Origin of the sequence: Alcaligenes sp. Lyrl_28, assembly GCF_051948705.1 — a bacterium.
GTDB classification, from domain to species: domain Bacteria; phylum Pseudomonadota; class Gammaproteobacteria; order Burkholderiales; family Burkholderiaceae_B; genus Alcaligenes; species Alcaligenes ammonioxydans.
On record NZ_JAYJLG010000003.1, the window covers coordinates 286,082 to 343,752 of the forward strand.

48 protein-coding genes, 1 tRNA gene and 1 pseudogene (2 of these 50 running past the window's edge) are annotated in these 57,671 nt (G+C 56.3%); 27 read left to right on the plus strand and 23 right to left on the minus strand.

From position 1 onward, the window contains the following. The 4 genes in view from coaBC to VF694_RS09080 are tightly spaced (at most 20 nt apart) and all read right to left on the minus strand, a layout consistent with a single transcriptional unit that may run on beyond the window. On the minus strand, positions 1–588 hold the beginning of the coding sequence (coaBC, locus tag VF694_RS09065; RefSeq protein ID WP_131071561.1) for a bifunctional phosphopantothenoylcysteine decarboxylase/phosphopantothenate--cysteine ligase CoaBC. It extends 597 nt beyond the left edge of the window; 588 of the gene's 1,185 nt are visible here — the first part of the coding sequence; it begins with the start codon at positions 586–588; the stop codon falls past the left edge of the window. A gap of 20 nt (positions 589–608) precedes the next feature. Beyond that, a complete protein-coding gene (gene lspA, locus VF694_RS09070; RefSeq protein WP_003801453.1) occupies positions 609–1,142 on the minus strand; it encodes a signal peptidase II in 534 nt (177 codons plus the stop codon). After that, positions 1,135–3,975 carry an isoleucine--tRNA ligase gene (ileS, locus tag VF694_RS09075; protein ID WP_003801452.1) on the minus strand — a complete coding sequence of 947 codons (2,841 nt, stop codon included), beginning with the start codon at positions 3,973–3,975 and terminating at the stop codon, positions 1,135–1,137. Before ileS ends, lspA begins: the two co-directional genes overlap by 8 nt. Further along, the gene (locus tag VF694_RS09080; RefSeq protein ID WP_003801451.1) at positions 3,965–4,930 is read right to left on the minus strand and encodes a bifunctional riboflavin kinase/FAD synthetase; all 966 of its coding nucleotides are present in this window, start codon (positions 4,928–4,930) and stop codon (positions 3,965–3,967) included. The genes ileS and VF694_RS09080 overlap by 11 nt, the downstream gene beginning before the upstream one ends. A 49-nt stretch (positions 4,931–4,979) precedes the next feature. On the opposite strand from VF694_RS09080, the gene purN reads away from it, so the two are divergent. The 6 genes from purN (at position 4,980) to sorU (ending at position 13,036) form a co-directional block, all read left to right on the plus strand. Beyond that, the gene (gene purN, locus VF694_RS09085; RefSeq protein WP_059317761.1) at positions 4,980–5,636 is read left to right on the plus strand and encodes a phosphoribosylglycinamide formyltransferase; all 657 of its coding nucleotides are present in this window, start codon (positions 4,980–4,982) and stop codon (positions 5,634–5,636) included. A gap of 174 nt (positions 5,637–5,810) precedes the next feature. Next, on the plus strand, positions 5,811–7,076 hold the full coding sequence (locus VF694_RS09090) for an RsmB/NOP family class I SAM-dependent RNA methyltransferase (RefSeq protein WP_003801449.1): 1,266 nt from the start codon (positions 5,811–5,813) through the stop codon (positions 7,074–7,076). Between the two features lie 99 nt (positions 7,077–7,175). Further along, positions 7,176–8,402 carry a DesA family fatty acid desaturase gene (locus VF694_RS09095; RefSeq protein WP_003801447.1) on the plus strand — a complete coding sequence of 409 codons (1,227 nt, stop codon included), beginning with the start codon at positions 7,176–7,178 and terminating at the stop codon, positions 8,400–8,402. After that, a complete protein-coding gene (locus tag VF694_RS09100) occupies positions 8,399–10,693 on the plus strand; it encodes a UvrD-helicase domain-containing protein (protein WP_301607195.1) in 2,295 nt (764 codons plus the stop codon). The genes VF694_RS09095 and VF694_RS09100 overlap by 4 nt, the downstream gene beginning before the upstream one ends. Positions 10,694–11,450: 757 nt before the next feature. Further along, a complete protein-coding gene (sorT, locus tag VF694_RS09105; protein WP_193353490.1) occupies positions 11,451–12,671 on the plus strand; it encodes a SorT family sulfite dehydrogenase catalytic subunit in 1,221 nt (406 codons plus the stop codon). Positions 12,672–12,724: 53 nt separating this feature from the next. Beyond that, the gene (gene sorU / locus VF694_RS09110) at positions 12,725–13,036 is read left to right on the plus strand and encodes a SorU family sulfite dehydrogenase c-type cytochrome subunit (protein WP_003801444.1); all 312 of its coding nucleotides are present in this window, start codon (positions 12,725–12,727) and stop codon (positions 13,034–13,036) included. Positions 13,037–13,072: 36 nt separating this feature from the next. On the opposite strand, the gene VF694_RS09115 is transcribed toward sorU, so the two are convergent. The 6 genes from VF694_RS09115 to dapD all read right to left on the minus strand — a co-directional run bounded on the left by VF694_RS09115 (position 13,073) and on the right by dapD (position 20,518). Next, a complete protein-coding gene (locus tag VF694_RS09115; RefSeq protein ID WP_301607197.1) occupies positions 13,073–15,019 on the minus strand; it encodes an alkaline phosphatase D family protein in 1,947 nt (648 codons plus the stop codon). Positions 15,020–15,217: 198 nt separating this feature from the next. Then, entirely contained in the window at positions 15,218–15,604 is a 387-nt protein-coding gene (locus tag VF694_RS09120) for a hypothetical protein (RefSeq protein WP_003801441.1), read from the minus strand. Between the two features lie 114 nt (positions 15,605–15,718). Then, positions 15,719–17,647: an ABC-F family ATP-binding cassette domain-containing protein gene (locus VF694_RS09125; RefSeq protein ID WP_003801439.1), complete on the minus strand. Its 1,929-nt coding sequence runs from the start codon at positions 17,645–17,647 to the stop codon at positions 15,719–15,721. Further along, complete coding sequence (prmB, locus tag VF694_RS09130; protein ID WP_003801437.1) at positions 17,644–18,567, minus strand: 50S ribosomal protein L3 N(5)-glutamine methyltransferase; 924 nt, start codon at positions 18,565–18,567, stop codon at positions 17,644–17,646. Before prmB ends, VF694_RS09125 begins: the two co-directional genes overlap by 4 nt. Continuing rightward, positions 18,561–19,697: a succinyl-diaminopimelate desuccinylase gene (dapE, locus tag VF694_RS09135; RefSeq protein ID WP_003801435.1), complete on the minus strand. Its 1,137-nt coding sequence runs from the start codon at positions 19,695–19,697 to the stop codon at positions 18,561–18,563. Before dapE ends, prmB begins: the two co-directional genes overlap by 7 nt. 2 nt (positions 19,698–19,699) lie before the next feature. Beyond that, positions 19,700–20,518: a 2,3,4,5-tetrahydropyridine-2,6-dicarboxylate N-succinyltransferase gene (gene dapD, locus VF694_RS09140; protein ID WP_003801431.1), complete on the minus strand. Its 819-nt coding sequence runs from the start codon at positions 20,516–20,518 to the stop codon at positions 19,700–19,702. 863 nt (positions 20,519–21,381) lie between these two features. Here dapD and VF694_RS09145 point away from each other — a divergent pair. Continuing rightward, positions 21,382–22,287, plus strand: coding sequence for a hypothetical protein (locus tag VF694_RS09145; RefSeq protein ID WP_003801428.1), 906 nt, complete (start codon positions 21,382–21,384; stop codon positions 22,285–22,287). Between the two features lie 91 nt (positions 22,288–22,378). Here the strand turns inward: VF694_RS09145 and VF694_RS09150 are convergent. Beyond that, a pseudogene (locus VF694_RS09150) lies at positions 22,379–22,702 on the minus strand (transposase); the annotation flags it as partial. Positions 22,703–22,908: 206 nt separating this feature from the next. Between VF694_RS09150 and VF694_RS09155 the strand changes: the two are divergent. Continuing rightward, entirely contained in the window at positions 22,909–24,675 is a 1,767-nt protein-coding gene (locus VF694_RS09155; protein ID WP_003801424.1) for an SLC13 family permease, read from the plus strand. Between the two features lie 157 nt (positions 24,676–24,832). Here the strand turns inward: VF694_RS09155 and VF694_RS09160 are convergent, their stop codons facing one another. After that, the gene (locus VF694_RS09160; protein ID WP_240208807.1) at positions 24,833–25,123 is read right to left on the minus strand and encodes a DUF202 domain-containing protein; all 291 of its coding nucleotides are present in this window, start codon (positions 25,121–25,123) and stop codon (positions 24,833–24,835) included. Between the two features lie 391 nt (positions 25,124–25,514). Between VF694_RS09160 and VF694_RS09165 the strand changes: the two genes are divergently transcribed. Both VF694_RS09165 and VF694_RS09170 read left to right on the plus strand, forming a co-directional pair. Further along, complete coding sequence (locus VF694_RS09165) at positions 25,515–25,913, plus strand: DUF1090 domain-containing protein (RefSeq protein ID WP_003801420.1); 399 nt, start codon at positions 25,515–25,517, stop codon at positions 25,911–25,913. A gap of 202 nt (positions 25,914–26,115) precedes the next feature. Next, positions 26,116–27,024: a DNA/RNA non-specific endonuclease gene (locus tag VF694_RS09170; RefSeq protein WP_003801417.1), complete on the plus strand. Its 909-nt coding sequence runs from the start codon at positions 26,116–26,118 to the stop codon at positions 27,022–27,024. Between the two features lie 33 nt (positions 27,025–27,057). Here VF694_RS09170 and VF694_RS09175 read toward each other — a convergent pair whose 3' ends face one another. Then, positions 27,058–27,483 (minus strand): hypothetical protein, encoded by a 426-nt coding sequence (locus tag VF694_RS09175; protein WP_003801415.1) that lies wholly within the window; start codon positions 27,481–27,483, stop codon positions 27,058–27,060. Between the two features lie 132 nt (positions 27,484–27,615). On the opposite strand from VF694_RS09175, the gene VF694_RS09180 reads away from it, so the two are divergent. The 5 genes from VF694_RS09180 to VF694_RS09200 all read left to right on the plus strand — a co-directional run bounded on the left by VF694_RS09180 (position 27,616) and on the right by VF694_RS09200 (position 32,591). Further along, positions 27,616–27,858, plus strand: coding sequence for a hypothetical protein (locus VF694_RS09180; protein WP_003801413.1), 243 nt, complete (start codon positions 27,616–27,618; stop codon positions 27,856–27,858). 42 nt (positions 27,859–27,900) lie between these two features. Next, positions 27,901–28,866: an arsenic resistance protein gene (locus VF694_RS09185; protein ID WP_440164147.1), complete on the plus strand. Its 966-nt coding sequence runs from the start codon at positions 27,901–27,903 to the stop codon at positions 28,864–28,866. A gap of 167 nt (positions 28,867–29,033) precedes the next feature. After that, positions 29,034–29,570, plus strand: a complete 537-nt coding sequence (locus VF694_RS09190; RefSeq protein ID WP_059317757.1) for an AmiS/UreI family transporter — start codon at positions 29,034–29,036, stop codon at positions 29,568–29,570. A 1,693-nt stretch (positions 29,571–31,263) separates the two neighbouring features. Then, positions 31,264–32,322, plus strand: coding sequence for a DUF1176 domain-containing protein (locus tag VF694_RS09195; protein ID WP_440164148.1), 1,059 nt, complete (start codon positions 31,264–31,266; stop codon positions 32,320–32,322). Positions 32,323–32,506: 184 nt separating this feature from the next. Then, positions 32,507–32,591: transfer RNA gene (locus VF694_RS09200), tRNA-Leu, on the plus strand. Between the two features lie 200 nt (positions 32,592–32,791). On the opposite strand, the gene VF694_RS09205 is transcribed toward VF694_RS09200, so the two are convergent. Further along, positions 32,792–34,003 (minus strand): CaiB/BaiF CoA transferase family protein, encoded by a 1,212-nt coding sequence (locus VF694_RS09205; RefSeq protein WP_003801404.1) that lies wholly within the window; start codon positions 34,001–34,003, stop codon positions 32,792–32,794. A gap of 173 nt (positions 34,004–34,176) precedes the next feature. On the opposite strand from VF694_RS09205, the gene tig reads away from it, so the two are divergent. From tig to lon, 4 genes are all read left to right on the plus strand, one after another. Continuing rightward, positions 34,177–35,487, plus strand: coding sequence for a trigger factor (tig, locus tag VF694_RS09210; protein WP_059317756.1), 1,311 nt, complete (start codon positions 34,177–34,179; stop codon positions 35,485–35,487). Next, positions 35,488–36,141 (plus strand): ATP-dependent Clp endopeptidase proteolytic subunit ClpP, encoded by a 654-nt coding sequence (gene clpP / locus VF694_RS09215; RefSeq protein WP_039943264.1) that lies wholly within the window; start codon positions 35,488–35,490, stop codon positions 36,139–36,141. It begins immediately after the preceding gene. Positions 36,142–36,241: 100 nt separating this feature from the next. Next, complete coding sequence (gene clpX, locus VF694_RS09220; protein WP_039943329.1) at positions 36,242–37,543, plus strand: ATP-dependent Clp protease ATP-binding subunit ClpX; 1,302 nt, start codon at positions 36,242–36,244, stop codon at positions 37,541–37,543. A gap of 264 nt (positions 37,544–37,807) precedes the next feature. Then, positions 37,808–40,273, plus strand: a complete 2,466-nt coding sequence (gene lon, locus VF694_RS09225; protein WP_003801394.1) for an endopeptidase La — start codon at positions 37,808–37,810, stop codon at positions 40,271–40,273. Positions 40,274–40,486: 213 nt separating this feature from the next. On the opposite strand, the gene lexA is transcribed toward lon, so the two are convergent. The 3 genes from lexA to VF694_RS09240 form a co-directional block, all read right to left on the minus strand. Then, positions 40,487–41,146, minus strand: a complete 660-nt coding sequence (lexA, locus tag VF694_RS09230; RefSeq protein ID WP_003801392.1) for a transcriptional repressor LexA — start codon at positions 41,144–41,146, stop codon at positions 40,487–40,489. Positions 41,147–41,227: 81 nt separating this feature from the next. After that, the gene (locus VF694_RS09235; RefSeq protein WP_003801391.1) at positions 41,228–41,812 is read right to left on the minus strand and encodes a GNAT family N-acetyltransferase; all 585 of its coding nucleotides are present in this window, start codon (positions 41,810–41,812) and stop codon (positions 41,228–41,230) included. A gap of 72 nt (positions 41,813–41,884) precedes the next feature. Next, positions 41,885–43,087, minus strand: coding sequence for an amino acid aminotransferase (locus VF694_RS09240; protein WP_003801389.1), 1,203 nt, complete (start codon positions 43,085–43,087; stop codon positions 41,885–41,887). 84 nt (positions 43,088–43,171) lie between these two features. On the opposite strand from VF694_RS09240, the gene uvrB reads away from it, so the two are divergent. The 7 genes from uvrB (at position 43,172) to VF694_RS09275 (ending at position 49,539) form a co-directional block, all read left to right on the plus strand. Beyond that, on the plus strand, positions 43,172–45,193 hold the full coding sequence (gene uvrB / locus VF694_RS09245; protein ID WP_003801388.1) for an excinuclease ABC subunit UvrB: 2,022 nt from the start codon (positions 43,172–43,174) through the stop codon (positions 45,191–45,193). A 367-nt stretch (positions 45,194–45,560) separates the two neighbouring features. Further along, positions 45,561–46,052: a low molecular weight protein-tyrosine-phosphatase gene (locus VF694_RS09250; RefSeq protein ID WP_039943261.1), complete on the plus strand. Its 492-nt coding sequence runs from the start codon at positions 45,561–45,563 to the stop codon at positions 46,050–46,052. Between the two features lie 141 nt (positions 46,053–46,193). Beyond that, positions 46,194–46,670, plus strand: a complete 477-nt coding sequence (gene iscR, locus VF694_RS09255) for a Fe-S cluster assembly transcriptional regulator IscR (protein ID WP_051010420.1) — start codon at positions 46,194–46,196, stop codon at positions 46,668–46,670. A 33-nt stretch (positions 46,671–46,703) separates the two neighbouring features. Continuing rightward, positions 46,704–47,897, plus strand: coding sequence for an IscS subfamily cysteine desulfurase (locus tag VF694_RS09260; RefSeq protein ID WP_059317754.1), 1,194 nt, complete (start codon positions 46,704–46,706; stop codon positions 47,895–47,897). Continuing rightward, positions 47,894–48,277, plus strand: coding sequence for an iron-sulfur cluster scaffold-like protein (locus tag VF694_RS09265; protein ID WP_003801384.1), 384 nt, complete (start codon positions 47,894–47,896; stop codon positions 48,275–48,277). The genes VF694_RS09260 and VF694_RS09265 overlap by 4 nt, the downstream gene beginning before the upstream one ends. A gap of 53 nt (positions 48,278–48,330) precedes the next feature. Beyond that, positions 48,331–48,654 carry a HesB/IscA family protein gene (locus VF694_RS09270; RefSeq protein WP_003801383.1) on the plus strand — a complete coding sequence of 108 codons (324 nt, stop codon included), beginning with the start codon at positions 48,331–48,333 and terminating at the stop codon, positions 48,652–48,654. 6 nt (positions 48,655–48,660) lie between these two features. Further along, positions 48,661–49,539 carry a methylglyoxal synthase gene (locus VF694_RS09275; RefSeq protein WP_059317753.1) on the plus strand — a complete coding sequence of 293 codons (879 nt, stop codon included), beginning with the start codon at positions 48,661–48,663 and terminating at the stop codon, positions 49,537–49,539. 327 nt (positions 49,540–49,866) lie between these two features. On the opposite strand, the gene lysS is transcribed toward VF694_RS09275, so the two are convergent. From lysS to infA, 5 genes are all read right to left on the minus strand, one after another. Next, positions 49,867–51,390 carry a lysine--tRNA ligase gene (gene lysS, locus VF694_RS09280; RefSeq protein WP_059317752.1) on the minus strand — a complete coding sequence of 508 codons (1,524 nt, stop codon included), beginning with the start codon at positions 51,388–51,390 and terminating at the stop codon, positions 49,867–49,869. A gap of 11 nt (positions 51,391–51,401) precedes the next feature. After that, the gene (locus VF694_RS09285) at positions 51,402–52,139 is read right to left on the minus strand and encodes an SDR family NAD(P)-dependent oxidoreductase (RefSeq protein WP_059317751.1); all 738 of its coding nucleotides are present in this window, start codon (positions 52,137–52,139) and stop codon (positions 51,402–51,404) included. Continuing rightward, positions 52,140–53,244, minus strand: a protein-coding gene (gene prfB, locus VF694_RS09290) for a peptide chain release factor 2 (protein WP_131071568.1) whose coding sequence is annotated in 2 segments (ribosomal slippage) — positions 52,140–53,162 and positions 53,164–53,244 — 1,104 coding nt in all. Because the reading frame shifts where the segments join, the coding sequence is not laid out codon by codon here. Between the two features lie 113 nt (positions 53,245–53,357). After that, positions 53,358–55,067, minus strand: a complete 1,710-nt coding sequence (locus VF694_RS09295) for a methyl-accepting chemotaxis protein (protein WP_440164153.1) — start codon at positions 55,065–55,067, stop codon at positions 53,358–53,360. Between the two features lie 112 nt (positions 55,068–55,179). Beyond that, positions 55,180–55,452, minus strand: a complete 273-nt coding sequence (gene infA / locus VF694_RS09300; protein WP_003801377.1) for a translation initiation factor IF-1 — start codon at positions 55,450–55,452, stop codon at positions 55,180–55,182. A 693-nt stretch (positions 55,453–56,145) separates the two neighbouring features. Between infA and VF694_RS09305 the strand changes: the two genes are divergently transcribed. Beyond that, positions 56,146–57,057 carry a DMT family transporter gene (locus VF694_RS09305; protein ID WP_059317749.1) on the plus strand — a complete coding sequence of 304 codons (912 nt, stop codon included), beginning with the start codon at positions 56,146–56,148 and terminating at the stop codon, positions 57,055–57,057. A 116-nt stretch (positions 57,058–57,173) separates the two neighbouring features. Here the strand turns inward: VF694_RS09305 and VF694_RS09310 are convergent, their stop codons facing one another. Further along, positions 57,174–57,671 carry the 3' portion of a bile acid:sodium symporter family protein gene (locus VF694_RS09310; protein WP_440164155.1) on the minus strand. The gene runs 435 nt beyond the window's last position, so only the last 498 of its 933 coding nucleotides appear in the window; the start codon falls outside the window, past its right edge; the stop codon is at positions 57,174–57,176.

The following is a 57,671-nucleotide window of genomic DNA, read 5'->3' on the forward strand; positions in this document are numbered from 1 at the left end:
AGGGCCAGCGGTAATCAGCACGCGTTTGCCCGCCAGCAGTTTGGGCTGAAAGAACGCCGTCAGCTCAGCAAGCAGTTGGGCCGGTTCCAGCATGCGCCCGTCGCCGGTTTCACCACAGGCCTGGTCCCCTGTGCCGGGGCCCAGAATATGCACACCGTCGCGGCGTAGTTGTTCCACATTGCGCTGGGTAGCCGGATGCAGCCACATTTCCCGGTTCATGGCCGGGGCCAGCAGTAGCGGGCAATGACCACGGGCGATGCACAAGGTGCTGAGCAGGTCGTCGGCCAGGCCATTGGCCAGCTTGGCCATGAAGTTGGTGCTGGCCGGCGCAATCAGAATGGCGTCTGCGTCCCGGCTGAGCTGGATGTGGGCCATATTGTTAGGTACACGTGCATCCCACAGATCGGTATAGACCGTGCGGCCCGACAAGGCCTGAAAAGTGACCGGGCTGATAAAACGCGTGGCCGATTCGGTCATCACGACATCAATCCGGGCGCCCAGGTCCTGGCTGCGACGCAAGAGTTCGGCGGTTTTATAAGCAGCGATGCCGCCGGTGATGCCAAACACCAGTTTTTTATTGCTAAGCATAGGACATGATCCTTACAGACTCAGGAGCGCTGTCGTTTGTTGCGGCGCATGCGCAGAAACTCATCCAGCACCAACAAGGCAGCGCCGCAGCTAATGGCGACGTCGGCAATGTTGAAGGCTGGAAAGTAGGACTGATTCCAGTAAAAAAGCAGGAAATCCACAACGTGACCATGCATCAGACGATCGACCACATTACCAACCGCCCCGCCCAGAATCAGGCTCAGTGACAGGCAGAACAAGGGCTGTTTGGCGGATCGACGCAGCATGGTCACGATAAACACCGTGGCAATGGCGGCAATGCCGACAAAGAACCAGCGTTGCCAGCCCTGGCCGCCGGCCAGGAAACTGAACGCAGCCCCGGGGTTGTAGAGCAGGGTGAAGTCAAAAAAAGGCAGGATGTTCCAACGTTCCTGATAGAACAGGTTGCTGTCGAAATACTGCTTGGTCCACTGGTCCAGGCCTACGATCAAGGCGGCCAGACCAATCCAGGCCCAGAACTGCCGGGAGGGCAGTCGGGCCTGGTCGGGAGAAGAGGCCATGTCCTGATCAGGCATGGTGACGCACTTCGCCTTCGCCAAACAGATTGTCCTCGCAACGACCACACAGGGTGGGGTGCTCGGCGCTTTGGCCTACGTCAGGGCGATGGTGCCAGCAGCGCTCGCACTTGGCCTGTTCGGTAGGGGTGACATCAATGCGCAAGTCGCCTTCGCCAGCGTGCACGTCGGCACGGGAAACGATCAGCATGAAGCGCAAGTCTTCGCCCAGGGAGCGCAGGAATTCCAGATCCTGATCTTGGGCGTAGATGTCGATCTCGGCAGCCAGGGACGAACCGATGGCGCCGGTGCTGCGTACATCTTCAATACGACGCATCACGTCGGCACGGATGGCGCGCAGACGCTGCCATTTGGCGCTAAGTGCCGACTGCTCGCCTTGCTCGGGCAAGGCATGGAACAGTTCGGTGAAGATGGTGCCGCTAGGAACCGAACCACCGTGCATGTCGCGCCAGGCTTCTTCTGCCGTGAAGGACAGGATAGGGGCCATCAGCTTGAGCAGTGTCTGGGTCAAGTGATACAGCGCGGTCTGAGCCGAGCGGCGGGGCTGACCCTCTTTAGCGGTGGTGTACAGGCGGTCTTTCAGAATATCCAGGTAGAAAGCCCCCAGATCTTCAGAGCAGAAGGTTTGCAAGCGGGCCACGATAGGATGGAATTCGTAGCGCTTGTAGTTCTCCAGCAGGTCGGCCTGCATGTCGGCGGTCATTTGCAGGGCGTAACGGTCGATCTCGATCAATTGATCAACAGGCACTGCATGTTGGGTGACATCGAAGTCGGCCAGGTTACCCAGCAGAAACTTCAAGGTATTGCGGATACGGCGGTAGCCTTCCACAACACGCTTCAGAATTTCATCGGAGATGGACAGCTCGCCCGAATAGTCCGTGGAGGCGGCCCACAGGCGCATGATTTCGGCGCCCATCTTGTCGGCAATCTCTTGCGGCTTGATGATGTTGCCCAGCGATTTGCTCATCTTGCGGCCATTGCCGTCCACCACAAAGCCGTGAGTGAGCAGGGCTTTGTACGGTGCGCGACCGTACAACATGCAGCCAGTCAGCAAGGAGGAATGGAACCAGCCACGGTGTTGGTCCGAACCTTCCAGGTACAGATCGGCAGGCCATTGCAGCTTGTCGGCGTGCGAACCGTGCGTGGTGTGATCCTTGCCGCCCAAAACGGTGGCGTGCGTGGTGCCCGAGTCAAACCACACGTCCAGCGTGTCGCGGTTTTTCTCGTACAGATCGGCCTCGTCGCCCAGGAGCTCACGCGGGTCCAGGTTCTGCCAGGCTTCGATACCGCTTTTTTCGATGCGTTGAGCGACTTGTTCCATCAGCTCGGGCGTGCGCGGATGCAGCTCACCCGTTTCCTTGTGTACAAAGAACGCCATGGGTACACCCCATTGACGCTGTCGCGACAAGGTCCAGTCAGGGCGGTTGGCGATCATGGCATGCAGGCGGGCGCGACCCCAGGAGGGGTAGAACTCGGTGTTGTCAATGGCTTCCAGCGCCATCTCGCGCAGCGTGCGGCCACTGCTGTTTTCCTTGTCCATGCCGGCAAACCATTGGCTGGTGGCGCGGTAGATAATGGGGGTTTTGTGGCGCCAGCAGTGCATATAGCTGTGTGGGTGTTGCTCGGTCTTGAGCAAAGTGCCAGCGTTTTGCAAGGTTTCCACGATTTGTGGGTTGGCCTTCCAGATCAGCTGACCGCCAAACAGAGGCAGATTGTCAGCGTAGTGCCCATTGCCCATGACGGGTTTGAGCATATCGTCGTCCTTCATGCCGTGGGCTTTGCAGGAGATAAAGTCCTCAATACCGTAGGCAGGGGCCGAGTGAACCACGCCAGTACCGCTGTCTAGGGTGACATAGTCGCCCAGGTACACGGGGGAGCGGCGCTGATAGCCAGCATCCACCTTGGCCAGCGGGTGATCAAATTCGATCAGGTTCAGGGCTTCACCCGTCGTGGTGGCAACAATCTGGCCGGTCAGCCCCCATTGTTCCAGACAGGATTTAACCAGATCCTCAGCTACGATCAGCATGGAGCCAGTCGCGCGTGCCGTGTCCAGTTTGACCAGGGCGTAGCGGATTTCGGGGTGGACGTTCAGCGCCTGGTTGGCAGGGATGGTCCAAGGAGTGGTGGTCCAGATGACGATGGCGCCATCGTCCACGTTGCTTACGCCAAAAGCGCTCGCCAATTTGTCTTTCTGGGCGAAGGGGAAAGCCACATGCACGGATGGGTCGGTGCGATCCGCGTATTCAACCTCGGCTTCTGCCAGGGCCGAGCCACAGTCAAAACACCAGTTCACCGGTTTCAGACCACGAAAGACGAAACCCTTTTGCATGATCTTGGACAGCGCGCGCAGCTCGTCGGCTTCGTTGCTGAAGTTCATGGTCAGGTAGGGATTCTCCCAGTCCGCCAGCACGCCCAGACGTTTGAAGTCCTTGCGCTGGCTCTCGATCTGTTCCAGCGCGTAGGCACGTGCCTTGGCCTGAACGTCGGCCACAGGCAGGTTCTTGCCGTACTTCTTTTCAATCTGAACTTCAATGGGCATGCCGTGGCAGTCCCAGCCAGGCACATATTGCGCGTCAAAGCCAGCCATGTTGCGGCTCTTGACGATGATGTCTTTCAAAATCTTGTTGACCGCGTGCCCGATGTGAATGTCACCGTTCGCATAGGGCGGGCCGTCGTGCAAAATGAACTTGGGACGACCGGCGCTGGCTTGCCGAATTGCTGCATAGACTTTGTTTTCTTCCCACTGGCTAATCCAGCCCGGCTCACGTTTGGCGAGATCACCACGCATGGGAAAAGGCGTGTCGGGCAAATTGAGAGAGTTTTTATAGTCCATTTGAAGCAAAGTAGTCGCGAGCGCGTTGTGCATCGTTGTCGATGGCAGCGATCATTGTGATGAGGTCAGGGAATTTTTCTTCGTCCCTGACAAATTCCAGAAATTCTATACGGGCAAGTTTACCGTAAGCATCCAGGCGTTGGTCCAGTAAATGCACCTCCAAGAGCAGCCGTCCCTGGTCGATGACGGTTGGGCGCACGCCCAGGGAGGCAATGCCGGGCAGAGCCTGCCCGGCCAGTCCGTGAACGCGAACCACGTACACGCCCGAGCGGGCGGCACAGTGCTCAGGGACACGGACATTGAGTGTCGGGTAGCCAATATCCCGGCCCAGCTTCTGGCCATGAATGACATGACCACTAATGTGAAAAGGTTTGCCCAGCAGCGCACGGGCGCGGTCCAGTTGACCGACGGCCAGGGCGGTGCGCACTTCCGAGCTGGAAATGCGGCGGCCATCGGCATCGGCCACGTCGTGCAAGGTCTCGACACTAAAACCATGACGTTTGCCCGCTTCGCGCAACATCTCAATGTCGCCGGCGCGTTTGTGGCCATAGCGGAAGTCTTCGCCCACCAGTAGCCAGCCCGTATTCAGGCCCTGAACCAGAATGTCTTCAATAAAGGTTGCTGCCGACATGTCGGCCATGGCCTGGTTGAAACGGGCCAGATAAATTTGTTCAATGCCGCACTGGTGCAGGGCCTCGACCTTGTCCCGCAAGCCGCTGATTTGCGTCGGTATCAGTTCGGGCCGTTGGCCGCGCTGCGCGAAAAAGGCGCGTGGGTGCGGGGTGAAGGTCATGACACAGGAGCTAAGACCTTGCTGGCGGGCCACGTCATTGACGCGGTGCAAGATGGCCTGGTGGCCCAGATGCACGCCGTCAAAATTACCAATGGTGACCGCGCTGCGGGCCGTGCTGTTGCGCCGTGGCAGAGAGCGATAGAGTTTTAGATCAGATTTCACAAGCGAGAGTTTACAATTTTGGATTCGTTATTTCTCGGGAAACAGGATTTTGACCGATTCCACCGTACCTTGTCGCCTTGTTGTGCTTATTTCAGGCCGCGGCTCCAACTTGCAAGCCATAGGCGAACTGATCAAGACAGCGGGCCTAAATGGCCGTATCGAGGCGGTCATCTCTAACAAGGCCGATGCGCCCGGATTGGCATGGGCACAGCGTCAAGGGCTGCCTGTCCAGACCGTTTCGCATCGCGAATTTGCAACACGCGAGGCCTTTGACCAGGCTTTGGCGTGCGTGATTGACCGCTACCAGCCAGATTATGTTCTACTGGCAGGATTCATGCGCATCCTGAGCACCGATTTTGTTCAGCACTATGCAGGCAAGCTCATCAATATACACCCATCCTTGCTTCCCAGCTTTCCCGGTTTGAATACCCATCAACAGGCACTTGACGCAGGCGTGCAGTTTCATGGCTGCTCGGTGCACTTTGTGACCCCTGTGCTCGATGATGGTCCCATCATTGCCCAGAGCATTGTGCCTGTCTTGCACAACGATGATGCACAAACCTTGGCAGAGCGCGTTCTGGCCACTGAACATCACGTCTATACCGAGGCCGTACGCTGGCTGATCGAGGGGCGCGTGCGTTTGCATGCCGATGGCCGTGTCGAGGTGGCCGGTCTTGCGCATCGCGGCTTTTATTTCCCCGCCTGATTTAAGCGGGTTATTTGGAATTTTTGAATATTCATGTCTGATCACCAACAATCTCGCGGCCGCTCGGACCGCAAGCGCCCCTCCTCGACGGACCAACGTAACGAGTCTGGAGCGCGCGGTCGTCCTTATGCAGCACGCCGTGACAAACCCTCGGGCCCACCCGAGCCGGGAGCGATGGCACAGCGTCGTCTGGAACAGGTTTCCAGTGCCCTGGGTGAAGTTTTGCAATGGAAGCATCCCGCCGACCTGGCTTTGACCCGCTGGGCCCGTACACGCCCCAAAATGGGCTCGCGTGACCGTGCCGAGATTCGTGAAGCTGTTTTCGACGTATTGCGTCACTTGCGCCAGTACCGTAATTGGGCAGAAAGCGGCGTGGGCCCGTCCACCCGTCGTCTGGCCATTCTTGGCCTGTCTACCGCGATGGGGCAGGAATCTCTGGCGCTGGGGCTGACACAAGAAGAGCGTCAGTGGCTGAGCCATATCCGTGCCCTGAACGTAGACGGTTTGCCAGTTGGCGTGCGCCTGAGCCTGCCTGAGTGGCTGGAAGAGCGTCTGAAAGAGATTCCGGACTCTTACAAACTGATGGCCGCCATGAACGAGCAGGCTTTGCTGGATCTGCGCGTCAACCCCATGAAAGCCGAGCGCGACACCGTGCTGCGCCAGTTGCAAAACGGTCCCATGGCCCGATTCAAACCGGTTGCCATGCCTTTTTCGCCCTGGGGTATCCGAATTGAAGGCCGCCCCTCTGTCGCTGTATGGCCACAGTATGAAAAAGGTGAGCTGGAAATTCAGGAAGAGGGCAGCCAGTTGCTGACCGCCTTGCTTGAGCCCCGTCGGGGCGAGATGGTCATCGATTACTGCGCGGGCGCCGGTGGCAAATCCCTGCTCCTGGGAGCCCTGATGCGCTCCACAGGCCGCCTGTACGCCTTTGACGTGTCGGCCACGCGCCTGAACAAGGCCAAGCCGCGGTTTGCCCGCGCCGGTCTGTCCAATGTGGTACCGGTGGTCATTCAGGAAGAAGGCGACCAGCGTGTTCGTCGCCTGCATGGCAAGGCTCACCGTGTGTTGGTGGATGCACCGTGCAGCGGATTGGGAACTTTGCGTCGAAATCCTGATCTTAAATGGCGTCAACACCCGCAGGCTCTGGAGCAGTACACTCAGATGCAGGCCGACATTCTGGAACAAGCCGCCGCTTGTGTTGCACCAGGAGGTCGTTTGGTTTACGCAACATGCAGTTTCTTGCCCGAGGAAAACGAGCAACAAGTGCAGGCATTCTTGGACAAACATCCCGAGTTCCGACTGCTGGACGCCCGGGAAATATTGAAGGACAAATGTCCGGCCCTTGCGCTAGAGGGGCCTTATTTAAATCTGCGCACGGACCGTCACCAGACAGATTGTTTCTTTGGTGCGGCACTTGAACGAATCACGGAAAGTGCTTGATTTAAAGCAAGTTCGTCCTTAAATAATGTTATTGTTAAGGGGTTAGGTGAGCTACACTTTTCCAGTTTCCCTTAACAAAAATCAGGTCTAAAAGGGTCTATGCAATCGTTTCTTTCTTTTCTTGCTGACGGATGGCTGCAACTGTCTTGGTGGCAGCTTATTCTCGTTATTTTGGCGATGACACATGTCACTATTGTGGCAGTGACCGTATTTCTTCACCGCAGTCAGGCGCACCGCGGGCTGGACCTGCATCCAGCGCTGATGCATTTCTTCCGTTTCTGGCTTTGGATGACCACTGGCATGGTCACGAAGGAATGGGTTGCGATTCACCGCAAGCACCACGCCAAATGCGAACGTGAAGGCGATCCTCATTCCCCCGTTGTCTTTGGCCTGGGCCAGGTGTTTTTCCGTGGCGCAGAGCTTTACCGCCAGGAAGCCACCAATCCGGAAACCCTCAAGCGTTTCGGTCACGGTACCCCCGATGACTGGCTCGAGCGCAACCTGTACAGCAAGTACAGCATGCTGGGTATTACCATCATGCTGGGTATTGACCTGTTCCTCTTCGGCCTGCTGGGTCTGACTGTCTGGGCGATCCAGATGGCCTGGATTCCTTTCTGGGCAGCCGGTGTGGTGAACGGTCTGGGTCATGCGATCGGTTACCGCAACTTTGCCAGTCCCGATACCAGCACCAATGTGTTCCCGTGGGGCATCATCATTGGCGGCGAGGAACTGCACAACAACCACCACGCTTACGGTACATCGGCCAAGTTCTCCAGCAAATGGTACGAGTTTGATCTGGGCTGGTGCTATATCACGGTGTTCAAGGCACTGGGGTTGGCCAAGGTCAAGAAGGTGGCTCCCAAGCTGCGTCTGGAACCGAGTGTGCCGTCGAATGCCCCCGTGGAAAGTATCAGTCTGTCCACCCTGCAAGGCGTGATCACGCACCGCTACGAAATTTTGGCGCGCTATGCGGACATCATCAAAACCACCGCATCGGAAGAGATCGCCCGTTTAAAGCCACAGGTGAACAAAGACAATCCCAATTGCTCGTGGGCCTTGTTGGAAAGCTGCAACGACTGGATCGGTCGTGGCGACGATGTTCTGGCCCCTGAGCAGCGTGCGGAGCTGGAAAATGTGGCAGCGGGTAACTCGCGCCTGTCCATTCTGGTTCGCATGCAGCGTGAGCTGGCCGGCATCTGGGAGAGTTCCAGCGCATCGAGCGAGCAGTTGCTCGCGGATCTGCGCGCCTGGTGCCAGCGTGCTCAGCAAAGTGGCATTGACAGTCTTGAGCAGTTCGCCTTGCGTCTGCGCCGCTACGCGGCATGATGGATCGCTTAAACCCGGAACAGCGAGCCGCCGTCACCTTACCCTCTGGCCATGCCTTGGTGCTGGCCGGAGCTGGTAGCGGGAAAACCAGTGTCCTGACCTCCCGAATGGCCTGGTTAATCCAGACCGGGCAGGTCAGCCCACACGGCCTTGCTGCTGTTACCTTCACCAATAAAGCCGCGCGCGAAATGCTGACGCGGCTTACTTCTTTATTGCCCATCGACACCCGCGGTATGTGGGTGGGAACCTTCCACGGTCTGTGCAATCGCTTGCTGCGCATGCATTATCGCGATGCCGGGCTGGTACAGACATTCCAGATTCTGGATACGGCTGACCAACTGGCCTCTATCAAGCGCCTGGTCAAGGCCAATAATATTGATGACGAGAAATTCCCGCCCAAGGAAATCCAGAAATTCATCAATGCTTGCAAGGAAGACGGCCAGCGTCCTGGAGACCTGGACGCCCACGATCCCCACCGTCGCCGTCTGATCGAGCTCTATCAGCTGTATCAAGATCAATGCGAACGGGAGGGCGTCGTAGACTTTGGCGAGCTGCTGTTGCGTGCCTACGAGCTCCTGTCTCGTAATGCCCCTATTCGCGAGCATTATCAGCGCCGTTTCAAGCACATTCTGGTCGATGAGTTTCAGGACACCAACGTCCTGCAGTATCGTTGGCTGCGCTTGTTGGCGGGTGAGCAGGCCAGTTTGTTCGCCGTGGGTGATGATGACCAGTCCATCTATGCGTTCCGTGGTGCGAACGTGGGCAATATGGCCGACTTTGAGCGCGACTATGCTCGTGGCAATGTGATTCGTCTGGAGCAGAACTACCGCTCCTGTGGTCATATTCTGGAATCGGCCAATGCGCTGATCGAGAATAACAGTGGCCGTCTGGGCAAGAATCTGTGGACGGATAGTGGCGAAGGCGAGCTGGTGCGCATCAGCGAGCTGGCCTCCGATGCTCTGGAAGCGCAATGGATTGTGGATGAAGTTCGCGCCTTGATTGCCGAGGGCAAGCCGCGCCGCGAGATTGCCATTTTGTATCGCAGCAATGCCCAGTCGCGGGTCATTGAGCACAGGCTCTTTTCCCAGGGGCTGCCCTACAAGGTGTATGGCGGCCATCGCTTCTTCGAGCGCCAGGAGATCAAACATGTGCTGGCGTATCTGCGTTTGATGGATAACGCGGATGACGATACGGCGTTTTTGCGTGTCGTGAATTTTCCCACGCGCGGAATTGGCGCCCGCTCTGTTGAGCAACTGGCCGATTTGGCGCGTGAACGTGGTACGAGTTTGCTGCGGGCCATTCCTTATCTGCAAGGGCGTGCAGCAATAAGTTTGATGCGTTTTGCCACGCTGATTCAGGATATGGCCAGCCAGGCACAGATTTTGTCCTTGCCCGAGCTGATTGAGCATGTGGTTCACCACAGTACCTTGCTGGCTCACTATCAGGCTGACCGTGAAGGCGCTGAACGGCTTGAGAACTTGCAGGAACTGGTGAACGCAGCCACCGTGTTTGTGGGTGAGGAAGGATTTGCCGAACTGCCTGCAGGCCGTGTTCCTGAAGCTGTGCCCGGTGAGTCCGAACAGGCAATGCAAAATCCGGAGCAAGCGGCAGCCTCTGTACTGGCACCCATGTCGCCCCTGGGCTCCTTCCTGACCCATGCTTCGCTGGAAGCGGGCGACAATCAGGCACAGGCGGGTCAGGATGCGATTCAGTTGATGACCATCCATGCAGCAAAAGGACTGGAGTTTGATGCAGTCTTTATCACTGGTCTGGAAGAGGGGCTTTTTCCTCATGAAAACAGCCTGTTTGACCCAGGTGGGATCGAGGAGGAGCGTCGCCTGATGTACGTGGCGATTACGCGGGCGCGTCAGCGTTTGTACATTACCTTGGCGCAAAGCCGCATGTTGCATGGACAAACGCGTTACGCCATGCGCTCTCGCTTTCTGGAGGAGCTGCCGGAACAACACATCAAGTGGTTGTCGGCGCGTTACACCAGTTCGCCCATGCAGTCTGAAGCCAGTTCGGGTGCGTTCCGTCGTGGCCAAAGTTGGGAGTCCAAGGACAAGAGCTACTCGGCTCAGCCCTATGGCGGTCGTAGTCACACCAGTGTTCTGGAGGTGAACGGTCAGACCTTCCGGGTCGGGCAGGGCGTGCACCACAATCGTTTTGGTGAAGGCACCATCATCAACCTGACCGGTCAGGGGGAGGATGCACAGGCTTTGATCCAGTTTCGCGAAGTGGGAAGCAAGACCCTGGCCTTGGCGATCGCCAAGCTGGATACGGTTAGCTAAGCAAGAGCCAGACAGGCCATAGCAAACTGAGGGCCCCCGCAATGACGGGGGCTTTTTTAATGCTCTGTGCCTGGAGCACCGCAAGCTCCTCTACCTTGGCCTATGAGTCTATCTCCGTCTTTGTTTCTTTCTTTTGGCCTTGGGCATGAGCAGGTTTTTTGATCCTGTACGAGTCTACGTCTGCATCTGAACAGGACGATGAACCCGGGCCTGACCCTGAAACCGAACCCGGAATGCGCTTTAAGCCGGTCCCCATCCGGGACGGCAACTTTAATCTCATCCCCAGTCCCACTCCCATTCTGACGCCTGGCCCAGGTCCTGGCCATGGCATTCACCCCAGCCTGAACCAGTGCTTGGAGTCTGGAGCTGATTTTCAGCCTTTGCTCCCCGTGTTTAAGCCGTCACGCCCAGCTTGTACGTGCTGATAAGGCAGACCACTCTTGAACCTTCTGCCATTACGGTCAGATAGTGTGCATTTTTGTCGAGCATCCGACTCCCATCCTGGTCGGTTTAGTGTCTGTCAGCGCGCCACGTCAAGCGGATGGATAAAAGTCTAGCCTTCTTCCTCGGACGGATGAACGACTGCCCGATTTTCTAAAGAACCTTGTTTAGCGCGGGTTTCCGCGCGTTCGTCCTTGCCCTTAAATCTCAATCCAAGCATTATATATAAGGGTTATATTTTCTAGTTATAAAATGGGTGCCCCCATAAAATCGAAGCCTAAATTAATTACAGTAACAAACATACATGGAGGCGATCATGGAACCTAGCAATCTTTCACGTCGGCGCATGCTTTTGTCGACAGGCGGGGTGATGGCCCTGGCTGGTACCGCAAGTCTGACCCCTTTGTCAGCCGCTCTGGCTCAGGAAAAGGCTAAAACGCAAGCGAAAGCTCTGCCGGCCTATGCGTCCTGGAAACATGCCGACAGTTTGATCGTGCATAGCGCCAATACGATTGAAACCAAACGCAGCGCCTTTGGCTCCGGTTTGATTACACCGCTGGATCGCTTGTTCGTACGCAATAATGTAGCCCCTCCGTCCGAGCAGATCGTGGCTGATCCGGATGCCTGGGTATTGTCCATCAAGGGGGTGAAGAACCCACAGGACATGACCGTGGCCCAGCTCAAGCGTCTGGGTCTGGTTGCCGTGCCGATGGTGCTGCAGTGCTCGGGTAACGGCCGTGCCTACTTTCCTGAAAAACCCAGCGGCACCAAGTGGACCGTGGGTGCAGCAGGCTGTGTCGTGTTCTCGGGCGTACCTGTCAAGGCTGTGCTGGAAGCTACCGGCGGAATGGACGCCGGCGCTAAGTACATGACGGGTACCGGTGGGGAGGATATTCCAGAAGGCCTGGACCCCAATACCATCATGGTAGAGCGCTCACTGCCGCTGGAAGCGATTGATGACGCTATTTTGGCCTGGGAAATCAATGGTCAGCCCATTCCCCTGGCTCACGGTGGCCCATTGCGTTTGATCGTGCCGGGTTACACGGGCGTCAATAATGTCAAATACATCAAGCAACTGGCCTTTAGCAAGGACCAGTCGGCTGCCAGCATTCAGCAAAACAGCTACCGCATGACGCCTATGGGCGAAAAGACCAATGTGAATCAGGAATCGGTGTGGGAAATGCCGGTCAAGTCCTGGATCACCAGCCCGAACGGCGAGCCTGGCGAAGACCTCAAGGCAGGACTCGTACAGATTCAGGGCCTGGCCTTTGGCGGCATGTCCGCTGCCAAGGAGGTGGAAGTGACGGTGGACGGCGGCAAGAACTGGGTCAAGGCCCAGTTCGTTGGACCGGACCTGGGCAAGTATGCCTGGCGCCAGTTTGTGGTGGGCATGGACCTGAAGCCTGGTCAATATGAAATCGCCAGCCGCGCGACCAGTGAAGCCGGCACGGTTCAACCTGAGGAGCGCGTGGCTAACAGCCATGGCTATTTGAATAATAGTTGGCGTGACCACATGTTGGCGGTCACCGTTGTTTAAGTATTAAATGTTGTAGCCACCCCGACACGTCGGGGTGGGTTCGGAAGGAAATCATGAAGAAATACCTCGTTGTTGCTGCTGCCTGTTTGTTTGCTGTTGCAGGTCAGGCCCATGCAGATGAGCAAGGCAAAGTTCTGTTTAGCAGCGGTGCCAAACCTATTGCCTGTGCGGTTTGTCATACCTTGGCCGATGCCGGTTCTGCCGGTGCTATCGGCCCTGATCTGGATGAGTTGCAGCCCTCGAAAGAGCAAATCCTGAAAGTCATGAAAGAGGGTATGGGTGCCATGCCCTCGTTCGCGCAGACCTTGAGCGACGAAGAGCGCGACGCCATCGCGACCTACGTCAGTTCCGTAGCAGGACAGTAAAACCTGCGATTGCCCCTCGGGGCAGATTTGGCCGCCTTACCCTTCAGTCTCCTGTTCAGGAGGCAGAAATTCGGTAGGCGGTTTTTTGTTGGCATTGTGATGGAGTACGCGCGCTGGACGACCTTGTGCGTCCAGCCAGATTTGGCCCAGCCCTGACCCATTCCAGACGCGCTCACCATGCTGGCGTTGATCGGGCAGGCGGGGTGTGATGCTCAAGTCACGCCGTTGCGTAAACCAATTCAGCGGCGAGCGGGGCGAGTAAAGCCAACGGTTGAGCCGATCCAGCCAGTTGAGCAAACCTTCCGGAAATTCATTTTTAATGCCGCTGCTGGTGACCTGCCAGATATGCGGGATATGTTTGCTATGGCGCACCTGCACGTCGTAGACAAATGAATAATGCACATCACCGGACAAAATGACGTAATTGCCCGGCGTGCGTGAATGCCGGAAAATATTGAGCATGGTGTTGGCGGCTCCGCGGTGGGCCATCCAGTTTTCCGCATCTACTGTCAGCGCAAAACCGGCGTACGTGCAAATTCTTTGTATGACCTCAATCAGTTTGACGCCAAACATAGGGGTGGGCGAGACAATGACCGCAGCGCGTTCATCCAGCAACTCGTGCTGTAGCTCGGTCAGGGATTCCCAATCCATCAGGCCGGAAGGACGGCTGGGCAAGCGGCGGTTGTGCCAGCGGCGTGTACGGGTGTCCAGTACGATCAGCGTAGGCTGAGTGCGCAGCACATAGTCCCATTGACGGAAATCTAGCAGCTCTTTGATCAGGGCGTCCTGGGTCGCATGGTCCAGGCGATGATGCTCGTCTGGTGAACGTGTCCAGGCGTTGACGGTGTCCAGAACGGGCTCAAAGACATCAGGACGGTTGCCCCAGGCCTGACACAACATATACGCCACCAGCGCATTGCCCACGATCTGACGAGAAAAAGGGTGGCCGTAGGCCGTGCTTTCCCATTTGGCCGACAGGTTCCAGTCATCGGTAATGTCGTGGTCATCAAAAATCATCAGTGTCTGTACATGCGCCAGCAAGCGTGCCGCTTGGGGCAGGTCCTGACGAAAACCTTCTAAGGCAAGCGATTCACGTTGCCAGCGCTGATGGTGCTCAGCGGAGAGCTCTGGCGGAGTGGGCTCGCCAATGATTTGCCAGGCAGTGGGGGACCAGACCAGCAAGTACATGGCCAGGACTTCGGCCAATGTCACCAGGTGATTGTGTGCATTGGCGGTAGTGAAAATGGGTTTTTCCACACCGCCGAAGAAGCGCTCGCGCAAATCTTCATTGGACTTGAAGGCAGGCAGCAGATCAGCCCGCCGATAATAGCTGGCAGGGTGGCGGTAAAGAGATTCGCTGTCGGACACGACCGCGCCTTCCAGATATTCCCCGAACAATCCCAAGCGTTCAATCAGTGCATGGATGGCTGCCAGCATTGGGCCTGCCACATCGTCGGCATAGATCTGATCGCCAGCCAGCATCAGTAAAGCGGGCCGCATATCGGCGTGGCTGATATGTTCGCTCAAGACCCGGTCGGCTTGTGCCAAGCCGTCTCGGGACGCGTGATGCGGCTTGCGGCAAGAGCCAAACATCAGATTGTCAGCGCGGCTGGACAGCACCAGGCTGGGTCGGGTTTGGCCTTGATGCAGCAGGTGAGGGGCCCAATCTGCGATGTTTTGCTCCGTTTCACACGCTGAGTGCAGAATCAGGTCGTAGAAAACAAGCGTATCCAGGGGCAGCGGGTCGGCAAGCTGCACATCAATGAAGTGGATAAAGGCGTGCTTGCCAATGGGCACGATACGGCATTGCCCGGCATCCAGTGCAATGCGATGGGCAGGGGCGCCTTGCGGTTCCAGAAGCAGTTCCAGCGACAGGGCTGAGCTGCCAACCAGCCACAAATTCAGACGTTGCGCATCGAGACGACGCAAAATAGGGCCGGCCAGCACGGGCGGCAAGTTCGAGGAGGAATGGGAGAGATTCAAACGGGTTACAGCCAGAATCAGAAAGGACAATGGACAGCATTATGCGCATAAAGTTGCACGTTGGGCGGTGTCATTGTGTGCGGGGGGCGAGGATCGGGTGCGGATGTAGGCTTTTGAGCACAGAGATGCAGATGGCGGACACCATCTGCCTGATGGGCTGTTGTGGGCAGGATGAGTAGGGTTTGGCGGCGCGGCGGTTTAGCTGTTTTCCAGGGCGGGAGTGGCCTGCAAATAAGCGGTGACTTGTGAATCGAGCTCATCCTCATGTACGACACGAACAGGAAAACCCAGTTTCTTGCTCAGCGGGGCGACGAATGCATTCAGGGAAAAGGCCATCAAGGCATTGTTCACGACCACCAGGCTGGCCGCACAGCACGGGCGTAGACGATCGCGATTGTCTTTGATCCATTGAGAAAATGCTTCTGCGTCATTGTCAGGTCCGTCTGACGCAGCTCCCGGAAGCTCGCGTGTCAGCAGCACAAAGCGCTGACCCTGTTCCAGCAAGGCTTCCAGTTGCTCTTTCCAGTTGGAAGGAGAGTCGTTCGAGATCCAGATACGGGGAAAATCCTGTGTTGCAAGGTGCATGGTCAAGTTCTGATGTGGTCGGTTGAGGGGATAAAGGTAAGTAGTGGGGCGTGCTGGCTCTGTCTGCGTCGCCAGCAATGTCGCAGGGGCAAAGCTCTTATCGATCAGGTCGACTCAAGCCTGCCGCCCGATTTCCTCCAGGGCTTCCTGAATCTCCAGCCATTCTTCTTCCAGGGCTTGGTGCGTTTTGCTCAGCTCGCCATGCTCGCTCATCAGGGCGGGGCGTTGATCCTTGTAGCTGTCTGAATAGAAGTCCGGGTCCTGCATCAAGGTATCCAGCTCGTGCAGACGTTGCTGGGTTTTTTCCATTCCGGCTTCCACTTTTTTCAAGCGGCTTTCCAAGGGTTTGCGTTGCTGTGCCTGGCGTTGGCGTAATTCCGCTTCCTGCCTGCGTTGGGTCTTGCGGTCGGTGCCCTCATTGCCGTTATCGTTCGCTCGTGCTTCTTGACGCGCTTCCGAACGTGATTGCGCACTGCGGGCCAGTAGCCAGTCGCGGTAGTCTTCCAGGTCGCCATCAAACTCCTGAACCTGGCCATCGGCCACGATCCAGAAAGAATCAACGGTAGAACGCAACAAATGGCGATCGTGCGATACCAGCAGCACGCTGCCACCGTAATCAGCCAAGGCCGTCGCCAGGGCTTCACGGGTATCCACATCCAAGTGGTTGGTGGGCTCGTCCAGCAGAAGCAGGTTAGGTTTTTGCCAAACAATCAGGGACAGGGCCAGACGCGCCTTTTCACCACCCGAAAAGGGGGCGGTCAGGCTGGTGACCATATCACCGCTAAAGCCGAAGGAGCCGAGGTAGTTGCGCAGCTCCTGCTCGCGCACATCTGGTGCCAGCCGCGCCAGATGCTGCAAGGGAGTCGAGTCGGGATCAATGGAATCGAGCTGGTGCTGGGCAAAGTAACCAATCACGAGCCCCTTGGATTCCAGGCGTTCGCCTGTGACGGGAGCCAGCTTGCCGGCCAGGGTTTTGACCAGCGTGGACTTGCCCGCACCGTTCATCCCCAAAATACCCACCCGGGCGCCGCCCCGCACCATCAGACGTACCTGGCTCAAAATAGGCTTGTCTTGTCCAGGGTAGCCCAGGTCGGCCCGATCCAGCGTCAGCAGTGGGTCAGGGGTGTACTCCGGTGAGGGCAGGCGAATCGATACGCTGGAGTCGTCACGCAAGGGTGTCAAGGTTTGCATGCGTGCCAGGGCCTTGACCCGGCTTTGCGCCTGCTTGGCCTTGGTGGCCTGAGCCTTGAAGCGGTCAATAAAGCTTTGCAGACGGGCGGCTTCACGAGTCTGGCGTTCGTACGCAATCTGACTTTGCTGTACGCGTTCGGCGCGTTGCATCAGAAAGTCGTTATAGCCACCCTTGTAGCGAACCAGTTTGCCTTGGTCTACGTGCAGAATCGAACGAGCCACTGCATCCAGAAATTCGGTGTCATGCGAAATCAGCAAGACAGTGCCGGGATAAGAACCCAACCAGCGCTCCAGCCAGAGCATGGCGTCCAGATCCAGGTGGTTGGTGGGCTCGTCGAGCAAGAGCAGGTCCGAGGGGGCCATCAATGCGCGTGCCAGTGACAAGCGCATTTGCCAGCCGCCGGAGAACTCGCGTACCGGCAGCATCCACTGATCGGGACGGAAACCCAGCCCTGCCAGCAGTTGCTCGGCACGCGAGGGAGCCGACCAGGCATCGGCCTCGATCAGCGCATTTTCCAGCTCAGCAATGGTCTGGCCGTCGCTGTCAGGGGTATTGGCACGCTGTTCCTGCAAGGCTCGCAGACGTTCGTCACCATCGATAACGAATTCGCGGGCGGGGCGGTCACGGTCCGGGATGGTCTGGCGCACACTGGCCACTTCCCAGACCTCAGGAATGCTCAGGTCGCCCCCGTCCAGGTCCAGCTCGCCTTGCAGCAAAGCGAACAGCGAGGACTTGCCTGCGCCGTTCTTGCCCACGATACCCAGACGCTCGCCTGGGTTAACGATGAAATCGGTATTGTCCAGCAGGACTTTGACGCCGCGACGCAGCGTAATTCCAGTAGCGCGTATCACGGGGCCAACTGCTCCCGGCTTAACAGGAGAATCTGGTCTTCAGCGGTTTCCGTGCTTAGCCAGATCGGTTCCAGCTCCGGGAAGGCGGCAACAAAGTTGTCATACTCATTGCCAATTTCCAATACCAGCACGCCTTCGGGGGAGAGGTAATTGGGCGCGGCTTCCAGAATGCGCCGCACCAGATCCATGCCGTCATCGCCTCCCGCCAGGGCCAGTTGCGGCTCGTGACGGTATTCCTGCGGCAGGTTCTGCATGGACTGCTCATTCACATACGGCGGATTGCAAATGATCAGGTCATAGGCGGTTTGCGGCACCTGGTCGAGCAGATCGCTCTTGAACAGGCTCATGCGATCGTTCAGTCCGAAGGCATCAATATTTGACTGGGCCACTTCCAGCGCGGCGTCGGACAGATCGACGGCATCGACCTGCGCCTGGGGGAATGCCAGTGCCGTCAAGATAGCCAAGCAACCCGAACCGGTACATAAATCCAAGGCGCTGTAGATGGCATCGGGGTCGGCAATCCAGGGCTGGAGCTGCTCGGCCAGCAACTCGGCTATCGGAGAGCGCGGTACGATGGTGTCGGGCGTGACACGGAAGCGATGACCTTGCAGCCAGGCCTCACCCGTCAAGTAGGCTGCGGGAACACGCTCATTGCAGCGACGGGCGATCAGGGCCAGATAGGCAGCGCGCTCGGACTCCAGAACAATGGCATCCAGATAGGGGTCCAGCGTGTCCAGCGGCAGGTGCAAGGTATGCAGCAGCAGATAGGCAGCCTCGTCCCAGGCATTGTCACTGCCGTGGCCGAAGGCCAGTTCACAGCGGTTGAATTGGCTCACGGACCAGCGCAACAAGTCGCGCACGGTGCGCAGCTCCTGCTGGGCGTGGAGCAGGGAGGAATGATCGATGCAAGGGCTTAACAAAGCAGGGATTCCAATGTACGGCGATAAATGTTTTTAAGAGGCTCAAGATCAGCAATGGCAACATGCTCGTTGATTTGATGAATGCTGGCGTTGAGCGGGCCAAATTCGACCACTTGAGGGCAGATTTTAGCGATAAAGCGACCATCTGAGGTGCCACCGGTGGTGGACAGATCCGTTTCCAGACCGGTTTCAGCTTCAATGGCCTTGGCCAGGGCCTGGCTCAGAGGGCCGGCCTCTGTCAGGAAAGGCTCGCCGCCCAAGGTCCAGGTGAGCTGGAAATCCACGCCGTGACGGCGCAAGATGGACTCCACTTCCGCCTGTAGACCGGCAGGAGTCTGCTCAGTAGAAAAGCGAAAATTGAAGTGGACATCCAACTGGCCGGGAATCACATTGCTGGCGCCAGTTCCGGCGTGGATGTTGGAGATCTGGAAGCTGGTGGGGGGGAAATCGATATTGCCAGCGTCCCACATGCGATCGGTCAGTTCATGCAGTGCAGGAGCGAACACATGCAGCGGGTTGATGGCCAATTGCGGGTAGGCCACATGGCCTTGGCGGCCCTTGACGATCAGGTGGCCTGACAGCGAGCCGCGACGGCCATTTTTGATGGTGTCGCCCAGTTGGCGCGAGCAGGTGGGTTCGCCCACAATGCAGTAGTCCAGCTGTTCGTCGCGCTCTTGGAGAACACGGCAAACATGTACGGTGCCATCGATAGCCGGACCTTCTTCATCCGAGGTCAGCAGCAATGCGATCGAGCCTTTGTGTGCAGGATGGGCGGTGGTGAACTCCTCGACGGCATGAAGGAAGGCCGCAATTGAGGCCTTCATGTCTGCGGCACCGCGGCCATACAGCTGACCATCGCGCACGGTAGGCTCGAAGGGGGGCGAATCCCAGGCCGCTTCCGGCCCGGTAGGCACCACATCTGTGTGGCCTGCAAAAACAAACAGGGGGGCCTGGGTGCCACGGCGGGCCCACAGGTTCGAGACCGGGCCGCTGGGCAAATGTTCCAGCTTAAAGCCAGCTTGCTCCAGGCGGGCACCCAGCCATTGTTGACAGTGTGCGTCCTCGGGGGTGACTGAGGGACGGGCAATCAAGGCTTTAAGGGTATCAAGTACAGAATTGTCAGTGCTCATGTTCAGGCGCGAAGTAAATCGTTAATACTGGTTTTGGCGCGGGTACGGGCATCCACACGCTTGACGATGATGGCGCAGGCCAGGCTGTACAGGCCATCGGGCGAGGGCAGCGAACCCGGCACGACGACCGAGCCGGCAGGCACGCGGCCTTGATAAATTTTGCCCGTTTCGCGCTCGTAGATCTTGGTGCTTTGCGACAGGAATACGCCCATGGCCAGCACCGAATTTTCTTCTACGATTACGCCTTCCACCACTTCAGAGCGGGCGCCGATAAAGCAGTTGTCCTCGATAATGGTGGGATTGGCCTGCAAAGGTTCCAGGACTCCGCCAATCCCTACGCCCCCTGACAGATGGACATGCTTGCCAATCTGGGCGCAGGAGCCAACGGTGGCCCAGGTATCGACCATGGTCCCTTCCCCGACATAGGCGCCGATATTCACGAAAGAGGGCATCAGCACTACGTCGGGGGCGATATAGGCACCTTGGCGTACGACGGCGCCGGGGACGGCGCGAAAACCGGCTTGGGCAAAGGCGGCCTGGTCATGTTGCTCAAACTTCAAAGGCACCTTGTCATAGAAGGGAGCGGGCTCGCCAGCCATGACGCGGTTTTCCTTGATTCTGAAAGACAGGAGAATCGCTTTCTTGACCCAGTCATTGACCTGCCATTGTCCGTCAATCTTTTCCGCCACGCGCAGGGAACCGTAATCCAGCTTTTCAATCACGGTATGGATGGCCGTGCGCAGTTCAATGCTGTGTTCTTGGGGGGAGAGGGAAGCTCGCTGTTCCCACGCCGATTCGATCAGACTTTGGAGGTCGCTCATAGGCTAGGCTCTGTGTGAATTCAGGCCGTCATTGGCAGTATCGGGATACAGAAGGCGCATGATGCGCGGCTTACCACCGCAGCGGCCGAGCTTGAATGGAGGCAACAGGATAACCGAGTCTGCCCCATCCAGGTACGGTTTTATGGCTTTCTGTAGTGCTTTTGAGGGCCTGATGCGGCCGTTCTGGGCTCTGGTTGGAGTCGTGTGCGCGTTGCCGGGCTTGGTGGATAAGAAAAAGCTTGAACCTGATGGCAGGTTTACCGGGAGGAGTGCAGACATTCTTCTGAGATTATTTTTTGAGTTTTTGTATTCTTGTTTTCCGATAATTTTTTATTGACTCGCCATTTTCGCTTATTTCAGTTATTTCATTGGTGCTGGTGGGGATTATTTATCTATGCTGTGTGCGTAAATAAATATTTCCAAAGACTAAAAAATAAGTATGAAAAGCGGAGTTGGTATTAGCCACCCATCAAGAGTTTTTCACGAAGCACAAGGATGTCGCCTGATAGTTGAGCTTACCGGATATCCGATCTTGCTCTGTGTGGCACGTCAAAAAAGGCTTGCAAGCTTTTTGCAAAAGGGACATGTCAGGGTTTTACAGAGCAATGACCTTTCGTTCTCCGTGCAAATCGAATTGGTTTCGTTTTTTACATTTTATAAGATGTAGGGGTTTTTTATCTGCCTAGAATGACGACGAAGACAGTGTTGTTAATAGCATTTTGCTTTTAATGTCTCATTCGAATGGAGGGGTTATGAGATCAATTCTTTTATGGCTCTTGGGTGTACCTATCCCTATCATCATTTTGTTGGCTTTGTTCTGGCACTGAGGTGCTTGCGATCACAATCCGGAATAAGGAATCATCATGGCTACAACGCAATTTGGTTCAGATGCAGGTTTGGGTACGCACGCCGTAGCGGAGTCCTCGCATTCAGCGGTATCGTGGGGCGCCGTCATTGGAGGGGCCGTCATCGCCGCTGCCATGACCGTGACCTTGCTGGTGGGCGGGACGGGTCTGGGATTCATGGCGATCTCTCCTTGGAACAATGATGGGGCCTCGGGCACCACGATCGCTATCGGCACAATTGTCTGGTTGTTCCTTACACAGATCATTGCTTACGGGATGGCGGGCTATATAACCGGTCGCCTGCGCACCAATTGGACGGGTGTGCATGGTGACGAAGTCCATTTTCGCGATACGGCACACGGTTTCCTGGTCTGGGCTGTCAGTGCCGTCGTCAGTGTGTTTCTGCTGGGTTCTGGGGTGGCATCGCTGGTGTCGGGCACCGCTCAAGCCGGCGCCAATCTGGCCGGGGCTGGGGTAGGCGCTGCCTCGGCGGTGGTGGGGCAGGCGGGTAAGGATCAGATGCAGGGGCCTGGCCTGGGTTACTTTGCCGATAGCTTGCTGCGTCCTGCTGATCCGGCTAATGCACCGGCGCAAACGGCCAATCCAGAGCGTGAGGTCAGTCGTATTCTGGCTCGCAGCCTGGCCGAAGGTCAGGTGTCTCAGCAGGATCAGGACTATTTGCTGAAGCTGATTGCCAATCGTAGTGGTTTGACGCCCGAGCAGGCCAAAGAGCGTCTGGATTCGGTGCAGCAGCAAGCCAAGGAGGCGGCCGAAAAGCTGGAACAACAGGCGCGTGAAGCGGCAGATGCTGCTCGCAAGGCCGCTGCCGCCTTTGCCTTATGGGCCTTTGCCTCGTTGCTGGTCGGTGCGTTTGTGGCGAGCCTGGCCGCAACCATAGGAGGACGGGCGCGTCTGAAGCTCTAAACCGGGTGGTCGGGACGGCGCGCGAGCTCCGTTCCCGTATTCATCCATACAAGGCCCCCGACTCCTGAGCGACCGGGGGCTTTTTTTTGGATCATTGAGCATTACCGGGGAAAGCGGCGCGGATGTTGAGGAAGAAGAACTCATGGACTCGGTAAGCGTAGGCACGCCGCTTAATGAGCTTGATGGTGTTGTTGAAGCCCTCAACGATACTGGTGTTGAGGCGATGTCGGCATGCGGCCAGAATGCCATGCAGATAGCCTTTCGGGCACTGGGCGAAGGTGTTTAAGAGGGTTATTTAACTGTGCTCGGCCTGCTCGCAACAATGATGCCAAGTTTGTTTTGCCCAGGCAGATCTTCGGTAGAACCAGAGTCGCTTGAGTTCGTCCAGCAGGACATAGACCCTCAGCAGACCCCTGCATCGGCGCACACTGTTATTCAATGGTGCCGCCTACCGCTTAGCGATGCTCTCGCTATATGACTTGCCCAGGAAAGCCTCGTTCTACATTGATTCCTTTGCTGCGCGAACTTGTGTTTTTTTGTTCCGTAAGGCTATATGCAGCGCTTGGGACGCTGGATTTTTACCTATACTGAGCAACACAGAATAAACAGGAGTAGGGCAGCATGACAACAGAGATTGCAGTGGTCTTGGGTCTGGCTTTAATAGCGATTGTCTTGTTTGCTACCGAAAAACTCAGAATAGATGCCATTGCCTTGTTGGTGTTAAGCACCTTGGCAGTGCTGGGCCTGGTGACTCCTGAACAGGCGGTGGGTGGGTTTAGCAATCCGGCCACCGTAACGGTGGCTGCCATGTTTGTGCTGGCAGCGGGCCTGCAAAATAGCGGAGCACTCTCGGGAATTGGAGATTTGCTCAGCAAGGCCCGCTCACCGTTCCAGTTTTTACTGGTGTTGTTTCTCGTTCTGGCTGTGATTGCCCCGTTCGTCAATAACACCGCGGTGGTGGCGGTGTTCATTCCCATCGTGATGGCTGCCAGTGTGCGTATCGGGATGTCGGCTTCCAAAGCGCTGATTCCCTTGTCTTATGTGTCGCAAATGGCGGGGGTCTGCACCTTGGTCGGTACGTCCACCAACCTGCTGGTCAATGCCATTGCCCGTGATCTGGGTCATCCCGGCTTTACCATGTTTGAGTTCACCGCCCTTGGTGTGATCTGCATGGTGGTCGGCTGTATTTACTTGCTGACAATAGGACGCTGGTTATTGCCTGACACGCGCGCGGGTGAGCTGGTCGAGCAATATGAATTGGGCAAGTACATTACCGAGCTGCGCGTGATGCCCGACTCGTCTTTGATCGGGCAGTCTGTGGGGGACGCCAAACTGGGCGAGCAGTACGGGGTATTCGTGCTGGAGCTGTTGCGAGGCGATACCAAAGTGTGGGGGCCGCGCGAACAGAAGATTGAGGCGGATGATGTGCTCTTGGCGCGCGGTGACTGGACCAAACTCGACGAGTTGCGCAAAGAGGCGGGACTGGAAGTGGACCCGCAATTCAAGCTGGAGCAGCAGTCGTTTGAGCAGGTGGACCAGGTGTTGACTGAAGTCATGATCGCTCCCCGTTCACGAATCAGCGGGCGCACCTTGGGTAGTCTGGGACCGGGCTGGCACAAGAATGCGACGGTGCTGGGCATACATCGTCGTGGTCAGGTGTTGCGTGAGCAATTGCGGGCGGTACGTTTGCAGGTGGGCGACATTTTGTTGATGTTGACCCCCGCGGCTGAAAAAGCGGACTTGCGTTCGGACAACAACATTATTGTGCTGTCTGAACGGGAGGCGGAAAAGGAGATGGGCTGGCGCGCTCCCTTCGCGCTGTTCACCATGGCTTTGGTGATTGCAATTCCCGCCCTAGGCTGGGTACCTATCAGCATTACTTCCTTGGTGGGGGCGGTGGCCATGACCCTGGCGGGCTGCCTGAAGGCGGATGAGGTGTACGACGCGATTGACTGGCGCATCATCATCCTGATGGCCGGTTTGTTGCCTTTGGGCCTGGCCATGAGTGAGACAGGGGCTGCTCAGTTTCTGGTTGAAAACACGGTGGGTCTGGTCAAGTCATTTGGACCCTTGACCGTGCTGGCGGTGGTGTACATGATGGCGCTGCTGTTGACCGAATTCATGAGCAATGCCGCAGCGGCGGTGTTGCTCACGCCGATTGGCATGTCCACGGCCAAAATGATGGATGTGGACCCTACTCCATTTCTGATTGCCGTCACCTTTGCCGCCTCGACCAGTTTTGCCACGCCCGTGGGGTATCAGACCAATACCATGGTCTATGGCGCCGGGGGTTATCGTTTTGCCGATTTTCTCAAGGTAGGCGTGCCCCTGAATCTGATCTTCTGGGTTCTGGGCGTCGCACTGATTCCTGTTTTCTGGCCTTTTTAAGCGCAAGGCTGGCGACCGCCTCACGAGGGGCCTGGCTCATGTCTTGCTTGCCTTCAGAGAGGCGCGCGCTTCAGGTTTGTCAGATCGCCCGCTGGGCACCTGATTGTACCGAGGGGTTTGGGGGCGGGCTTAACCGTAAAAAATGGGATTGCAGGGATTAAATCAGGGAACCGGCGGGCTGCTGATCTCCAGGATTTTTGCGGTGATAGCTCAGTAACAGCACCCATAAGACAGCCAGGCACAAACCGTACGCCATAGCCCCGTAAGAGACGGAGATATCAATGCCACAGACACGGGAGAAGCGGTCGGCTGTATCGCAGATATTTTTAATGGCCAAAATGAACACAACCGTGTTCACGGCCATGGCAAGCCAGGCGGAAAGCGTGCGTTCTGCCCAGATCAGGCTGGCTACGGCCAGCGCTGACAAAGGCATGACGGAGTGAAGCACACTGGTGCGCCAGGCAGAATAAGCCTGGGACGTGTTGAGCCAACTTTCGCTGACGTGCGCAAAGGGAAAGAGTCCGAGCACAATCAGAACAGCGCACAGGAAAAAGATCAGTTTCCTGATGGTAAGGGTGAACACGATAACGGTAGAGATTCGCTTTATGAGGATTTCGAGTGTAACTGATGTGTTTTATGCGCAAAGACAAGTTATGTAAGTTCATTGACACAATTTGCGATAAATTTGTTACTTAAAGATAGCATAAACGCAGGAACATTCGAATTTAATCATGGTTTCATGACAAAACGACGAGAGCGCAGTGCAGGGTGGGGAGATACCCACCCGGAAGACGGTCGTGCCCGTGCGCTGAGCGGATGAAATTGACAGGAGAAAAACGATGAGAATGGCCGCTGCGTGCTTGAGCACCGTACTAAGTGTCATGGCTTTGCCTGTGTGGGCGGATAATCCCGCCTGTCAGTATCGGGCGGCCGAAATTCAGAATCAGATCGACTATGCCCGAGAGCATGGCAATGTGCATAAGCAGCGCGGCTTGGAGCGCGCCTTGACCCAGGTCCAGCAGCATTGCAAGGACGAAGATCTGCTGCGAGATGCACAGGAAGCGATCCGTGAGCAGCAAGAGGAGATTCAGGAGCGGATGGAGGAAATCGCTCAACAAACGCGCAAGGGAGATACCGACAAGGTTCGGAAGCTCGAGCAGAAACTTGAGCGCGACCGGATCGAGCTGGAGCAGTTACAGGAGGAGTTGAACGAATTGCAGGCGTTGGGCGCGATGTAAAAGAGCGGCGACGCAGGCAAGGAGGGTAGGGGTCAGTGCCCTCTGCAAATAGTCTGCGTCAAGGGGTTCAACGCAGAACACGGGCCCCTTGTGGGGCTACGCGCCGTGGAATGGGAAAGGACTGCTTATAATCACAGCTGTGGTGGGCACAATGTTGTAGGCCGATCACGTATAAAACAAGAGTGGTATGAGCAGAAAGAAGATGGGTCGCGGTATAGGAAAAAGCAGCAGCAGGAAAAAAACAGGGGGAGCGGGTCCGGCTCGTTTTTTGAAATCTGTCCTGGCCGCCGCTCTGACCAGTTTCGGGATTGCCACGGCCTGGCTTCATCCCCAGGGGCTGAACTGGCAAAGTGTGGAGCCCTGGTTGCAGTCGCTGGGCTTGCCTGGCTACACGGCTCAGGACCATGTTCCCGTGCCGGCGTCTGTAGATGGTTATGTTCAGACTTCTTTTGCTCATTGTCCACAGTTCTTTCCGGGCGCCCGACCTGTGGTGCCGATGGCTTACACGCAAAGAGAGCTGTGCTTTAGCTCTTTTGCGATCTTGCATAGCGGTCAAACCAAAACGCCGGTGTTTGTAGCGCAGCGCTTGAATCGACAGCATATTCAGGCGGCCAAAGGCATCAAACGCACCGACCGGTTTTACGCCGAGGCGCGTTTGCCTCGGGCCGAGCGGGCTGAGTTGAATGATTATCGGGGCTCGGGCTATTCACGTGGACATATGGCACCGGCTGGCGACATGGCCTCCGAACAGGGCATGGCCCAAAGCTTTTCGCTGGCCAATATGGTGCCGCAAAATCAGATTCATAACGCGGGACCCTGGAACAAGATCGAAGCTGACACGCGTCAGTATGTCTCTCGTGCGGCAGGTCAAGTCTATGTGTTTACCGGACCTGTTTTTGAGCGTAATGCCAGGACGATCGGGGCCAATCAGGTTGCCGTGCCCAGTCATTTGTTCAAGCTGGTGTACGACGCCACCACAGGGCGCGCCTGGGTACATTGGCAGGCTAACCAAGCCTCTACCCGTGCGGGGCCGCCGATCAGCTATCCAGAGTTCGTGCGCCGTACCGGTTTGCACCTGCTGCCCGATTTAAGCCTCAAAGGGGCGGAGTAAAAACCGTTTTTGGGGTGCCGCCGTCGGGTTGTGCTACTTGTTCAGGACCGCGTGGACCTGATCTTCGGAAAAGTACACGCTGTCACCTTGTTCAAAAACGGTGTAGCTGATGTTCTGCTCACTGACCACGCCCCGGAAATAAGCTTTTGGGGTGGCGGGCGCCTGGGTGATACGAACCGTGATATAGCGTTCGCTGGTGTAGGAAACCAGTTGCACGTGCATGTCCGGTTTCAGATCCAGCGCCCCGGGAAACCGGTCCAGGTCGTCATGGCTGACCACAACCCGGAAAGCCGTGGGTCGGTGAATGACATAAGCCTCCTTGATGCGGTGATGCAAGGTCAGCATCCTGTGCGCCTCTGCGCTGCGTGCCTGATTCGGAGTGCGGACCTGCTCTTCCAGCTCAGCGCTTGGCATGATGTTCAGGACTTGGGCTAAAAGCAGAAATTGTTCGTGAGTCATGAATTGCAAATTGTCAGAAAAAGAGAATCGACGTGCTTTGGAGCCTCGGGGTACAGTGTGCCTATTGTCCGCGATTGGCTTTTGTTTCCATTGGCGGTAAATGCAATAAAGATTTTTTGTGGGGAAAACGCAATGATGGTTCGACGACTAACTCAAAGTGCGGCGGTGTTGGGTTTGGCCGCTTTGCTGGCCGCATGTTCTTCGCCCAAGCCCGGTGCTGGCCCCGTATCAAAACTCTTTAACGAATGTACCTGGGACCGGGAATCCTGCATGTACGAGGGTCGCTACGAAGCGGGCGAGAGTGAGTACGCCGAACGCCAGGCCCGTGATTTGAACCGTCAGTCGGCGGCGCGTTTGCGTCAAAGCCGCCTGTGATTTCTTGGTGGCAGTGAGCGGCCGGCGTTGCACGTCGAGGGTGTGAGCGTGGTGCGAGCGCTATTGGAAAGCAGACAAATTGCCATCTATTTTGGGGTGATGGTGCTTGCTGCCGGTCTTTCCCAGGTCTGGGTGTTGCCGGTCAGTCTAGTGGACTGGATCAATCCGGCGCTGGGCGTCATGCTGTATGTCACCTTTTTGCAGGTGCCCCTTGCCCAGTTGGGCAAGGCGCTGACGCAATGGCGCTTTCTGCTTGTTTTGCTGATTGCCAACTTTGTTCTGATTCCTCTGCTGGTATTTGCCTTGTTGCCTCTGCTGCCCGAGCACGATTTGTTGCGCTTGGGTGTGTTGCTGGTTTTGCTGGCTCCGTGTGTCGACTATGTGGTGACCTTTGCCCATATGGGCCGGGCTGATGCACGTGCACTCTTGGCCGCTACCCCGATATTACTGGCTCTGCAAATGCTGTTGTTGCCTGCCTACCTGCGTTTGGCCTTGGGAGAGCAGTTGGCGTTGTCTATTCAGGCCAGACCCTTTCTGAACGCCTTCGGCTTTCTGATTCTGATGCCGCTGCTACTGGCGGCTGCCACTCAGTATCTCGCTGCCAAACGTGCGGTTTGGGCGAAGATCCATCTTGGTTTGGGTTTGGCGCCTGTGCCTGCCACCGCTGCGGTGCTTTTTATGGTGGTGGCCGCTGTTTGGCCGCAATTGGAACCCGCACTGGACGTGATAGGGCGCATCGTACCGGTTTACCTATTATTTGCGGTTCTGGCCCCGATGATTGGCTGGGCGGCGGCGCGGCTGGCGGATCTGGCAGCTCCCATGCGGCGTGCCGTTGCATTTAGCACTGCCACGCGTAATTCGCTGGTTGTCCTGCCGTTGGTTCTCGCGATTCCCGGCGCCATGCCTTTGCTGCCAGCCATCATTTTGGCCCAAACCTTGGTGGAGTTACTGGCACAGCTGGTCTATGTGCGTATGGCAACTCTACGCCAAGAAGGTACGCAGGCTTGAGCAGGCCTGTGAGCCCTGCACAGTTCTTTCTTATAGCGCTTATAAAAAAACCCACATGGTGATGCGCTAGCTACGCTCTATGATCTGCTCCGCCTCCGTGCCGAGTGCAATCTTTTGTGGCGTGCCTGTTCTGTGCTCGCCTATTTACTACTTGGGAAAACTTCAACATGCTAGTTGCCGCTTTTCTGGCGTTTGCAGGCCTGTGCCTGTGCGTGAATGGTGTTCGTCTCTACTACTCTGAAGGCCACCACACGGAAAGACTGGTGAGCGCCAAAGATGCCGCCATCGTTAATTTGTTCACCGCTGTACTGGGATTTATCTGTATGTCCCACATCCTGAATCCCGCCAACAGCGCTGCCTATTCCCCTTTGTCAGCTGTCTATCTGGGCCTGTTTGCCTTGACTTACTTCTGGGTGGGGGTGAATGCCTTCACAGGCAGTGATGGTCGGGCCCTGGGATGGTACTCCTTGTTGGTGGCGTGTATAGCTGTTCCGGCTGCATTGACTAATTTGCGCGTGGCCGAGCAGGTTTTTGACTACTGGCAGGTAGTGAGCTGGCTGTCCTGGGCTGTGCTCTGGTTCATGTTCTTCTTGCTGCTGGTTCTGAACAAGCCTATTGCCAGGCTGACTGGCCTGGTATCTGCGGTGCAAGGGGTACTAACGGCCCTGTTGCCGGCGTTGCTGTATTTTTGGGGTGTGATTTAGGCTCCAGGCTGGAGGGAAAAGAGAGCCCCTCCAGTTCGGGCTGCAAACCCAAGACCGCTATGGCGGTCTTTTTTTATAGGATCGCTTGATACGGGGGGCGCAGTGTGCTTGCGTGTTTTCATTGAGTAAGCTGTTAAGACGCGGGCCAGCTGAGAGGGTTTTTAAGGAAAAATGAAAAGTAAATTAAGGCGGCTAAATATTTGGTTGTCGGTGGGGAATTAACAAATATATTTCCCTAATTCACATGGGAATTGTTAATGATTTTTTTAATTGATGCTAAAGTGAATGGGTTTGCTAGTAATAAGCCGATGCGGTTATTGATTTTTCACTTTTTTAGTGGAATAGGCATATGGCTTTACGATTTTTGATTGATCCGTGAAGGAGTTTGAATCGTGTACCATGCAGCCGCTTCCAGTCCAGCCCCCCAGCCCAGGCCGGAGCCTAAACCCATGCGTTGGCCTGGTGATTTTCCGGGTAAACATGATAGGCAGGATTAGCTTCTGCTAGATGCAAAAAACCGCTCTCCTTGAGCGGTTTTTTCTTATTTGAAAATTAACCCTGTCAGACCTCTACCCCTGAGAGAACCAGGTGTATGCATATAAAAGCAAAAATCAGTTTTTTTCGAATGAGAGAGAGGCGGCTAAGGTTTACCGGTCTTGGCTAAGAAGAATGGCTGAAAGAGGGCTTGCAGAAAGGCATGATGAGGCTTGCAACGCGTTGGGAACATAGTCTGTTAGCAATTTTGGAAATAGGCTGGCTACCGCTCTTTCTTTTTCAAGCCCTTTATAAGCAAAACCGGCTTATTTATAACATCCAAAAAAAGGTACAACGACGATGAAGAAAAGGAGAGGGATGCTGCCTTTCTTTGTGTTGATTCACGGCGTGGTAATGGAAAAAAAGTGCTGCTGATTTGCTTTAATGCTGAAATAAAAGACGGCGGAGTTTTTGTGCTTTATGTCAAGAAAGAAGCGGAATGAAGATGGTACTTGCAATCAAGGGATAGAGGTTTTTCTAGTGATCGATTTTTAACTCAAAAGTATGGTGGCTGATAGCTTGGGGTGTTTGTTTTTTTGTTGCTTTCTATACGGTAACTAGGTCGCTGTATATCAGTATCTTCGGGAATAGGCGCAGTAGGGGCTGGCTATATATCGTTGCCGACAGTAATCTATGATTTGGTGGCTTTCTACCTGATTCGCTGGATGGGGTTTTTACCTAAGTGCCCCAGGCAGTGGCAAAGCAGGAGTCAATGTCATTTATGGGCGATAGATGCTAGCTGATATGGTATTTCAATAATAGTTTTAATTCTTATTTAGGCGTATAGGAAAACGAGATATGCCAAGCAACCCTCAGCCAAACCCCACCCCTAATCCGGACCCTAAGCCCACCCCGGCTCCGGAGCCCGTTCCCGGCCCGAAACCGATGCGCTGGCCCAGTGACTTCCCGGGAAAGCATGATCGACACTCGTGACCGCTGACGAGTGATTCCAGAAGCAAACTTTCGAGTCTTGTAGCCTTAGGGCCGGCGCTTCGTATTCAACGGTGTTTTCGCCCGTTTCCTCCTTCGCAAGGCATAGGTAGAGCGTTGCGCGCACGGACGACTACCGCACAAATTCGCTAGGTAAATTGTGCCCGCCGTGTGGATAAAATGCCGGTACGTGAATTGAGCTGAAAGAAATTTTTGGGGAGTAGCGGAAATGAGTAGGGCAAAACAAGATGACAACGTGCTTTTTTCAGTGCGCATGCTGGCAGTGTCCCTCGTGTTGGCGATGAGTAGTGCGGCTGCCAAGGATGTGTCAGTCACCTTTTCTCATAAGGATTGGGATCTGAGCTGTGATAACACCCTGACTTGTCGTGCCGCCGGTTACGCACCTGAGAGTGAGGAGCCAGGTTCAACCGTGCTGTTAACTCGTAAGGCAGGCAGGGGGGAGCCGGTTGTCAACAAGGTGATGCTTGCGCACTATGACGATGCTCAGCAGCAGACAGGTGCGGCGCCAGAACTGTTTATCGCAGGTCGTACTGCAGGCCGATTAAGCTCGGCGGGCGATGAATCATGGCAAATGAGCGAGGATCAGTTCACTCGCTTTCTGGCGGCCTTGAAAAAAGACGATGCTCTGTCTTTCCGCCAGGATGACCGAACTTATTTGTTCTCAGGGGCAGGTTCAAGTGCGGTCTTGCTGAAAATGGATGATGTGCAAGGGCGCGTGAATACGCCAGGGGCGATTTTACGTCAGGGAAAGGCGAGTGAGTCGACGGTGAAGCTCCCCCTTGACGCCCCTCGTATTACTCGTGCCCCGGTTATCGATAAGAACCTTCGTCCCATGAATCAGCAAGAGGACGCCTTGATTCGGCCAGTGCTGCTGCAGGCGCTGGCAGCCGATACCGAGCAGTCCTGTAGTGATGACAGACTGTCCGAACCTTGGGAAATCGCACGACTTGATCCGCAGTTTTCCCTCGTTGCCGCACCGTGCTGGCTGGCGGCTTATAACGCGGGGGACGCCTATTTTCTTGTCAGTAATACCATGCAGTCGGCTCCCGTGTTGGTGAGTGACAGTGCTACCGGGTACGACAATGGTCTTATCTCCTCTGCGATGAAAGGCCGCGGGTTGGGGGATTGCTGGAGCTATGAAACATCGGTCTGGGATGGCAGCCGCTTTGTAGAAAGTGAACGTGGTGATACGGGGCGTTGTGCCCTGATTCGGGCAGGAGGAGCCTGGGATATCCCGGTCTATGTCAGCGAAGTGGTCGGACCCTAGGGAACAAACCGGCCACGGACGCCGTTTGCAGGGCATCCTTGGGCGTGCCGGCCCAAGGGGCCGGTGCAAGCGCCTATACGGTCACCGAATCAGGGCGCGTTCCAGGCGGGCCCTGATCTTTTTTTGCCAGTTCAGGCACTTGCCTAGGGTGAAAATCCACGATAGAATCTACGTCTTTCGTGTTGCGAACGTGGCGGAATTGGTAGACGCACCAGATTTAGGTTCTGGCGCCGAGAGGTGTGAGAGTTCGAGTCTCTCCGTTCGCACCATCAAACGAAAGCCGTTGTTTTACAAAATCAATTTTAAATACGTCAACGGTTTCATTTTTTTTCTTCTTATTGTCTGGCTTTTGACAGACTGCTTTCACGCTTTCCAGCGTTTGGCCCTAGTGCACAGAGTTCATTTGCGGTGGTGGGTCGATTTGCTCGGGAGGCTACCTTCTGCGGCAGCCTATTGCGTATCACCCCATTCAGTGACGTTTAGGACTCTTGGCGATCAGGCCACGTGCCTGCCAATCAGCCTGCTGTTCGGCGCTGATGCCTAGGCTGTTCAAGATGTCTTCCGTGTCCTGGCCCAGATGGGGGGCAGGGCGGTATAGGCCGCCGGGTGTCTCGCTCAGCTTGGGGACGATGCCAGGGACTTTCAACGGTGTGCCATCGGGCAGTTGGCTGTCGAGCAACATGTCGCGTGCCTGATAGTGCGGGTCGGCCGCAATGTCGGCAATGTCGTAAACACGACCGGCCGGAACGCCTGCCTGATCCAGAATTTCCAGCACCTTGTCCAGTTCCAGGGCGCTGGCCCAGTGGCCGATGGCCGCATCAATCACACCTGCGCTCCTGGCACGCCCATCGTTATGGGCGTAGTCCGGGTTGTCGGCCATGTCGGCACGGCCAATTGCGACCATCAGGCGTTTGAAGATACTGTCGCCGTTGCCCGCGATCAAGGCATATTTACCATCTTTGCATACATAGGCATTGCTGGGCGTGATGCCCGGCAAGCTGCTGCCGGCTGGTTCACGTATGGCGCCAAACGCAGCGTATTCCGGTAGCAGGCTTTCCATCATGTTGAAAACGGCTTCGTAGAGGGCGACATCGATATACTGGCCGACGCCTCCGTTTTGTTCACGTTGCCGCAGAGCCATCATGATGCCGATGACGCCGTGCAAAGCGGCCAGCGAGTCGCCAATCGACACGCCGACACGCACGGGCGGGCGCCCGGCCTCGCCGCTCAGGTGGCGCAAGCCGCCCATGGCCTCACCGATGACGCCAAAGCCAGGCTTGTCCTTGTAAGGGCCGGTCTGTCCATAACCGGAGACCCGCAACATGATCAGGCCGGGATTGATTGCCTTGAGGTCTTCCCAGCCCAGCCCCCATTCCTCCAGGGCGCCAGGACGAAAATTCTCGATGAGGATGTCGCATTCCTTGACCAGGGCGCGCACCACGTCCTGGCATGCAGCTTGACGAAGGTCCAGAGCCAGCGACTTCTTGTTACGAGATTGCACCTCCCACCAGACCGAGTTACCGTCATGCAGCAAACGCCATTTACGCAAGGGGTCGCCGCCTTTAGGGGATTCGATCTTGATAACGTCCGCGCCAAATTCGCCCAGGATCTTGGCGGCAAAGGGGCCGGCGATCAATTGGCCCAGTTCCAGGACCCGGATGCCGCCTAAAGGGGTGTTCATGTGCATGTCAGTCTTGCGTCGGGAAGGTAAAGTAAGGGATGATAGTCCGGCACGGCTGTATTGTCTTGACAGGAAATTATGATTCAAAATACGTTTGTTTGGATTTACCGTGCCAGTTTCCGGTAAAATGCCGGATTACTCTTATCAATTACTCAATTTAATATAGGTCTTCAATGCAGCCCGAGGTTGAAATTCTGTCCGGCTTGGAGCGCCGAGTCGATGTGGTCGTTTCGGTGGCCGACGTAGAAAAACAAGTCCAGGCCCAGCTCAAGCGTGTGGCTCGTACGGCCAAGGTACAGGGCTTCCGTCCCGGTAAAGCGCCTTTGTCCGTTGTCGAGCGCAGCCACGGCCCTGGTATCCGTTACGACGCCATCAACGAAGAAATCGGCAAAGCTCTGGACAAAGTGATCCAGGACTCCAAACTGCGTGTTGCTGGCACGCCCAATCTGGAAGCCAAAGAAGGCGACGTGCCTGAAGGCACCATGGCCTTTACCGCCACGTTCGAAGTCTATCCTGAAGTGAGCTTGCCTGATTTGTCCAAGCTGGAAATCAAGCGTGCCAACACGCCTGTGACCGACGAAGACATCCAGCGCACCGTAGACGTGCTGCGCAAGCAACGTGCCAACTACGAATCCAGTGCTGATCGCGCGGCTCAGGAAGATGACCGTATCACGCTGGACTTTGTGGGCACCATCGACGGCGTCGCCTTTGAGGGCGGTAGCGCTGAAGGGTTCCAGTACCTGCAAGGTCGTGGCCGCATGCTGCCTGAGTTCGAAACGGCTGTTGCCGGTATGAAAGCAGGCGAAACCAAAACATTCCCCCTGGAATTCCCTGCCGATTACACCGGCAAGGAAGTGGCTGGCAAAACAGCCGAATTCAAGATCACCGTGACAGACGTGGCCCAGCCTGTTCTGCCCGAGCTGGATGCTGAATTTGCCAAATCCCTGGGTCAGGCTGAAGGCGATGTCGAGGCCCTGTTGGCTGATATCCGTGCCAACATTGAGCGCGAGATCAAGGCTCGTGTCCACGCTCGCAACAAGTCTGCTGTGATGGATGCATTGCTGTCTGCCAGCGATTTCGAGGTCCCCAAGGCCTTGGTGGACAACGACGTGCAAGGTCGTATTGCTTCGGCTCGCGCTGAACTGAAAGACCGTGGCGTGCCTGATGCCGACAAGATGCCTATTCCGGCCGAGGCGTTCCAGGAAGAATCCACTCGCCGTGTGCGTTTGGGTCTGCTGGTCTCCGAACTGGTCAAGGCCGCTGAATTGCAAGCCAAGCCAGAGCAGGTTCGCGCCCGCATCGAAGAATTTGCCCAGAACTACGAACAGCCCGCCCAAGTGGTGGCCTACTACTTGTCCGATCGCCAGCGTCGCGCCGAGATTGAGGCAGTGGTACTCGAAGACAATGTCGTCGAGCACGTACTGTCCCAGGCCAAGGTGACCGACGAGGAGGTGGCGTTCGACCAAATCATGGGAACCAACTAAATGTCGTCAACCTTTGTCGACTTCTACGCCTCAATGCATGGGGGGCACTCCGTTGCCCCTACGGGTTTGGGCTATGTGCCTATCGTGATCGAGCAGTCTGGTCGGGGAGAGCGTTCTTACGATATCTACTCCCGCCTGCTGCGCGAGCGCATCATTTTTCTGGTGGGCCCGGTTCATGACAACTCGGCCAATCTGATCGTGGCCCAGCTGCTGTTTCTGGAGTCGGAAAATCCTGAGAAGGATATTTCGCTCTACATCAATTCGCCCGGTGGCTCGGTCTATGCAGGCCTGGCCATCTACGACACGATGCAGTTCGTCAAGCCGGAAGTCTCGACATTGTGTACCGGCATGGCTGCCAGCATGGGTGCGTTCTTGCTGTCTTCGGGCGTCAAGGGCAAGCGCCTTGCCTTGCCCAACTCGCGCATCATGATTCATCAGCCCTCGGGCGGTGCGCGGGGGCAGGCTTCCGATATCCAGATTCAGGCCAAGGAAATTCTGAGCCTGCGCGAGCGTTTGAACAAGATCCTGGCCGAGAACTGCGGTCAGCCTGTCGAGCGTATCGAGCTGGATACCGAGCGTGACAACTTCATGGCAGCTGAAGACGCTGTGGCCTATGGCCTGATCGACAAGGTGATGAGTACTCGTGACGAGTAATCACCTTCCCCTGCGAGGGGCGGTCTGAAGCAGTACTATGGCTGTTCGGGGGCGGGACTTGTTCCCGTCCTTTTACCATCCTGAAGTGAAATTTAAATTTATGTCCGAAAAGAAATCGGCCGACGAGAAAGTTCTGCATTGCTCGTTTTGCAACAAAAGCCAGCATGAGGTCAAAAAACTGATCGCTGGGCCTTCGTCCGTGTTTATCTGCGACGAATGTATTGATCTGTGTACCGATATCATTCGTGACGAAGCGGCGGGCGCCACTCCTGATGGTGAACGCAAGGAATTGCCTACTCCCCGGGAAATCAAGGAATTTTTGGACGGGTATGTGATTGGCCAGGAGATGCCCAAGCGCACCTTGGCCGTAGCGGTGTACAACCACTACAAACGAATTCGTAGCGGCAAGGCAAGCCGTGACGATGTAGAGCTGTCCAAAAGCAATATCTTGCTGATCGGGCCAACGGGCTCGGGCAAAACGCTGCTGGCCCAGACACTGGCCCGCATGCTGGATGTGCCTTTTGTGATGGCCGACGCCACGACGCTGACCGAGGCCGGTTACGTGGGCGAGGACGTTGAGAACATCGTTCAAAAACTGCTGCAAAACTGCGATTACGATGTGGAAAAAGCGCAGCGCGCCATTATCTACATCGACGAAATCGACAAGATTTCCCGCAAGTCGGATAACCCTTCGATCACCCGCGACGTCTCGGGCGAGGGCGTGCAACAGGCACTGCTCAAGCTGATTGAAGGTACGGTGGCGTCTGTGCCCCCGCAAGGTGGCCGCAAACATCCGAATCAGGACTTTGTGCAAGTGGATACCACGAGCATTCTGTTCATTGTGGGTGGTGCCTTTGACGGTCTGGAAAAGGTGATCCGAGACCGTACGGAAAAATCTGGCATTGGCTTTGCTGCTTCGGTGAAAGCCAAGTCTGAGCGCGGCGTTGGCGAATTGTTCTCCGAAGCCGAACCCGAGGATCTGATCAAGTTTGGTCTGATTCCCGAGCTGGTGGGCCGGTTGCCAGTGGTAGCCACGCTGGAAGAGTTGCATGAAGATGCGTTGATCCGCATCCTGACCGAGCCTCGCAATGCGCTGGTCAAGCAATTCCAGAAATTGCTGAACATGGAAGGGGTGGAGCTGGAAGTTCAGCCCGAAGCCCTGCGCGCCGTTGCTCAGCGGGCCATCAAACGTCGCACCGGCGCTCGCGGTCTGCGCAGTATTGTCGAGCAGGCCCTGCTTGATACCATGTACGAGTTGCCCTCGCGCAAGGACGTCAGCAAAGTGGTGCTGACCGAAGATGCGGTTCTTGGAAAGAGTAAACCCGAATTGATTTTGGGTCGTCCTTTGTCCGATAGTGAAGCCAGTGACACTGAGTCGCCCTTGAAAAACGCAGTAGCTTAGAGATATTTCCTTGCTGGTGCTCGCTCTGGCTTCGGTCAGAGGCGCGCAGGCAAGACAGGGCGGCAGGCAAGGATTAAGAAAGGGGTGAGAAACCTACGGGCGTAAACGTTGGCCTTTCTTTAACTTTGTAAAGTTCTGTTCTCATGTTCGTTCGGCCTACTTGAAATATCAAAATTTGCCACAATCTGAGCTACAACAGGTTAAACCGTGAAAGGGAAGCCCAGGCTTCCCTTTTGCGTCTAAGGACATTTATAGGAAATGACTATGTCTGCGAGCCAGATTCTTTCTACGGAACCTATTGAGCTGCCGCTGCTTCCTTTGCGCGATGTAGTGGTGTTCCCTCACATGGTGATTCCGCTTTTTGTGGGCCGGCCTCGCTCGATTAAAGCTCTTGAGCTGGCGATGGAGTCCGGCAACAATATTATGCTGGTGGCGCAAAAGTCCGCGGGCAAGGACGATCCTGCTCCCGAGGATCTCTACGAAATTGCGTGTGCTGCCAGTATTTTGCAAATGCTCAAGCTGCCCGATGGCACGGTTAAGGTGCTGGTCGAGGGTTTGCAGCGCGCTCGCATCACGCAGGTCCAGGATGCGGAAACCCACTTCATGGCCTCCGTGGTCGAGGTGCCCGGTGATGCCGGTGATGCGGCTGAAACCGAAGCGCTGCGCCGTGCTGTGCTGAGCCAGTTCGAGCAATACGTCAAATTGAACAAGAAAATTCCTCAGGAGATTCTCACTTCTCTGACGGGGATTGATGACGCCGGTCGTCTGGCCGATACCATTGCTGCTCACTTGCCTTTGAAGTTAGAGCAAAAGCAAGGCATGCTGGAAACGCCCAAGGCTATGGAGCGTCTGGAAGGCTTGTTGTCTCAGTTGGAAGGCGAAATTGACATCTTGCAGGTCGAGAAGCGTATTCGCGGCCGTGTGAAAAAGCAGATGGAAAAGAGCCAGCGTGATTACTATCTGAATGAGCAGGTCAAGGCCATTCAGAAAGAGTTGGGCGAAGGCGAGGACGGTGCGGATGTTGAAGAGCTGGAAAAACGCATCGAACAGGCCCAACTGAGCAAAGAGGCGCTTAAGAAAGCCGAATCCGAAATGAAGAAGCTCAAGCTGATGTCGCCGATGTCAGCCGAAGCTACGGTGGTGCGCAACTACATTGAAACGCTGGTCGGCTTGCCGTGGCGTAAAAAGAGCCGTATCAATAACTCCTTGAGCAATGCCCAGGATGTGTTGGATGCGGATCACTTTGGCCTGGAGAAGGTCAAGGAACGGATTGTCGAGTACCTGGCAGTGCAACAGCGCGTGGACAAGCTCAAGGCACCTATCCTGTGTCTGGTTGGCCCTCCGGGTGTGGGTAAAACCTCTTTGGGTCAGTCGATAGCCAAGGCCACGAACCGCAAGTTCATTCGCATGGCTTTGGGTGGGGTGCGTGACGAGGCCGAGATTCGTGGTCACCGCCGTACGTACATCGGCTCCATGCCCGGCAAGGTGGTTCAGAACATGAGCAAGGTGGGTGTACGCAACCCGCTGTTCCTGTTGGACGAGATCGACAAGATGGGTGCGGATTTCCGTGGTGATCCATCCTCGGCATTGCTGGAGGTTCTGGACCCTGAACAAAACCACACCTTCCAGGATCACTACCTGGAAGTGGACTACGACCTGTCCGATGTGATGTTTGTGGCAACCAGCAACACCTTGAATATTCCACCGGCCCTGCTGGACCGTATGGAAGTGATTCGTCTGTCGGGTTACACCGAAGACGAAAAAGTGCGGATTGCCTTCGATTACCTTCTGCCCAAGCTGATGAAAAACAACGGCGTACGCGAAGGCGAACTCGAGGTGACGGAAGATGCCGTGCGCGACATCGTACGCTACTACACGCGGGAAGCGGGTGTCCGTTCGCTGGAGCGGGAAATCAGCAAAATCTGCCGCAAGGTGGTTCGCAAATTGCTGGTAGCCAATCCTCAGGCTGGTACACGAGCGTCCCGTCACAAGGTTTTGACGCAGGAAACCCTGGTGGTTAACTCGGAGAACCTGAGCGAATACCTGGGCGTGCGTCGTTTCTCCTTCGGCCTGGCCGAGAAAGAGAACAAGATTGGTCAGGTGACTGGTCTGGCCTGGACCGAGGTGGGTGGCGATTTGCTGACCATCGAAGTCGCCGATATGCCCGGTAAAGGCAATGTGCTGCGTACCGGTTCGATCGGTGACGTGATGAAAGAGTCGGTCGAAGCGGCCCGTACGGTTGTGCGATCCCGTGCTCAGAAGTGGGGTATCCCCAATACGGTGTTTGAGAAGCGTGATCTGCACGTACACTTTCCAGAGGGCGCGACGCCCAAGGATGGTCCATCGGCCGGTATCGCCATCACGACCGCTATCGTATCCAGCCTGACGGGTATTCCGGTTCGTGCCGACGTGGCCATGACGGGTGAAATCACCTTGCGCGGCGAAGTTCTGCCTATCGGTGGCTTGAAAGAGAAGCTGTTGGCAGCGCAACGCGGCGGTATCAAAACCGTGATGATCCCGGAGGAAAACGTCAAGGACTTGGCGGATATTCCCGATAACGTGAAAAACACGCTTGAGATCATTCCGGTGCGTTGGATTGATCGCGTATTGGAAGTAGCGCTGCAAGATCCCGTCACGCCCTTGAGCGACGAGGAAGTGGCTCGTTTGGCTGCTGAAGCCCTGGCGGCCTCTCGTGCTGCTGGTGCTGGCTCCGAGTCATTCAAGCACTAAGCCGTTCTTTCTCGCAGTACCAAAAACAGGCTACCTTGGGTTCAAGGTAGCCTGTTTGCATGTTGGGAGTGCTACCCAGGCGGGGCTGAGTCATTCCTGCGCTTGTCGTGCCTGGTAGGGGCAAGCCGTAAAAAACCCCATAGTCCACAATGGGGTATGGGGTTTTGAGCTTGGTCTGTGTATGTCGCCCGGAACCTGGGCCAGGACAGGGGCTTAATGGAGCGGGTTGGTGCGAATGAGACCGACAGCAATGCCTTCCAGGGACAGGGAGTCGGGATCGGTGACGACAATCGGCTCAAAGTCCGGGTTTTCGGGCAAGAGGATTACCTGATTGCTGGAGCGTGACAGGCGCTTGACCGTGACATCATCCCCAATGCGAACCACCACAATCTGACCATTACGTGCCTCGGTGGTTTTTTTGACTGCCAGCAGGTCCCCATCGAAAATACCGGCGTCTTTCATGCTCAGGCCACGTACACGCAGCAGATAGTCGGGCGTTTGAGAGAAAAGGGTGGGGGCAACGCCAATTTCGCGCTCGATATGCTCGGTGGCCAGAATAGGACTGCCGGCGGCAACGCGACCAATGATCGGCAGCAAAAGTGCATCGGCCAAATTGGCCAGTACGTTGTTGCTGCTAGGCGTACTGTCGCGGGTGTCCGTGCCGAGCAGTCGTATGCCGCGCGAAGCGCCGGCCGTCAGCTCGATAGCGCCTTTACGGGCCAGAGCCTTCAAATGATCTTCGGCTGCATTGGCGGACTTAAAGCCCAGCACCTGAGCGATCTCGGCTCGAGTGGGAGGGAAACCGGTCCGTTCGATCTCGGAACGGATGATGTCCAGCACTTGTTGTTGGCGTGCAGTGAGCTTGGCGGTCATAGTATTGTCTGCTGAATATATATACAGTAAAGATTGTGCGTTACCGTTCGTGTTTTGGCAAGCGGCTCAGGCCGTAAAGACTTAACTTTTGGCCTTTGGTGGCACCGAAGCGGGCGGGTTCCAATCCTTGCGGTCCAGTGTATACAGAACATGCGGCACAAGTTTGTGGCCGGCAGGGACGCCGGGATGATCGAAGGTGCCCGGCTGCTCCGTCATGCCCAGACGTTGCATAACGGTTTGCGAAGGGAGGTTCAGTTGCGCGGTGTAAGCAACGATCTGCTCCAGCTCCAGTTCTTTGAAAGCAAAGGCTAGGCAGGCGCGAGCCGCTTCCGTCGCAAACCCCTTGCCCCAGTACTCGGGTAACAGGCGCCAGACCAGTTCTACGCAAGGTTGAAAATACAGGTCGGCCGTGGGGCGGTTCAAGCCCACCATGCCGATGAATGCGCCGGTTTCGTTCAGTTCTACTGCCCAAGGGCCCCAGCCGTGTTCTTCGATCAGACTTTGGCTTCGCTGAGCGATGGCATCACTTTGAGCACGATCCAGCGTTGTGGGATAAAAGCGCAGTGCATGCGGATCACGGTTCAAACGGTGAAAGGGCTCCAGATCGGTGGCTTTCCAAGGGCGGAGAAGCAGGCGGTCGGTATGTAGGGAAATCGCGTCGGTCATGAGTGTTTTCCAAGGGCTGGAACAACAACGCCCTTCCGGAGAAGGGCGTTGGTGGGTAGGGCTAAGGCCGGCTTATTTCAGGACTTGAGCGATGGCCTTGGCCACGACGTCAATGTTCTGGCTGTTCAGTGCGGCAACGCAGATGCGGCCGCTGCTGACCGCGTAAATCCCATGCTCCTGGCGCAGACGCTCTACTTGCTCGGCGGTCAGGCCCGAGTAGGAGAACATGCCGCGCTGTTGCAGAACGAAGTCGAAGTTTTGTGCGACGCCGTGCTCTTTCAGCTTGGCAACCAGCTGGGCGCGCATGTCGCGGATGCGCTCACGCATGCCGGCCAGTTCAGTAGCCCAGGTCTGGAACAATTCGGGAGAGTTCAGTACCGTGGCCACTACTTTGCCACCGTGGGTAGGGGGGTTGGAGTAGTTGGTGCGAATCACGCGCTTGACCTGACTGAGCACGCGCGACGTCTCATCCTTGCTGGATGTGACCAGGGTCAGGGCACCCACACGCTCACCGTACAGCGAAAAGGATTTGGAGAACGAGGAGCTGATGAACATGGACAGCCCCAGCTTGGCAAACAGGCGCACGACGCTGGCGTCTTCGTCCAGGCCGTCACCGAAGCCCTGGTAGGCAATGTCCAGGAATGGAACCAGTTGACGCTCTTTAATCAGTTCGGCGATCTGTGCCCATTGTTCCATGCTGGGGTCCACGCCCGTGGGATTGTGGCAGCAGGCGTGCAGCACCACGATGGACTGGGCGGGCATGGTGCGCAAGGACGCGATCATGCCTTCAAAGTTCAGGCCATGGGTGGCGGCATCGTAATAGGTGTAGGTGTCGACCGTGAAGCCCGCACGCTCGAACAGGGCGCGGTGATTTTCCCAGCTTGGATCGCTGATGTAGACCTTGGACTGGGGCAGCAGCTGCTGCAGGAAATCGGCACCGATTTTCAGTGCGCCGGTCCCGCCCAGAGATTGGACAGTCAGGGCGCGTCCTTCGGCAATGACGGGGGAGTCAGCGCCCAGCAACAGGGTTTGAGCGCCCAGATTGTAGGTGTTGATCCCTTCGATGGGCAGGTAGCTGCGGGCAGCAGCAGTGCTCATCATGGCTTGTTCAGCCTTCTGAACCGCCTGCAAAATCGGGATTCGCCCTTGATCGTCGTAGTAAACACCGACTCCAAGATTTACTTTGCCGCTGCGTTCGTCGGCATTGTATTGTTCGTTCAAACCCAAAATGGGGTCGCGTGGAGCCAGTTCGACGGTTTCGAAGAGCGATGTCATGATGATATGGGGGCGTTAGTGCGGAAAGGTAGAAAAACAAAGCATTAATGTGATAATACGGGCTTACCCTAAAGTGTGTCTAGCATGAAATTTGAGCCTGCCTTTCAAGAATTTCCGGGGAGTTCCTTCAAACTTTTCCAACCTTATTTGCCTGCTGGCGACCAGCCGGCGGCCATCGAGCAGTTGGTCGAAGGGATTAATGATGGCTTGATGTACCAGACCCTGCTGGGGGTGACGGGCTCGGGCAAAACCTACACCATGGCCAACATCATCGCGCGTACGGGACGTCCAGCCATTGTGCTGGCACCCAATAAAACCCTGGCAGCGCAGTTGTATGCCGAGATGCGCGAGTTCTTTCCGCGCAATGCCGTCGAGTATTTTGTTTCTTACTACGACTACTATCAGCCCGAGGCCTATGTGCCCTCGCGAGATCTGTTCATTGAAAAGGACTCGTCCATCAATGAGCACATCGAGCAGATGCGTTTGTCAGCCACGAAAAGCCTGCTGGAGCGACCCGACACCATTATTGTGGGCACCGTGTCCTGCATTTACGGCATAGGTAATCCGGGTGACTACCATGCCATGGTGCTGACCTTGCGCAAAGGCGACCGTATTGCCCGGCAGGAACTGCTGGCGCGTCTCGTGGCCATGCAATATGAGCGTAACGACCTGGATTTTCAGCGTGGGGTGTTTCGGGCCCGCGGTGAGGTGGTTGATATTTTTCCGGCGGAAAATGCGGAGCTGGCTTTGCGGGTCAGTCTGTTTGATGACGAACTGGAAGAGCTGGAGCTGTTTGACCCGCTGACCGGCAAAGTGGTGCAAAAGCTCAACCGCTTTACGGTGTTCCCCAGTTCTCACTACGTGACGCCGCGTGAAACGGTGTTGCGGGCGATTGAAACCATCAAGATGGAGCTGCGTGAACGGTTGGAGTTTCTGACCCGTGAAGGGCATCTGGTCGAGGCGCAACGCCTGGAACAGCGAACCCGTTTTGATCTGGAAATGCTGCAGGAACTGGGGTTCTGCAAGGGAATCGAAAACTATTCGCGGCATTTGTCGGGTGCGGCGCCGGGCGATCCGCCACCGACACTGATTGATTACCTGCCGCGCAATTCCCTGATGTTCATCGATGAAAGCCATGTCACGATCGGGCAATTAGGGGCCATGTATCGAGGTGACCGTTCCCGTAAGGAAACCCTGGTGCAGTTCGGCTTTCGTCTGCCCTCTGCGATGGATAACCGGCCGTTGAAGCTGGAAGAGTTCGAGCGTCGCATGCCGCAGACCGTGTTTGTGTCAGCCACGCCGGCCGCGTACGAGCAGGAACACGCGGACAATGTGGTCGAACAGGTGGTGCGGCCTACTGGCCTGGTGGACCCGGAGATTGAGGTGCGTCCGGCTACCACCCAGGTCGATGATCTGCTCGGTGAAATCAAGCTGCGTACTGCCCAGCAGGACCGGGTGTTGGTGACCACACTGACCAAGCGTATGTCGGAGGACTTGACCGAGTATTTGTCCGAAAACGGAATACGCGTGCGCTATCTGCACTCCGATATTGATACGGTTGAGCGCGCCGAGATCATTCGAGATTTGCGGTTGGGCGTGTTCGATGTTTTGGTGGGGATTAACTTGCTGCGCGAGGGTCTGGATTTGCCCGAGGTGTCTTTGGTGGCGATTCTGGATGCGGACAAGGAAGGCTTCCTGCGTTCGGAGCGCAGTCTGATTCAAACCATCGGTCGGGCGGCGCGCAACCTTAACGGCAAAGCCATTTTGTATGCCGACAGGATGACCGATTCCATGCATCGGGCCATTGAGGAAACCGAGCGGCGTCGCGCCAAACAAATTGCTTTTAATGAGGAGAACGGCATTACGCCACGTGGTGTCAACAAGGCTGTGCGCGAGCTGATTGATGGCGTGGTGGCGTCTGATCCGACTGCCGGTTTGCGCGAGGACATTCCCGAGGAGCTGATCCGCGATGAAAAGGCGGCTGCCCGCGAGATCAAGCGTTTAGAAAAAGAGATGATGGATCACGCGCGCAACCTGGAGTTTGAGCAGGCTGCGGCTGCCCGCGACAAGTTGCAACGACTCAAGGCCAAGCTGCTCATGGGGTGATGTGCCGCAAGGCCTGATCGGACAGGGGAAATCAAGGCGCTTCTTTGCAAGAAGGAGCGCTTCTTTTATTGTTTTGTTGTGTATTTGCAACTTTTTCTGGACGGATAGTCAGAAAAAACAGGGTTCGGCTATCCGCTTTCATCGCACAGGTGTATTGCTTGATTTACCTCAGCCCATCAAGGGCCTTGATCCGCTAAGCAAACAGTGCCGCGCCTTTGGTTTATTCCATACGTCCATCCTTGGCGTATGGCGCTGATTTGCAGCCTCCAAACGATACGGTTTTGCGGTTTTCAAAGCGGTTGACGGGGGCTGTTTCAGGCTCTGTTCTGTCTTGCCTTATTTGGGGTTTTCCCGCAGACTTTGACGCATTATGAGTAAGGTTCTGTTTGTCTGTACAGGGAATATTTGCCGCTCTCCCAGCGCCGAAGGCGTCTTGCGCCAACTGGTCGACCAAGCCAGCTTGTCGGAAGATATTTTGGTGGATTCAGCCGCTACACATGGCTTTCATGTGGGCGAGCATCCTGACACACGCGCACAAATAGCCGCTCGTAAACGCGGTTATGACATCTCTGCCTATCAGGCCCGACAGGTCCAACGCGAGGACTTTCGCAACTTCGACCTTATCTTGAGCATGGACTGGGAAAACCACGCTGCTTTGCAGCAAATGTGTCCGCCCATTTATCGTCACAAGCTCATGCTGTTGATGCGTTTTGCCACCGACTACGAGGCGGCGACCGTGCCCGATCCTTATTATGGTGGCCAGGAAGGCTTCAATAAGGTCATGGACTATATCGAGGATGCCTGTCAGGGCGTATTCGAACTGGTTCGCAAGCGCGTCCCCCATTACCGTGCCGCCTGAGCGCCGCGATAACACTGCAGTATAAGTGTAAAAACACGCGCTCAAGCACGGTAGTTTCCCCTGTATTTGCTATACTGGACCAAATTGGTCGGATTTGCCTTTGGCATTCCGGCCGCTTTCGCCTTTGGCAAGGAAACTATCATGCGTTTGACGACAAAAGGGCGTTTCGCCGTAACCGCGATGATCGATCTTGCGCTGCGCCAGCAAAGTGGACCGGTGACGCTCGCAGGCATCAGCCAGCGACAGGGAATTTCGCTCTCCTATCTTGAACAGCTCTTTGGCAAACTGCGACGCCATGAGCTGGTCGATAGCGTTCGAGGTCCAGGTGGTGGCTATACGCTTGCGCGTCTGGCCCGTCACATTACCGTTGCTGACATTGTGTTTGCGGTCGATGAGCCCGTTGATGCCACCCAGTGCGGTGGCAAGGGTAATTGCAAGCAAGGCACAAACGGACAGAAAGGCGAGTGCATGACTCACGAGCTTTGGGCGACGCTTAGTCGTAAAATGGTCGATTACCTGGATTCTGTCTCTTTGCAGGACTTGGTTGATCAGCAGCGTTTGCGTCAACTCAAGATGGCCGCCCAGGAAGCCGGCCAGCCAGAAGAATGTACCTTGTAGTGGACGCTCGCCGCTACTGATCCGGAGTTTTGTATGAGTCGCGCTCAGCGTATCTATATGGATTATGCCGCCACCACACCGGTAGACCCGCGTGTGGCCGACAGCATGATCCCCTGGTTGACGGAACGATTTGGCAACCCTGCCTCCAGCAGCCATCCTTACGGGTGGGATGCCGAAGAGGCGGTGGACCAAGCGCGCCGCCAGGTGGCCTCGCTGATCGGAGCGGAGCCGCGCGAGATCGTGTGGACCTCGGGGGCGACCGAGGCCATCAATTTGGCGTTAAAAGGGGCCGCCCAGTTTTATCAGGCCAAAGGCCGCCATATCATTACCGTCCGTACGGAGCACAAGGCCGTGCTCGATACCTGCCTGGCCTTGCAGGATGAAGGGTTTGAAATCACCTTTCTGGATGTACTGCCCAATGGACTCATTGACCCGCAGGTGTTTGCACAAGCCATTCGCCCAGACACGATTCTGGCCTCGGTCATGCTGGTCAATAACGAGATTGGCGTGATTCAGGATGTCCAGGCTTTGGGAGCTGTCTGCCGTGAGCACAAGGTGCTGTTCCATGTGGACGCAGCCCAGGCGACCGGTAAGGTGGCGATCAATGTGCAGGAGTGGCCGGTGGATCTGATGTCCATGTCGGCACACAAGACCTACGGCCCCAAAGGGATTGGCGCCCTGTACGTTCGTCGTAAGCCGGCGGTGCGTCTGAAAGCGCAGATCCATGGCGGGGGCCATGAGCGCGGTTTTCGTTCCGGTACTCTGGCAACGCATCAGATTGTCGGCATGGGGCGAGCTTTTGAGCTGGCTGCCCAGGAGATGGATCAGGACAATCAGCGCATTACGGCGCTGCGTGATCGTTTATGGGCGGGGCTGCAAAGTATCCCGGATCTTTACCTGAATGGAAGCTTGGAGCAGCGCGTTCCGCATAACCTGAATATCAGCGTGGATCATATTGAGGGTGAGGCCTTGATGATGGCCTTGACGGAGCTGGCTGTGTCCAGCGGTTCGGCCTGTACGTCGGCTAGCCTGGAGCCCTCCTATGTGTTGACCGCCCTGGGTCGTAGCGATCAGTTGGCGCACAGCTCCTTGCGTTTAAGTCTTGGCCGGTTCACCACCGAACAGGAGGTGGATGACACGATCGCCGCCATCGCCCGTGTGGTCGAACAGCTGCGGGCCATCTCGCCCTTGTGGGATGAGTCTGCGTCGGAGCCGTGCGCACAATGAGATATAGTGACGCCGTCATGGAGCATTTTCTGCACCCGCGTCATGTGGGTGTCATGAACAGCAGTGATGCTGATGTCGGGACAGGGGAGGCGGGTAGCCATAAGACCGGGGCTGTCATCCGTATTCAGCTCAAGGTATCCGACCAGGGCCAGATTCAGGAGAGCTGTTTCAAGGCATATGGTTGTGGTTGCACCATTGCCGCTGCGTCGTTTGCCGCCCAGTGGTTGCAGAATCGCAGTCTGGAGCAGGCAGCCTGCTTTTCGTCCGCGGACGTGCAGCAGGCGTTGGAATTGCCCCCGGTCAAAGTGCATTGTGCTTTGTTGGCCCAGGAGGCGGTTCAGGCCGCCGTTGCCTCGGTGCAGAACAAAGGCGTGTTTTAGTTGTCCAAGCCTGAAGGCTGATTGTGCTTCAGGTGTATAGAAAGGAACAGATTATGTCTATTTCTCTTACTCAGCCCGCCGCAGAACATATCCAGCGTCATTTAAAAAAGCGTGGTGGCGGCTTGGGGCTACGTTTGGGTGTGCGCCTGACCGGTTGTTCGGGTCTGGCGTACAAACTGGATTTTGTTGATGAGCCGGTAGAAGGCGACCAACTGTTTGAAGAGCACGGCGTTAAACTGTTTGTTGATCCCAAAAGCCTGCCTTTCATCGATGGCACGCGTCTGGACTATGGCCGCGATGGCCTCAATGAAGGTTTCAAGTTCATCAATCCAAACGAGAAAGCCTCCTGCGGGTGTGGCGAATCGTTTACCGTGTAGGAACTCATGTCATTACGTTTTGGTTTGGCGGCCAATCAATTGCACCATGATTCGGCAGATGCGGCTTTGTTTCAGTGGTTGCGGCGTTCGGCCAGCGGTATTCGCGAATTGGAGATTGAGCTCTATACGGTAGGGCGTACCTGCAACGCGATTGAGCGTTCGGGCCTGCTGGAAGGTTACGGCGGCCTGGTTCGCTATCCCTACGGTCGTGATGGAGGGTTGATGAAACTGGTTGCCCGGGTGACGCAAAACCCGGACGGCACGCCGCCGTTTGATGGCGCCATTTACTTGATCGACCCGGTGGACCCTTCTTCCATTTTTCCGGAAGCCCTGGCGCTCAAGCGTCAGTGCATTACGCATGGCCGACCCTTTATCTCCACCTTGATGGGGGCCATTGAATGGATCGAAGTAGAGCGTGTCAGCCGCGGTTTGTGGCCAGACTCGAGCTGCAAACGTATTTTCGACTTCCCTAATCAAACCTTGGCCCTGATTGCGCATGATGCCCTCAAGGAGAAAATGGTTGATTTTGCCAGCAAGCATTTTGACCTGCTGTCGCGATTTGGGCAGCGTGTGGGGACGGGCACGACCAGTCGCTTGTTAAACGAGTTGGCCTGGTCCAAAGGCTGGCCCAAGGAAACACCTTGGATTCAGTCTTACTTGAGCGGCCCTTTGGGTGGCGATGCACAAATTGCGGAGCTGGTCTTGGAAAACCGTTGCCAGCGAGTGATCTTCTTTGAAGATCCGCACGTGGCGCGCCAGCACGAAGCCGACATTCAGTTGCTGGAACGCGCGGTGCGTGTGGTGGCGGATAAAGCCTCGTGTTTTTCTTCGCCTGAAGTGGCCCATAAATGGGCGCAGGCGGTGATGCGCTTGCCGGTGGATTGAATGCGCTGTCCGTACAGGCACCGCACGATGTATTGATCGTTGAGCAGACAACAAAAAGGACGCGTTAAGGCGTCCTTTTTGTTGTCCGGGAGGCATGGAGTGCACCAGGCAAGGGGGCATCCAACCTGGCTGTTGCGGCTTGACGAGGTGCTTCGGTCGATTCGGTATGCCGAATTACACCAGAGTCAGTGGCTCAACGAGCGAACATGGCTGTCAGGGTTGCGATGTTCAATCGCCCAGCGCTGTTCACCAAGACGCTCGCCCGGGCCGCCGCGCCGCGTTTAAGCGGCGCAACGGCCCGGGCGAGAGCCGAGTCTGGCGCAGCGATCAGTCTTCGCGACGCAGGTGAGGGAACAGGATCACGTCGCGGATCGCGGGGCTATCGGTCAACAACATGACCAGACGGTCGATGCCGATACCGCAGCCGCCTGTAGGAGGCATGCCGTACTCCAGTGCGCGGATGTAGTCGGCGTCGTAGAACATGGCTTCTTCGTCGCCAGCATCCTTGGCTTGAACCTGGGCCTGGAAGCGAGCTGCCTGATCTTCAGGGTCGTTCAGCTCCGAGAAGCCATTGGCGATCTCGCGGCCAGTGATGAACAGCTCAAAGCGCTCGGTAATGCCCTCCTGGGTATCCGAGGCTCGTGCCAATGGCGATACTTCCACGGGGTAGTCCACGATGAACGTAGGGTGCCAGAGCTTGGATTCCGCAGTTTCTTCAAACAGAGCCAGTTGCAGGGCGCCCAGACCCGCATCTCGCAATGGCGGCGCATTCACGTCCACTTTCAAGCGCGCCAGCTCGGTGCGCAGGAACTGAAGGTCCTGCAACTGCTCCTGGGTGTAGGACGGAGCGTACTTCATGATCGCACCGGTGATGGTCAGGCGATCAAAGGGCTGGCTCAGGTCCAGCTCGCGCTCCTGATATTGCAGGGTTGCCGTGCCACAGGCGCTGATCGCTGCTTCGCGAATCAGATTTTCAGTGAAGTCCATCAGCCATTGGTAATCGGTGTAGGCCGCGTAAAACTCCATCATCGTGAATTCGGGATTGTGACGGGGGCTGACACCTTCGTTACGGAAGTTGCGGTTGATCTCGAACACGCGTTCAAAACCGCCCACGATCAGACGCTTCAGATACAGCTCGGGAGCGATACGCAGGTACATTTCCATGTCCAGCGCGTTGTGATGCGTGATAAAAGGCTTGGCCGAGGCACCACCCGGGATCGGGTGCAGCATGGGGGTTTCCACTTCCAGAAAGTCGGCCTGGGCCATGTGCTGGCGCAGACTGCTCATGACCTTACTGCGGGCAAGGAATGTCTGGCGAGTGTGCTCACCCATGATCAGGTCCACATAACGCTGACGGTATTTCAGTTCCTGATCTGCCAGACCGTGGAATTTGTCGGGCAGGGGGCGCAGGGACTTGGCCAGCAGGCGAACGCTGGTGGCGTGTACCGACAGTTCGCCTTTATTGGTTTTGAAGACGGTGCCTTCCACAGCCAGGATGTCACCGATATCCCAGCCTTTGAATTCCGCGTAGCGTTCTTCGCCCAGTACGCCTTTGTCCAGATAGATCTGGATGCGGCCCGAGGCATCTTGCAATGTGGCAAAACTGGCTTTACCCATGACACGTTTGAGCATCATGCGGCCAGCCACTTTCACCATTTTATTGATTGCTGCCAGGGCATCTTTGTCCTGTTCACCGTACTGACTGTGCAGTTCGGCAGCGTGCGCATCGGGGCGGAAATCGTTGGGGTAAGCGATGCCATTCTCGCGCAGGCGATCCAGTTTGGAGCGGCGCTCGGCGATCAGGCGGTTCTCGTCTACAACGGGTGCGGAAGTGTCTAGCGGTTCAGTCATTGTGTCAGTACTTATTCGTAGTGGCGGATGTCATCCAGAACGTGCTGGCCAAAGGCAGGGCTGTCCAGATAGCGCAGAATTTGCTTGGCTGTGTCGTCCGGGCTGCTTAGCTGCCCTTTCTGATGCAGGTCGATAAAGCGGCTCAGATTCGGGAACTGGTCGCGGGACTGGTTACGGATATGGCCTTGCATATCGGTATCCACCACGCCAGGGGCCAGGGAGCAAACGGCCAGCTCCGGGTTTTCCAGCTTCAGGGTCTGTGTGTAAAAGTCCAGCGCGGCCTTGCTGGTTCCATACACGGCCCAGCCCGATACGGGCTTGCGGCCGGCACCCGAAGAGATGTTGAGCACCTGTCGCTGGGCATCCTTGGGGGCGCCTTGTAAAAAGGCGGCGGTCAGGCTCATGACACTGGCGACGTTCAGTTGCAGCGCCTGTGTAATGGCCTGGGCATCGAGCAGGTGGCTGGCCTGCGCAACAGGATCAACCGTGCCTGCATTGTTAATGAGCACGTAGCGTTGAGCCTGGGCCTGGCTGATCAAGGCCTGCACAGCCTTGGCAGCCTGTTGTGTGCCTTCCGCGCTGGCCAGGTCCACTTGTAGATGCTGGTGCGCCCCGGGGGGCGCGTCCAGCTGCAGCTCGCTGCGGGCCAGCGTAATCAACTGGTGGCCAGCGGCCAGCGCCTGACGCGCCAGGGACAAGCCCAGGCCACGTGAGGCACCACTCAAAATGGTCAGCGTGGAAGCGTGCATTTAAATACCCTGTTTCAGGCTGGCCTGAATAAAGGGGTCCAGATCGCCGTCCAGTACCTTTTGCGTATTGGAGATTTCGTAATTGGTGCGCAAGTCCTTGATACGGCTTTGATCCAGCACATAAGAGCGGATCTGGTGTCCCCAGCCTACATCGCTCTTGGAGTCTTCCAGTTTCTGCTGCTCGGCCATACGGTTGCGCATTTCCAGTTCATACAGGCGGGACTTGAGCATTTGCATGGCTTCCGCACGGTTGCGGTGCTGCGAACGGTCGTTCTGACACTGCACCACGATGCCGCTGGGTTCGTGCGTAATACGAACTGCCGAATCGGTTTTGTTAATGTGCTGACCACCGGCGCCACTGGCGCGGTAGGTGTCAATACGCAAGTCGGCCGGATTGATTTCCACTTCAAAGGAGTCATCAATTTCCGGGTAGACAAACACACTGGTAAACGAGGTGTGGCGACCATTGGACGAATCAAAGGGGCTCTTGCGAACCAGGCGGTGTACCCCGGTTTCGGTGCGCAGAAAACCATAGGCGTAATCGCCTTCAATCTTGATGGAGGCCGATTTGATGCCAGCCACGTCCCCGTCAGACTGTTCCAGAATTTCCGCCTTGAAGCCTTTGTGTTCGGCATAGCGCACGTACATGCGCAGCAACATGGAGGCCCAGTCCTGGGCTTCGGTACCACCGGCGCCGGCCTGGATATCCATAAAGCAGTTAAGCGGGTCGGCAGGGTTGGAGAACATGCGGCGAAACTCCAGCTCTTCGATCCGGCTGGCCATGGCGGCGCAATCTTCCTCGATGGCGGCAATGGTGGCATCATCATCGTCCATCGCAGCCAGTTCAAACAGATCCTGCGAGTCTTTCAGACCCTTGTGCAAGGCATCGAGCACATGCACCACGTTTTCCAGACTTTTTTTCTCGCGGCCCAGATCCTGGGCTCGTTGCGGGTCGTTCCAGACGTTGGGGTCTTCCAGTTCGGCATTGACTACGTGCAAGCGATGCGCTTTTTCATCGTAGTCAAAGATACCTCCGTAAGGCATTTTCCCGCTCCGAATAATCGGCAAGGCGGGCTTCCAGTTGATTAAGTCGTTCCGATTCCATGATTCAGCGGCTTTCCTATGTTTGAGGTGCCATGCGCACCAGCGCTGCAAAGGCGGCGCGCGGCAAACTTCCGATTTTACCCTTATCGGCGGTCTATGGCACGTATTGGCCGCTCAGGAACCGGACATTGTGCAAGCGACGGCACGATAGACGGGTGCAGAAGGGTAGGAATCTCGGTTTGATACGGTGCTTTGGGAGTGAGGCGCCGGTTCGGAGAGAGCTTGATCCAGGCTGAAATGCGCCACGACCTGTGCCAGCAACGTGGTTTGCTCCAGTTGTTCCTGGGCTGTGTGGGCGCTGTGTTCAAGCAGTTGGCGATTGCTCTGGCCTTGCTGGTCCAGATGGGTCATGGCCTGGTTCACTGAGTCGATGTGGGTGGCCTGATCCTGGGAGGCCTGTGCAATGTCGGCCACAATACGGCGCATTTCATTGACCTTGTGCTGCGTGCTGGCCATCACCTGCGCCATGCCGCGCGCCGCCGCCGAGCTTTGTTCGGTTTGTTCTACCGAGCTGGAGATCAGGGTGGAAATCTGTTGCAAGGCATCCGTGGAACGAAGGGCGAGGTTGCGTACCTCGGCAGCGACGACCGCAAAGCCATGGCCGTGCACACCGGCGCGGGCCGCTTCCACCGCGGCGTTCAAGGCAAGAATATTGGTTTGAAAGGCGATACTGCGAATGAGCTTGGTGATCTCGCTCATTTTGTGCGAGCTATCGGCAATCGCATTGATGGTCTCGAGCAGGGTGTGCGCAGCCAGATTGCCCTGTGCGACCTGGCTGGAGGTATCTTGGGCCAGATGGTCTGCCGTTTGGGCCTGCCGGGCATTTTGTCTTACGGTGTCGGCCAACTGATTCATGGTTTTGACAGTCTGGTTGAGCTCGGTCGACTGCTCCAGAATCTGTGTGCCCAGGTTCTGGCTTCCCAGTACGATCGCGTGCGCCCCTTCCCGGATCAGACCGGTTTGTTCACGAATTTGATGTACAACGGTTTGTACGCCCTGTCCGATGCCGTTCAGGGCGGTGAGCAAGGTGCCAAACTCGTCGTGACGACGCACGCTCAATTGGGCATTGAGTTTGCCTTGCGCCAGTTCCTTGGCCAGATTGGCACCCTGGTCCAAGGGCTGCTTGATGGAGCGGTACAGCAGGCGCAGTGCGACTGTACTGGCGATGAAGAACAGCGCCAGGGCGGCCAGGGCCAAACTGAAGGCGCGATCACTGCTGCGACCGGCCAACCCCAGGGACTGATCCAGGCGCTCGCTGAACTGATGCTCGAACTGGTCGAGCGTGTGGGTGATTTGGGTGGATGCCTGAATGTATTGCTGGCTGAACACCAGCACTTTGGCCATCAGGGCATTGGGCAAAGCGATCCGGATGGCGCCGTTGCTGTCTTCAAACTGGCCGCTGGCGGTTTGAATGGCCTCGAACTGAACTTGGCTCAATGCCAGGGTCTGATCATAGGCCGAGCGCAGCAGATTCTGTTCGGCCGGTTCCAGGTCCAGATCGTTGAAGCGTTCCAGCATGCTCAGGGTCACCCCCTCCTGATCCGCCTGGGCACCGGTAAACACCGCCAGCAGATGGCGGAAGTTTTCCTGGAACTCGATCTGCTCGCTGGAGACAAACGCGATAGCCTGCCGGCTCAGTAATTCGCTGATGCGTTTGAAGTCTTTGCTGAGCGCTGTGGTTTGATGGCGCTGCGCTTCCAGGTGCTTGCGTTGTTCGATGCTGTTGCTCAGGTGCTGCAGGGCAATCATCATCAGGACTAAAAACAGGCTCAGGATTGCAAAATAGGCGATAAAGCCTGTTTTGAGCGTCAGTAGTTTTTTCAAGGCGACTCCCACAGTAAAGTGGGGTGCGCCTAGGCGCTGATGGCGTTTGTCGCACCCCTGTCAGGCACGGTTATCTTTGCATCTAATTGTGACAGGGGTGTGGCGATAGGTTTTAGCGACGCTGGGGGCTGCGACGCGGCGCGGAGCTGGGAGCGCCAACGCGTTTGGGCAGGTGGCGGAAAATAATGCGACCTTTGCTCAGGTCGTAGGGCGACATTTCCAAAGTGACGCTGTCGCCAGCCAGGATACGGATGTGGTGTTTGCGCATCTTGCCGCCTGTGTAGGCGATAACTGCGTGACCGTTGTCCAGGGTGACACGAAAGCGCGAGTCAGGCAGGATTTCGGTGACGGAACCTTGCATTTCAAGTAGCTCTTCTTTGGCCATAAATCGGGACTCCTTTAAAAATAATAATTCCCGTCTGGCCCTGCAGGGCGGGACGGGGACAGGCTCAGCCACAAGGCAGACCGACAAACCGGGTAAGGGTATCAAAGGTCCAGCCTGGGACTAGGCCCATAAAAATCGGGGCGAAACAGTGTCTGTCAGGAGCAGGGGGTTCCGGACAGGGTCGGGTTGATCAAATTGAAAACATGCCCAGCGTTCATGAGGGGAACCCGCCTGTGCAGACGGAATCTGCATACCTGAAAAGCGGGCAAAAACACGACGACTTGCCAAGAACGTAGACCTGCATTGCGCCGCCTGGAACAGGCCCATGCGGTCAACGATACGGGTTGTGGTGCCAAGTAATGCACTTGGGGCGCTTGAACAGGTCAAGCCTTATTCCCAAAAGTGGGGGTGTTTCAAGGTCGATTTACCCTGGGTAGCTGCATCTGCTGTTGTGAAAGCCAGACGAGCGTGAATGGGATGGGCCAATGGTATTCAGTCGGCACCATGACGTGACAATTGTATGATTATAAATAATATTTATGGATTGGTCAAAGATTGACCAGTTCATGAGTGTGCAAACGGTCCGGTCCAGGCGTAGAGAGCAGGCCGCTCTTGCCTATATACTAGGCCCATCGTAACGGCGCAGCGCTGATCTGAAGAGGGATCAGATGCGCCGTTGCTGTTTTTTAGGACATGCTTGTGAGCACTCAGAAACTGACCCCTGGCACCACTGCTTTACTGGTATTACCCACGATTTTGTGGGCAAGCAATGCGATTGTAGGGCGCCTGATTCATGATCAGGTCCCTCCCATTACCCTGAATTTTTTTCGTTGGCTGGTCGCGTTTACCATCTTGCTTTTTGTGGGGCGGCAGGTGTTGCAACGCAACAGCAACCTGTGGGCCAACTGGAAGCGTTACTCCATCCTGGGTTTGCTGGGCATAGGGATTTATAACGCCTTGCAATACCTGGCGCTACAGAGCTCCTCTCCCATCAATGTGACGCTAGTCAATGCCAGCTTACCGTTTTGGATGCTGGTGATTGGGCGTTTGTTCTTCAAGTCCAGCGTGAATGGCCGTCAGTTGCTGGGCGGCCTGATGTCTTTGCTGGGCGTGCTACTGGTATTGACCCGGGCGGACTGGCAGGAACTGGTGGCGTTTCGTTTTGTGCCGGGCGACCTGTATATGGTGATCGCCACCATTGCCTGGGCGGTGTACAGCTGGATGCTTAGCACGCGGCGCCATGAGGGGGTCATCGCTCAGACCTGGGCGACAGTGGTGATGGCACAAGTCTTTTTCGGGTTGATCTGGTCGGGTGCGTTTGCCGCCATGGAGTGGAAGTTTACCGACTGGCATATCGACTGGTCCTGGGGGCTGGTATTGGCTATTTTGTATGTCGGTACCGGGCCGGCTCTGATCGCTCTCCGATGCTGGGGGGTCGCGGTCCAGCGCGTGGGTGCAGCCACCGCCGGGTTTTTCGTCAATCTGATGCCTGTCTTTGCCGCGTTGATGTCCGTCTTTATTCTGGGCGATACGCCCAAGCCCTACCATGGCGCGGCTTTTTTGCTGATTGTGGGCGGTATTTATGTGTCGTCGCGCAAGACGTAAGGGATAAGCTCGTTTGAGCGTCTAACGGTAGGTGGTAGGTGAAAGGTAAAAAGGGCGCTCTGTGGAGCGCCCTTTTCAGGTCTTGAACTCAAGTTCCTGAATGCGGCAGTGACGGCTTACTTGTCGTTGCGCATGCGGCGGAAGATTGTCGCCACCAGAGGTCCGGAAATATTGTGCCAGACACTGAAAATGGCACTGGGCACAGCGGCCAATGGCGAAAAGTGGGCACTGGCCAGTGCCACGCCCAGTCCGGAGTTTTGCATGCCCACTTCAATTGCCAGTGTTTTGCGTTGAGGTAAAGGCATGCCGCTCAGGCGGGCCAACAAATAACCGAGGAGGTAGCCCAGCGTGTTATGGATGACCACGACCGAAAATATCAGCAGGCCGCTGGTTGCGATTTTGGCCTGGTTGCCAGCCACCACCGCAGCGACGATAGCCACAATGGCCACTACCGAGATCAGGGGTAGGGCGGCCACGCCGGCCTGGATTTTCTCACCCAGCAGGGATTGCACAATAATGCCCAGGGCAATGGGCAGAATCACCACCTGAACGATGGACCAGAACATGGCCGTGGCGCTGACTTCCAGCCATTGGCTGGCCAGGAAGTAGATCAG

Coding starts and splice junctions, on each gene's coding strand:
- VF694_RS09305 (WP_059317749.1), top strand. CDS start 56,146: ATGCTTGTGAGCACTCAGAAACTGACCCCTGGCACCACTGCTTTACTG.
- dapD (WP_003801431.1), bottom strand. CDS start 20,518: ATGAGCGACCTCCAAAGTCTGATCGAATCGGCGTGGGAACAGCGAGCT.
- VF694_RS09190 (WP_059317757.1), top strand. CDS start 29,034: ATGCTAGTTGCCGCTTTTCTGGCGTTTGCAGGCCTGTGCCTGTGCGTG.
- VF694_RS09205 (WP_003801404.1), bottom strand. CDS start 34,003: ATGAACACCCCTTTAGGCGGCATCCGGGTCCTGGAACTGGGCCAATTG.
- VF694_RS09195 (WP_440164148.1), top strand. CDS start 31,264: ATGAGTAGGGCAAAACAAGATGACAACGTGCTTTTTTCAGTGCGCATG.
- VF694_RS09145 (WP_003801428.1), top strand. CDS start 21,382: ATGGCTACAACGCAATTTGGTTCAGATGCAGGTTTGGGTACGCACGCC.
- lexA (WP_003801392.1), bottom strand. CDS start 41,146: ATGACCGCCAAGCTCACTGCACGCCAACAACAAGTGCTGGACATCATC.
- VF694_RS09170 (WP_003801417.1), top strand. CDS start 26,116: ATGGGTCGCGGTATAGGAAAAAGCAGCAGCAGGAAAAAAACAGGGGGA.
- sorU (WP_003801444.1), top strand. CDS start 12,725: ATGAAGAAATACCTCGTTGTTGCTGCTGCCTGTTTGTTTGCTGTTGCA.
- dapE (WP_003801435.1), bottom strand. CDS start 19,697: ATGAGCACTGACAATTCTGTACTTGATACCCTTAAAGCCTTGATTGCC.
- VF694_RS09235 (WP_003801391.1), bottom strand. CDS start 41,812: ATGACCGACGCGATTTCCCTACATACCGACCGCCTGCTTCTCCGCCCT.
- sorT (WP_193353490.1), top strand. CDS start 11,451: ATGGAACCTAGCAATCTTTCACGTCGGCGCATGCTTTTGTCGACAGGC.
- lon (WP_003801394.1), top strand. CDS start 37,808: ATGTCTGCGAGCCAGATTCTTTCTACGGAACCTATTGAGCTGCCGCTG.
- VF694_RS09275 (WP_059317753.1), top strand. CDS start 48,661: ATGTCATTACGTTTTGGTTTGGCGGCCAATCAATTGCACCATGATTCG.
- VF694_RS09155 (WP_003801424.1), top strand. CDS start 22,909: ATGACAACAGAGATTGCAGTGGTCTTGGGTCTGGCTTTAATAGCGATT.
- clpP (WP_039943264.1), top strand. CDS start 35,488: ATGTCGTCAACCTTTGTCGACTTCTACGCCTCAATGCATGGGGGGCAC.
- VF694_RS09120 (WP_003801441.1), bottom strand. CDS start 15,604: ATGCACCTTGCAACACAGGATTTTCCCCGTATCTGGATCTCGAACGAC.
- uvrB (WP_003801388.1), top strand. CDS start 43,172: ATGAAATTTGAGCCTGCCTTTCAAGAATTTCCGGGGAGTTCCTTCAAA.
- VF694_RS09090 (WP_003801449.1), top strand. CDS start 5,811: ATGGCACAGCGTCGTCTGGAACAGGTTTCCAGTGCCCTGGGTGAAGTT.
- VF694_RS09100 (WP_301607195.1), top strand. CDS start 8,399: ATGATGGATCGCTTAAACCCGGAACAGCGAGCCGCCGTCACCTTACCC.
- VF694_RS09180 (WP_003801413.1), top strand. CDS start 27,616: ATGATGGTTCGACGACTAACTCAAAGTGCGGCGGTGTTGGGTTTGGCC.
- lspA (WP_003801453.1), bottom strand. CDS start 1,142: ATGCCTGATCAGGACATGGCCTCTTCTCCCGACCAGGCCCGACTGCCC.
- VF694_RS09095 (WP_003801447.1), top strand. CDS start 7,176: ATGCAATCGTTTCTTTCTTTTCTTGCTGACGGATGGCTGCAACTGTCT.
- VF694_RS09265 (WP_003801384.1), top strand. CDS start 47,894: ATGAGATATAGTGACGCCGTCATGGAGCATTTTCTGCACCCGCGTCAT.
- infA (WP_003801377.1), bottom strand. CDS start 55,452: ATGGCCAAAGAAGAGCTACTTGAAATGCAAGGTTCCGTCACCGAAATC.
- VF694_RS09165 (WP_003801420.1), top strand. CDS start 25,515: ATGAGAATGGCCGCTGCGTGCTTGAGCACCGTACTAAGTGTCATGGCT.
- VF694_RS09260 (WP_059317754.1), top strand. CDS start 46,704: ATGAGTCGCGCTCAGCGTATCTATATGGATTATGCCGCCACCACACCG.
- ileS (WP_003801452.1), bottom strand. CDS start 3,975: ATGGACTATAAAAACTCTCTCAATTTGCCCGACACGCCTTTTCCCATG.
- VF694_RS09240 (WP_003801389.1), bottom strand. CDS start 43,087: ATGACATCGCTCTTCGAAACCGTCGAACTGGCTCCACGCGACCCCATT.
- clpX (WP_039943329.1), top strand. CDS start 36,242: ATGTCCGAAAAGAAATCGGCCGACGAGAAAGTTCTGCATTGCTCGTTT.
- VF694_RS09175 (WP_003801415.1), bottom strand. CDS start 27,483: ATGACTCACGAACAATTTCTGCTTTTAGCCCAAGTCCTGAACATCATG.
- tig (WP_059317756.1), top strand. CDS start 34,177: ATGCAGCCCGAGGTTGAAATTCTGTCCGGCTTGGAGCGCCGAGTCGAT.
- iscR (WP_051010420.1), top strand. CDS start 46,194: ATGCGTTTGACGACAAAAGGGCGTTTCGCCGTAACCGCGATGATCGAT.
- lysS (WP_059317752.1), bottom strand. CDS start 51,390: ATGACTGAACCGCTAGACACTTCCGCACCCGTTGTAGACGAGAACCGC.
- VF694_RS09270 (WP_003801383.1), top strand. CDS start 48,331: ATGTCTATTTCTCTTACTCAGCCCGCCGCAGAACATATCCAGCGTCAT.
- VF694_RS09285 (WP_059317751.1), bottom strand. CDS start 52,139: ATGCACGCTTCCACGCTGACCATTTTGAGTGGTGCCTCACGTGGCCTG.